A 55,882-nucleotide genomic window follows, 5' to 3' on the forward strand; every position below is an offset into this window, starting at 1 on the left:
GATCCGTCGGCATCGAAGGTTAAATGGGAAGGGTATCACCGAAGTGAATATATAGCTTTGGTGAAGCGAACCCGGGGAACTGAAACATCTCAGTACCCGGAGGAAAGGACATCAACAGAGACTCCCGTAGTAGTGGCGAGCGAACCGGGACCAGGCCAATGCCTTCAATTCAAGTAGCAGAACACTCTGGAAAGTGTGACCATAGCGGGTGACAGTCCCGTATGCGAAACTGATGTTGAAGGATTTGAGTAGGGCGGGGCACGTGAAACCCTGTCTGAAAATAGGGGGACCACCCTCTAAGCCTAAGTACTCCTGTATGACCGATAGTGAACTAGTACCGTGAGGGAAAGGTGAAAAGCACCCCGATGAGGGGAGTGAAACAGTACCTGAAACCGAACGCCTACAAGCAGTAGGAGGGCCCTTGAGGCCTGACTGCGTACCTCTTGCATAATGGGTCAGTGACTTAGTGTAACAAGCAAGCTTAAGCCGTTAGGTGTAGGCGCAGCGAAAGCGAGTCTGAATAGGGCGACTGAGTTTGTTGCATTAGACCCGAAACCCGGTGATCTAGGCATGACCAGGTTGAAGGTGCGGTAACACGCACTGGAGGACCGAACCGTTCAATGTTGAAAAATTGTCGGATGAGTTGTGTTTAGGGGTGAAAGGCCAATCAAACCGGGAAATAGCTGGTTCTCCGCGAAATCTATTGAGGTAGAGCGTCGGATGAATACCTTGGGGGGTAGAGCACTGGATGGATGCGGGGGTCGCGAGATCTACCAATTCTAACCAAACTCCGAATACCCAAGAGTAATATCCGGCAGACAGACGGCGGGTGCTAAGGTCCGTCGTCAAAAGGGAAACAGCCCTGACCTACAGCTAAGGTCCCCAAGTCATCACTAAGTGGGAAAGCATGTGGGAATCCCAAAACAACCAGGAGGTTGGCTTAGAAGCAGCCATCCTTTAAAGAAAGCGTAACAGCTCACTGGTCTAAACAAGGGTTCCTGCGGCGAAAATGTAACGGGGCTCAAGTGATGCACCGAAGCTTAGGGTGTGTAGCAATACACGCGGTAGCGGAGCGTTCCGTAGGCTGATGAAGCGATCTGGTAATGGGTCGTGGAGGTATCGGAAGTGCGAATGCTGACATGAGTAGCGATAAAGAGGGTGAGATGCCCTCTCGCCGAAATCCCAAGGGTTCCTGCTTAAAGCTAATCTGAGCAGGGTAAGCCGGCCCCTAAGACGAGCCCGAAGGGGGTAGTCGATGGGAACCACGTTAATATTCGTGGGCCTGGAGGTGTGTGACGGATCTCGTAAATTGTCTGGCCTTATTGGATTGGTCAGGCTTTGAAGAGGTTCCAGGAAATAGCCCCTCCATTATAGACCGTACCCTAAACCGACACAGGTGGGATGGTAGAGTATACCAAGGCGCTTGAGAGAAGTCTCCTGAAGGAACTCGGCAAATTGCCTCCGTACCTTCGGAAGAAGGAGGCCCCACATTTGGGCAACCATTTGTGGGGGGCACAGGCCAGGGGGTAGCGACTGTTTAGCAAAAACACAGGGCTCTGCTAAGTCGGCTTCAAGACGACGTATAGGGCCTGACGCCTGCCCGGTGCCTGAAGGTTAAGTGGAGGGGTGCAAGCTCCGAAATGAAGCCCAGGTAAACGGCGGCCGTAACTATAACGGTCCTAAGGTAGCGAAATTCCTTGTCGGGTAAGTTCCGACCTGCACGAATGGCGTAACGACTTCCCCACTGTCTCCAGGAGATGCTCAGCGAAATTGAATTCTCCGTGAAGATGCGGAGTACCCGCGGTTAGACGGAAAGACCCCGTGCACCTTTACTGCAGCTTCAGAGTGGCATTAGGAAAGAACTGTGTAGCATAGGTGGGAGGCTTTGAAGCACTGGCGCCAGCCGGTGTGGAGCCATAGGTGAAATACCACCCTGTTGTTTTCTGATGTCTAACCTCGGTCCATGAAACTGGATCAGGGACCCTCTGTGGCGGGTAGTTTGACTGGGGCGGTCGCCTCCTAAAGAGTAACGGAGGCGCGCGATGGTAGGCTCAGGACGGTTGGAAACCGTCTGTTAGAGTGCAATGGCATAAGCCTGCCTGACTGCGAGACTGACGAGTCGAGCAGAGACGAAAGTCGGTCATAGTGATCCGGTGGTCCCGAGTGGAAGGGCCATCGCTCAACGGATAAAAGGTACGCCGGGGATAACAGGCTGATGATTCCCAAGAGCTCATATCGACGGAATCGTTTGGCACCTCGATGTCGGCTCATCACATCCTGGGGCTGGAGCAGGTCCCAAGGGTTTGGCTGTTCGCCAATTAAAGTGGTACGTGAGCTGGGTTCAGAACGTCGTGAGACAGTTTGGTCCCTATCTGCCGTGGGCGTCGAAATTTGAGAGGAGTTGACCCTAGTACGAGAGGACCGGGTTGAACATACCTCTGGTGTACCTGTCGTGGCGCCAGCCGCGCAGCAGGGTAGCTATGTATGGACGGGATAACCGCTGAAAGCATCTAAGCGGGAAGCCTCCCTCAAGATAAGATTTCACAGGACCGTGGAAGACCACCACGTTGATAGATCGGATGTAGAAGCGCGGTAACGCGTGGAGCTAACCGATACTAATTGTCCTATTCGCACTTAAGAGTCCCGCCATCAACGACAGGCCTGACAGGTTTGTCCGGAAATGACGGATGATTGATCAGACAGTATTGCAAGCTTAATAGCACGGGCATCGATTGAACCCTTTTGACCTACGCCGGCTTCATTGCTTGGTGACCATGGCGTCAGTGACCCACCCGATCCCATCTCGAACTCGGCCGTGAAACCTGACAGCGCCGATGGTACTGTGGCTGAAGCCCCGGAAGAGTAGGACGTTGCCAGGCATTGTGGCCGGCGTAAGGTCGAAAGAAACCCATTCACAAAGTCAGGGCGGCGTTGGCCGCCCTTTGCCGTTTTGGCGATCCTGCCAGGGATCGCCGGACTGGTTGACGCGGGATGGAGCAGCCCGGTAGCTCGTCAGGCTCATAACCTGAAGGTCGCAGGTTCAAATCCTGCTCCCGCAACCAACAAAAAGCCCGCCAGGTCGATGATCCGGCGGGCTTTTTTGCGTCTCGGGACTGGCTTTGCCCGGATCAATGGTCCGGGCGCAAGCAATCACGTCTCCGCCAGCCAGGCACGGCAGAAGGTGTCGACCGCGGCATCGACGTCTTCCGCCAGGCGGCTGAGATCGCGGCTTTCGGGAAGGCTCAGCACCGCGAACTGATATAGTCCCGACTGGCAGAGGCCCGCGAACTGTTGCACCGCGCGCATCGGATCGCCTTTGCGAATCTCGCCGCGCGCCATCTTTTCCGCGACCCAAGCGGCGGCGCGCGCCTTGCCCCGACGCGGCCCGCGATCATAGAATGTTTCGGCCAGATGCGGGAAGCGTTCCGCCTCGCCGACGACCAGCCGGTAGAGCGACAGCAGCGGCGAGGCGGCCAGCTTGGTCATCAGAATCATTCCGAAATTGCGGAGCACGTCGGCGACCGGCGCGTCGACCGGCAGGTCGACGGTCAGCGCATGGCCATGCCGTTCGACAATATCGTCGACCACCGCGGCGAACAGATCCTCCTTGGAAGGGAAATAGGTCCAGAGCGTCGTTTTGGAGCCGCCGACTTTGCTGGCGATCGATGACATGGTCGTTCCCGCATAGCCGTTGGCGAAGAACAGATCGCGCGCCGCTTCGACGAACGCCTTGCGGCGCGCGGCGGCGGCGTCGTCGGCAGCAGCCGTACTATCTGGTATCATTTTCGTTGACAACGCATCCTCCAGAGTTCATTGGCGCATGATACCAGCTAGTATTGTTGGAAGCCATGCTTCGTTCGATTTTTATTGCAACCGTCGTTTTCAGCCTGTTGGCGGGCTGCGCAAGCGTTCCCGACCTCGGCCCGAAGCCGGTCGCGGCGGCGCCCGAATCGCTCGCGTCGAACGTCACGCTGGCCGGAACCGGGGCCGCATGGCCGGTCGAAGGCTGGTGGCACGGCTTTGGCGATGCGCAGCTCGACGCGCTGATGGCGGAGGGGCTCGCGGGGTCACCCGACGTCGCCATCGCCGCGGCGCGCGTGCGTGCGGCCGAGGCGCTGGCGCAGCAGGCGGGAGCCGCGCTGTTGCCGCGCGTCGGCGCGGAAGCAAGCGCTGGCGGGGTTCGGCAAAGCCGCAACATGGGCGTTCCGCCGCAGTTCGTTCCCGAGGGCGTGCAGGACACGGGACATATCGCCGCGACCTTTGCCTTCGATCTCGATCTGTGGGGCCGCAATCGCGCCGCGCTCGCCGCCGCGACCTCCGACGCCCAGGCAGCGCGCGTCGATGCGGCGCAGGCGCGGCTGATGCTGACGACCGCCATCGCGTCGGCCTATGCCGATCTGGCGGGCTATTATCGCGCGCACGACGTTGCCAGTGATGCGGTGCGCGTGCGCACCGCCAGCGCCGACCTGTCGGGCCAACGCGCGCGCGCGGGTCTTGAAAACCAGGCGAGTGAGCGGCAGGCCGAAAGCCGCGCGGCGTCGGCTCGCGCCGATGTCGCCGCGCTCGACGAAGCGATCGCGACGACGCGCAACCGGATTGCCGCGCTCGTCGGTGCCGGTCCCGACCGCGGACAAAGCATCACCCGGCCGCAGATGAAGCGACCGGCGCTGGACCTTCCCACCGGCGCGGGGATCGACCTGATCGGCCGCCGCCCCGACATCGTTGCCGCGCGGCTGCGCGCCGAGGCGGCGGCGAAGCGCATCGACGTCGCCCGCGCCGATTTTTATCCCAACATCAGCTTGTCGGCGCTTGTCGGGCTGCAATCGCTCGGACTTTCCAGGCTGTTCGACGCGGGGTCCGAATATGGCAGTGGCGGTGCGGCGATCAGCCTGCCGGTCTTCGATGGCGGGCGGCTGCGGGGTCGCTATCGCGGCTCCCGCGCCGATTATGACACTGCCGTCGCCACCTATGACCGCACGCTGACCGGCGCGCTGCGCGAAGTCGCCGACATCGTCGCGGGCCGCGCCGCAACGGCGCGCCAGCTCGCCGGGCGCCGCGAAGCGCTGGCGGCCGCCGCCGAAGCGTCGAAACTCGCCACGCTGCGCTATCGCGCGGGCCTTGCCAACCAGATTGAGCAACTGACCGCGGAGGACGCCATGGTCGCATCGAGCCGCGCGGTCGCCGAGCTGGAGGCGCGCGAACTGGCACTCGATATCGCCCTGATCCGGGCGCTTGGCGGCGGATACAGGACCGACACCCCGACAGGAGACGAATGATGGCCGACGAAACGGCTGCGACCGAAACCGGCGCTCCCGATACTGCGCTCCAGATCAATGGCGCGCGGCGCAAGACGCTGCTCCGCATTCTTGCGCTCGTCGTGCTGGCGGCCGCGACCCTGTGGGGCGCCTGGTATTATCTGACGCAGGCGGGGCGCGTTCATACCGACAATGCCTATGTCGGCGCCGATTCGGCACAGGTCACCGCACTCGTTTCCGGCCCGGTCAAAGAGGTGCGCGTCAGCGGCACGCAGGCGGTGAAGAAAGGCGACATCCTCGTCATCCTCGACGATGCCGACCAGCGCATCGCCGTTGCCGACGCCGAGGCGGCGCTGCGCCTTGCACGCCAGCGTTACGGGCAGGCCGATGCGAATGCCGACGCGGCGCGCGCGCGCGTCGCCGCCCGCGACGCCGATGTCGCGCAGGCGCGCGCACGGCTGCGTGATGCCGAGGCGAGCGTCGAACGCGCGCGCGCCGATCTGGCGCGGCGCGAGAGTATCGCAGGCACCGGCGCGGTGTCGGCCGAGGAGCTGACCGCGGCGCGCGCGGCGGTCAAGCAGGCACAGGCCGCGCGCGACCTTGCCGCCGCGGCGATCGCCGCGGCCGAGGCGACGCGCGGATCGGCAAGCGGCGATCTTGGCGCTGCCGAGGCGGTGGTGCGCGGGACGACGGTGGACACTGCCCCTGAAGTGGCGGCGGCCGAAGCGCGGCTGGAAAAGGCGCGGCTCGATCTTGCGCGCACGGTCATCCGCGCGCCGGTCGATGGCATCGTTACCAACCGGCAGGTGCAGGTCGGCCAACGGATCGCGGCAGGCGCGCCGATCATGGTGATCGTTCCGATCGCCACCGCCTATGTCGACGCCAATTTCAAGGAAAGCCAGTTCGGCGACATCCGCATCGGCCAACCGGTCGAACTGACGTCGGACTATTATGGCGGCGACGTCGTCTATCGCGGCAAGGTGGTGGGCATCGCCGGCGGCACGGGCGCGGCCTTTTCGCTGATCCCCGCGCAGAATGCGACGGGCAACTGGGTCAAGGTCGTTCAGCGTCTGCCGGTGCGCATCGCGCTCGATCCGAAGCAGTTGAAGGAGCATCCGCTGCGCGTCGGGCTGTCGATGGAAGCGACGATCGACACGCGCGGCAACTGACATGGCAACTGCCGCCGCCTCCACCGCGATCGCCGCCGAGGCGCAGCCGCTTTCGGGCGTGCGGCTGCTCGTCGCCGCCTTTGCGCTCGCGCTCGCCAATTTCGTCGTCGTGCTCGACACGACGATCGCCAATGTGTCGGTGCCGCATATCGCGGGCGGCCTCGCTGTGTCGCCGACGCAGGGGACGTGGGTGATTACCAGCTATGCGGTCGCCGACGCGATCAGCGTGCCGCTCACCGGCTGGCTCGCCTATCGTTTCGGCACGGTGCGCTGGTTCCTCTATTCGATTTTCGGTTTCGGGCTGTTTTCGCTGCTCTGCGGCGTCGCGCAGACGCTCGACGCGCTCGTCCTATTCCGCATCCTCCAGGGCCTGTCGGGCGGGCCGCTGATGCCGCTGTCGCAGATCCTGCTGCTGCGCGTCTTTCCCAGGGAAAAGGCGGGCATCGCGCTTGCCATCTGGGCGATGACCACGACCACCGCGCCGATCCTTGGCCCCATCCTTGGCGGGCTGATCAGCGACAATTGGAGCTGGCACTGGATTTTCTTTATCAACCTGCCGGTTGTCGCCATCTGCGCCTTTGGCGTCGCGATGCTGCTCATGCCGTTCGAGACGCAGCGCGCAAAAGCGCCGATCGACGTCGTCGGACTCGTCCTGCTTATCGTGTCGGTCGGCGCGTTCCAGATCATGCTGGACACGGGCCGCGAGCATGACTGGTTCGGGTCGGCGTGGATCGTCACGCTCGCGATCGTCGCCGCCATCGGTTTCGCCGCTTTCGTCATCTGGGAACTCACCGACGCCAATCCGATCGTCAACCTGCGCATCTTTCGCTTTCGCGGTTTCACCTTTGGCACCGTCGCGCTGTCGCTGGGTTTCGGCGCCTTTTTCGCGCAGGTCGTGCTGACCCCGCTGTGGCTGCAACAGGTCGCGGGCTATACCGCGACCGAGACGGGTTATGTCGTCGCCTGGCTTGGCTGTTTCGCGGTGCTGCTTTCGCCGATCGCGGCGGGAACGCTGGGCAAGCTTGACATCCGCCTGACGGTGAGCGCGGGCATATTGTGGATGGCGACGATGTCGGTGCTGCGCGCCGGCTGGAACGCCGATGTCGATTATTGGACGCTGGCGCTGCCGCATGTGTTGCAAGGCATGGGCATGCCCTTTTTCTTCGTCGGCCTCACCGCGCTGGTGCTGAGCTCGGTGCCGGTCCGGGATCAGACGTCGGCCGCGGGGTTGATGAGCTTTCTGCGCACGCTGAGCGGCGCGATCGGCACGGCGGTCGCGACGACCGCGTGGGACGAGGCGGGGCGAACGTCGCGGTCGGAGCTGGTCTCCTCGCTCAACGATTCGGGCGGCTTCATGGCCTCGCTCGAACGCGCGGGGCTGACGCTCGAACAGGCGCGCGCGCTGCTCGACCGGCTCGTCGAGGTGCAGGCGCTGACGCTTGGCGTGATCCACATCTTCCTCGCGGCAGCGGTGGTGTTCGTGATTGCGGCGGCGAGCGTCTGGATGGCGCCCAGACCCAAGCAAGTCTCGATGGGCGCGGCGCACTAGGATCCTGACGCTGCGCCTCGCGGCTTGGGCTTCGGCGGCGACCATGCTAGGCGCGGCGCCATGTTGACGATCAACGGCCTTACCGTGCGGCTTGGCGGGCGCACCATCCTCGACCGCGCGAGCGCAAGCCTGCCGGGGCGGAGCCGCACGGGCCTGATCGGCCGCAACGGTGCGGGCAAATCGACGCTGATGAAGGTGATGATCGGCCAGCTCGAAGCCGACGAGGGCGGCATCGAAATGCCGCGCAAGACGCGCGTCGGCTATATCGCGCAGGAGGCGCCGAGCGGCAGCGCGACGCCGTTCGAGACAGTCCTTGCCGCCGACACCGAACGCGCCGAGCTGCTTGCGGCGTCGGAGGTCGAGCGCGACCCGCACAAGCTGGGCGACATTCACGAAAGGCTGATCGCGATCGATGCCTATACGGCGCCCGCGCGCGCCGCGCGCATCCTGATCGGATTGGGTTTCGACGAGGCGATGCAGCGACAGCCGCTCGACAGCTTTTCGGGCGGGTGGAAGATGCGCGTTGCGCTTGCGGCGCTGCTCTTTTCGAACCCCGACCTGCTGCTGCTCGACGAACCATCGAACCACCTCGACCTCGAAGCGACGATGTGGCTCGAAAGCTTCCTCAAATCCTATCCGGGCCAGCTCGTCGTGATCAGCCACGAGCGCGACCTGCTCAACAATGTCGTCGACCATATCCTCCACCTGGAGGGCGGCAAGGTGACGCTTTACCCCGGCGGCTATGATGATTTCGAGCGGCAGCGCGCCGAGCGCATCGCGCAGCTTGCGGCGGCGAAAGCGGCGCAGGATGCGCAGCGCGCCAAGCTTCAGGATTATGTCGCGCGCAACAGCGCGCGCGCCTCGACCGCCAAACAGGCGCAGTCGCGCGCCAAGCAGCTCGCGCGGATGCAACCGATCGCCGCGGTCGCCGAAGACCCCGGCCTTGTCTTCGATTTCCCCAGCCCCGACGCGCTGAAGCCGCCGCTGATCACGCTCGACCTTGCGAGCGTCGGCTATGCGCCGGGCAAACCGATCCTGACACGGCTCAACCTGCGCATAGATCCCGACGATCGCATCGCGCTGCTCGGCCGCAACGGCAATGGCAAGACGACGCTCGCGCGGCTGCTCGCGGCGCAGCTGGCGCCGATGGACGGTGCCATGGCGGCGTCGGGCAAGATGCGCGTCGGCTATTTCACCCAATATCAGGTCGAGGAACTCGACGGCAGCGACACCCCGCTGGGCCATATGACGCGCGTGATGGCGGGCAAGACGCCGGGCGCGGTGCGCGCGCAACTGGGGCGTTTCGGCTTCACCGGCAACAAGGCGACGACCGAGGTCGGCAAGCTGTCGGGCGGCGAACGCGCGCGGCTCGCGCTCGCGCTGATCACGCGCGACGCGCCGCATCTGCTGATCCTTGACGAACCGACCAACCACCTCGACGTCGATGCGCGCGAGGCGCTGGTGCAGGCGCTCAATGGCTTCGACGGCGCGGTGCTGATCGTCAGCCATGACCGCCATATGCTCGAACTTACCGCCGACCGGCTGGTGCTTGTCGATGGCGGCACCGCGCGCGAGTTCGACGGCAGCCTGGACGATTATGTCGCCTTTATTCTGGGCAAATCGGCGGCGAACGACGATGCAAAGCCCGCCGCAAAGCCGAGGGATGCGAAAGCCGCGCGGCAGGAAGCGGCGAAGGCGCGCGAGGCGCAGGCGGAGCTGCGCAAGAGTGCGAAGGAACTGGAGGCCAGGGCCGGAAAGCTCGCGCAGCAGATCCGCGCGATCGACCGCGCGATGGTCGACCCTGCCAGCGCCGAACCCGCACTCGCGAAACTGACGATGGGCGAGCTTGCCCAGCGCCGCGGCAGGCTGGCGGCCGAGCTGGAGGCGGCCGAGGCGGCGTGGATGGACGCGCTGGAGGCCATCGAGACCGCGGCGGCCTGAGTGCTTCCCGTCGCCCCCGCTTTCGCGGCGGCGACGGCTTGCCTTGAATGCGGTCAGCATTGACTCGCCCCGCGCATTCCATCATAATAGTTTCAATTGAAACCATATGAGGGAATGACCATGGCCGACCTGTTCGAAAACCCGCTGGGCCTCGACGGCTTTGAGTTCGTCGAGTTTTCGGCGCCGGAAAAGGGCATTCTCGAACCCGTGTTCGAACGCATGGGCTTTACCCGCATCGCGCGGCACCGCTCGAAAGACGTGCAATTGTGGCGCCAGGGCGACATCAATCTGATCGCCAACTACGAACCCCGCTCGCCCGCCGCCTATTTCGCCGCCGAGCACGGCCCGTCGGCGTGCGGCATGGGATGGCGTTGCCGCGACGCGGCCAAGGCCTATGTCGAGGCCATCGAGCGCGGCGCCGAGCCGGTCGAAACCACGCCCGGCCCGATGGAACTTCGCCTGCCGGCGATCCGCGGCATCGGCGGTTCGATCATTTACCTCATCGACCGTTATGGCGACGACCTCAGCATCTATGATATCGACTTCGTTTACGAGGAGGGCGTCGATCGCCATCCGGTCGGCGCGGGGCTGAAGCTGATCGATCATCTGACGCACAATGTCTATGGCGGCCGCATGGCGCATTGGGCCGCTTTCTATGAGCGTATCGCCGGTTTCCGCGAGATCCGCTATTTCGACATCAAGGGTGAATATACCGGGCTGACGTCGAAGGCGATGACCGCCCCCGACGGCAAGATCCGCATTCCCCTGAACGAAGAAGGCGCAGGCGGCGGCGGCCAGATCGAGGAATATCTGCGCGCCTATAATGGCGAGGGCATCCAGCACATCGCCTTTGCCTGCGACGATCTCTATGCCGCGTGGGACAGACTGAAAGCGCTTGGCAACCCGTTCGCGCCGTCGCCGCCCGAAACCTATTATGAACTGCTCGCCGAACGCCTGCCTGGCCATGGCGAGCCGGTCGACGAACTGAAATCGCGCGGCATATTGCTCGACGGATCGACCGCCGAGGGCGACCCGCGCCTGCTGCTCCAGATTTTCGGCCAGACCGTCATCGGCCCGGTCTTTTTCGAGTTCATCCAGCGCAAGAAGGACGAGGGGTTCGGCGAGGGTAATTTCACCGCGCTGTTCAAGTCGATGGAACTCGACCAGATCCGCCGCGGCGCGCTCAACGTCGAAGCGGAGCCCGCCGAATGACGAGCCCGATCAAACTCGGCGGCGTCCACCACGCCGCCTATCGCTGCAAGGATGCGAAGGAAACGGTCGAATGGTATGAGTCCATGCTGGGCATGACCTACACCACCGCCTTTGCCGAGGATCATGTGCCGTCGACCGGCGAATATGACCCCTATATGCATGTGTTTCTCGATGCCGGGAACGGCAATATCCTCGCTTTCTTCGAACTGCCGAACCAGCCCGACATGGGCCGCGACGAAAATACGCCGAAGTGGGTGCAGCATCTGGCGTTCAAGGTCGGCAGCTATGACGAGCTCGTCGCGGCGAAGGCGCATCTGGAAGCGAACGGCGTCGACGTGCTCGGCCCGACGCACCATGGCATTTTCAAGTCGATCTATTTTTTCGACCCCAACGGCCACCGCGTCGAGCTGGCGTGCGACATCGGCACCGACGAACAATATGCCGAACTGAGACGGGTCGCGCCGCTGATGCTGGAGGAATGGAGCCGGACCAAAAAGGCCCCGCGTCACGCCGACTGGCTGCACCAGGCGGCGAACGAATAGCGCTGAAGGCAGCAAAGAATGCGCCGGGATCGCCGCATGGCGATCCCGGCACGGCTCCCGCCAGGGACGAGGGGAGCATGGGGCAGCGATAGCGTCCGTGCGAAGCGGCTGCCGGATCGTCAGCGCCTGACGATGGTGATGGTCGCCGCGGCGGCGACCTCGATCCCTGCCTGCCGCGCCGCAATCAACTCGCGTCCGGCTTCGCGCCCGTCGGTCAGGGCGGTGTCATAGCACCGCTCGACCGATATCTTGCGAGCCAGCGATTCGGGATCGGGTCGCACGTCGCACACCGACCGGGCGGCGGCGCGAGAATCGCTGGCCCGACTTCTGCCGCGAACCGGGCCTGCGCTACGATTGTCGGCGCGAGGCGGCCCGGCTGGTCGATGCCGCGCGGTCCATCAATGCCGGAAGTGCCGCATCCCGGTGAACAGCATCGCGAGTCCCGCATCATTCGCCGCCGCGATCACTTCGTCGTCGCGGATCGATCCGCCCGGCTGGATCACGCAGGTCGCGCCCGCCTCGACCGCGGCGAGCAGCCCGTCGGCAAAGGGGAAGAAGGCGTCGCTTGCCACCGCGCTGCCGACGGTGCGCGGGCTTGCCCAGCCGTGGCTCTCGGCCGCCTCGCGCGCCTTTGCCGCGGCGATCCGCGCGCTGTCGCGGCGGTTCATCTGTCCCGCGCCGATGCCCGCGGTCGCGCCGCCCCTGGCATAGACGATCGCGTTCGATTTTACATGCTTGGCGACGGTCCAGGCGAACAGCGCGTCGGCCAGTTCTTCCTCGGTCGGCGCGCGCGCGGTCACGACCTTGAGGTCGGCGCGCGAGATGCGGCCATTGTCGCGGCTCTGTGCCAGCCAGCCGCCCGCGATCGTCTTCATCATCAACCCGCCGCGCGCCGGGTCGGGCAATTCGCCCGTCAACAGCAGGCGGAGGTTCTTCTTTTTGGCGAAGATCGCGCGCGCGTCGGCGTCGGCGTCGGGGGCGCAGACGACTTCGGTGAAGATCGCGCTGATCGCTTCGGCGGTCGGTCCGTCGAGCGGCCGGTTGACGGCGATGATGCCGCCGAATGCCGATACATCATCGCATTTCAGCGCCGCGTCATAGGCTTCGGCCAGGCTGGCGGCGGTGGCGACACCGCACGGATTGGCATGTTTGACGATGACGCAGGTCGGATCGGCATCCCGAAACTCGGCGACGAGTTCAAGCGCGGCGTCGGCGTCATTGATATTGTTATAGCTCAGTTCCTTGCCCTGCACCTGTTCGGCTTGCGCGATGCCGCGCGCCGACGGGCCAGCGGGCAGATACAGCGCCGCTTTCTGATGCGGGTTTTCGCCGTAGCGCAGCTCGCAATCGAGCTTTGCGGTCAGCGGCAGCGTGTCCGGGAACAATTGGCCCTGGTCGGCGAAAGCGAACCAGCTCGCGATCATCCCATCATAGGTCGCGGTGTGCGCGAAAGCGGTCGCGGCGAGCCGCTTGCGCAGGTTCAGCGTCATGGCGCCGCCGTTGGCGTCCATCTCGGCGATCAGTGCGGCATAATCTTGCGGTTCGGTGACGATGCCGACGAATGCATGGTTCTTGGCCGCCGAGCGCACCATCGCGGGGCCGCCGATGTCGATATTTTCGATAATTTCGTCCCGCGCAGCACCCTTCGCCACCGTCGCGGCGAAGGGATAGAGGTTGACGACGACCAGGTCGATCGCGCCGATGCCGTGCGCGTCCATCGCGGCGACGTGTGCCGCATCACCGCGCACCGCGAGGATGCCGCCGTGGACGGCCGGGTGCAGCGTCTTGACGCGCCCGTCCATCATCTCGGGAAAGCCGGTGAGGTCGGCGACGTCGAGCACGCTATGACCCGCCTCGCGCAATGCTTTCGCCGTGCCGCCGGTCGATACCAGCTCCACCCCGTGGCGGACGAGCGCGGCGGCCAGCTCGGCCAGCCCTGCCTTGTCGCTGACGGACAAAAGCGCGCGGCGGACGGGAATCAGGTCGGTCATGGGAAGGCGGCCTTTGAAGACGGGAAAGACGCGGCTCCCCTAGGCGCGTGCGCGAGCTATCGCAAGCGTGGTCGGCCCATAAATGCGCCGTGCCCCCGCGAAGGCGGAAAGACCATCACCTGCCGGTTGAAAAAAATGGAACCAACCGGACACGGGTTGCGCCTTTGCGGGAGCGCGCCCGTTTCATGACGCGGCGCCCTACAGCCCCAGCGCCGCCGCGATCCGGTCCCAGCGCACCAGCTTGAAGTTCTGCGCCCTTGGCGTGTTGTCGCCGTCCTGCGCGATGAAGATGCCGTCGGGGAAGGCGGGGCCGAAATGGCCCGCGACCGCTTCGATCCCGTCGGTTTCGCTCGTCGCGCCGAACTGGCCCGCCGCAACGGCAAAGCGGCCGACATATTCGACCGACGGCAGGCGAAACACCGCATAGGCATTGTCGCCCTGGCTTGACGCGATCAGATAGCGCTGACCCTTGTGGTCGATCGTCGCCAGCCCTTCGAGGTCGGCGACGAGCCGCTGATTGTCGATTGGCGCGACCAGGCGCGCCGCTGCGCCCTGGCCCTGTTGCTTCAGTTCCCACAATCCGCCGATTTCTTCGCCGACATAGAGCGTGTCGCCGTCGAAGACGCAGCCTTCGGACTGGGTCGGGATCTTATACTGCCATTGCACGGCAAAGCTTGGCGTCCCGTCGATGGTCAGTGTGCCGACGCGCACCGTGCCGTCCTTGACGATCAGCGCCGCGGTGATCGGTTCGCCCGGCGCGCCCTTCTTGACGCACAGGCCATAGGCTTCGCCCGGTCCCGCCGCCGCGCGACCGAGCGCGGCGACCGCGGGCGTCGCGCCGTCGAGGCGAAAGGCCGCGAGATGCGCGTTGACGCCGTCGTTGCGGTCGCTCGCGACGATGATGTCGCCCGCCACGTCGACATTGTTGACCAGTCCGGCCCTGATGAAGGCGACATCCTTGCCGGCAAGGTCATAAACGTGCAGCCCCGCCTTCTTGTCGGTCGCGATAATCAGCGCGCGGCCGGGATCGGCGGGATCGATCCAGACCGCAGGATCGTCGGCGGCATCGGCGCGGCCTGTGCCGACGGGCTGCGTCTCGCCGCTCGCGGTGACCTGCACCGGCGGCAGGCCGGTGATGACCGGGCCGCTCGCGGCGCAAGCGGCGAGCAGCGTGGCAAAGACGAACGAAGTCAACAGCTTCGCCTGGCGGGTTGCGGTCATGGTGGTTCCCCTCGTCACATCGGCGTCAGATCGGCGCAGCCCCGCGCCCGGTCGGTCCCCTTTCAGCAAAGCGCGCCCGCGTCAATTGCACAATATTTCCGTCACTTAACTGTCTCTAAAGTGTCATTTGACTCGCCGCAAACTGTCACACGCCGCCCCTAGACGGCCGGCAACCACAAGGGGGGTCTCGTCAAAATGATTCGAACTTTCAGCCTGCGTTCCACCGCCGCTCTCGCCATCGTCGCCGCGCTTGCCGCCGCCCCCGCCGCGGCGCAGCAGACGCCCGCCGACACTGCGCCGATCCAGCGCGACGACGGCGAAATCACGACCTCGCAGGACATCGTCGTGCTTGGCAGCGTCGGCTATCGTAATCGCAGCGACGCGGCCGAGCCCATCCTTTCCTATGACAGCGAATTTTTCCAGCGCTTCGAGCCGTTGACGGCGGGCGACGCGCTGAAGCGCGTGCCGTCGGTGACCTTCCTGTCGGACGTTATCGAAAGCGATGGGGCGCGGCTGCGCGGCCTGCCGCCGGGCTATACGCAGATCCTGATCAACGGCGAGCGCGTGCCCGGCAATGCGTCGGACCGCAGCTTCTTTCTCGACCGTATCCCCGCCGAGCTGATCGACCGCGTCGAGATCGTCCGCTCTTCGTCGGCGCGCCGCACCGGCGACGCGGTGGCGGGCACGATCAATATCGAATTGCGCGACGGTTATGCGCTCGACGGCGGTTATGTCCGCGCGGGCGCGCTCTATTACGATGACGAGGAGCTCGAACCGAGCCTCGGCCTCGTCTATGGCGGCCAGGTCGGGCCGGGCCGCCTGCTGATCGGCCTCAATTTTCAGGGGCGCCACAATCCCAAGAAGAAATTCTCGCTCCGCTATGGCGATTCGCCTGAGAATGATCCCGATTTCGCGACCAACGAGTTCGACAATCGCGAGGATCAGACCGACACGCGCGACGGCAAGGATTATTCGGCCAACGCGAGCTATGAAATCGACGGCGAAACCACCGATTTTCGCCTGAGCGGCTTTTTCGTCCGCACCGACCGCTTCGAAAGCGAGCGCAGCTTTGAATATGACGATCCGGTTGCGGTGAACGGACCGTTGCCGACGGGCAATCTGCTCAGCGACAATGCCAACGACAATGACATCGACCAGCAGAATTACAGCATCGACGCCAAATTGTCGCACCAATGGTCGCTCGGCAAGACGACGTTGCGCGTCGGTTTCGCGCGCTTCGACGACGAACAGAGCGAAAGCGAATATCAGATCGAGTTCAACGACGAGGGTGACGATCCCGAGTTCGAGCAGGAGTTTTTCACCACCGACATCGCTGACAAGGAGTTTTCGGTGAAGCTCGACCATGCGTTCGAGCTGGGCGGCGATACGCAGCTGGTCGTCGGCGGCCTGTATCAGGACAAGGATCGCCGCACCGCGATTCTTGAAACCGACGATGATGCGGAGTTCCCCGGGCTGGAGGGCCGCTACGACCAGTTCCGCAATAATCCGGCCGAGCTTGTGGCTCCGTTCGGCGAGCTCGAACCCGCCGACGGCGGGGTGAACAGCATCGAGGAGCGCCGCCTCGACGCTTTCGCGCTGGTGCAGGGCAAGTCGGGCGGGCTGACGTGGGAGGCGGGCATCCGCTATGAAACGACGCGCTTCGACATCACCGACTTTACCGAAGCCGCCGCGGTGCCGACACAGCGCAACGAATATGAAAAATGGTTGCCGTCGGCGTCGATCAAGTTCGATCTGACCCCGCGCGACCGCATCACCGCGTCCGTCGCGCGCACCAATCGCCGCCCCGATTTCAACTTCATCTCGCCGGCGCTGCTCGAAGAGGAAGTGGGCGACAGCGACCTGCTCGGCAATCCGCAACTCGGCCCCGAAACGGCGTGGGGCTTCGACCTCGGCTATGAGCGGCGCATCGGCCGCACCGGGGTTGTCGGGATCAATGCCTTCTACCGCGACGTCACCGACCTTATCGAGCTCACCAACACCGGCGAAGAGGGATCGGAAGGCGCGGGCACCTTCGTCTACCAGCCGCAGAATGTCGGCGATGGCAAGGTGTGGGGTGTCGAGTTCGACCTGTCGACCGACCTTGCTTTCCTCGGCCTGCCCGACACCGGCATTTTCGGCAATATCTCGTGGCTGGACAGCGAGATCACCGATTTTGCGGGCACGCGCCGGTTCAATGGCCAGTCGGACTATGTCTACAACATCGGCTTTATCCAGGACATTCCGGCGTGGGGTGTGGCGTTCGGCGCGACGCACCGCAAACAGGGCGCGGCCTATGACCGCGTCATCAGCGAAGAAGTGCGCACCACCTATGGCGCCGACCTTGAAATCTTCGTCGAAAAGCGGATCGGCAGCAATTTCACCATCCGGGCGGTCGGTTCGAACCTTTTGAACGGCGCCAAGCGCGAGGTGTTCAACAAGTTCGACAATCTCGAAGACCAGCTCGACCGCGATTTCGATGAATATGAGCTCGAAAGCGAAAAGGCCGGGCCGGTGTTCCAGCTGATGGCGCGATACGCCTTTTAGAGCGGCGAGCGGTTAAGCAGCGCCACCGTCCCGTTCGACAAGAACGGAATCGAAGCGTTGCCCATCTGGCGCACGATGCCCAAAGGTTCGGCAGCCGACGCTCAGTCCCTGGGGCGTCGGCTGCTGTTTCGCTGATCGTCCTTGCCCCGCTTCGCTCGCACCGACGGGCAAAGCTATCCGATATGCTTGAAAATCCACCCCACGCTTGCCCCGCCCGCCGGTGCGGTGCCGGTGATGACGAGCTGTTCGGTCGGGTGCGGGCGACCGTCGCCGTCGACCCACAGGCTTTCCTCGATCGCCAGCGCGCCGTCGGACGTGCGGAACTGCCACAGCGGCCCGCCGCTGATGCGCAGCAGCGCGCCCAGTCCGTCGGCGGTCAGGCTCGCAGAAATGTTGCGGCCAAGGTGAAAGCGCATCGTGAAAAGCTTGTCGCCCTTGCGCCGCGTGCGGGGGGCGGGAAGCAGCATGTCCTCGCCGCGCAGCTCGCGCCCGTTGGGCGACAGGATCAGCAGGCGGCGGTGAATCAGGCCGTGGCGGCGCGCATAACCGTCGTGGCTCATTTCGAGCCGGCTGCCCTGCGGCGTCTCGCGCCGGTCGAGCTCGACCTCGGTGACGCCCTTGCCGAGCGCGCCGCCCGCCAGGATCGCGGTCGAATTGCTGTCGCCCAGCGTCAGCGTCGAATGCGCCGCGGTGGTGCGCAGCCCGCGCGCGAGTTCGGCGGGGATCGTCGCGCCGGACAGCGCCGCGCCGCCGCAATTGACGACGATACGCTCGTCGCCGTCGCTGAGTTCAAAGGCAAGGGTGGAGGCGCAGCCCGCCTCGGTCACGCGGGCGATCGGCGGCGGCGCGGCGTCGGCGAGCAGCACCACCTTGTTTGCGACGAGCCGCTGATAGCCCCAGTCGCGCGCCTGCTTGAGCGGCCGGGTGCGCACGCCGCTGGCGGCGACGATCGCCTGCACATGCGCCGCCGATGTCGCGCCGCTGCCCTGCCAGCTGCCCATGCCGCCATCGGCGTGGAGCAGCCCGAGCAGCGCGGGAACGGCGCGCGCGAGCACTTCCTGGACAAAGGACGGCACCTCCATCCGGCGCATCTCATAGGTGCGCGCGAGCATCGACAGCGCCATGATCGCATCGAGCTGCGCCTGCGGCGAGCGCGAGATATTGCCGCCGTCGGCGTAGAAGCTTGTCTCGAGCACCTTGCGCAGCCCCGCCTCGCCGAAGACCTGCCGCGGTTCGCCGCCGGGCATCAGCAGCGATGCGGCGACGATGCCGACCCACGCAACGATCTGCCCGGTGCCCGGCCGCGTCTTGTCGGCAACGCGGTCGAGGTGCCGCGCCGCGCGCGCGAGATGGTTGAGCACCGCCGAGCGATAGACAAGGTCGCTCGATGACAGGATCAGCGGCGCATGGGCGGACCAGAACAGGATGCGCCATCCCGTATTGTCGGCGCGCCACGCGGGTTCGCTCACCGTCTCGCCATTGGTGGCGAGCCAGTGGCGCACCACGGCTTCGGCGATCGGCGCGCCGTCGGCGCGGGTGCCCGTCGCGGCAAGGTCGCGCAGCCAGGCGAAGCTGTGCAGATAATCGGCAAAGGCGGGCGCGACGGCCAACGATGCGAAATCGAGTTCGCCGAGCGGCAGTTTCAGCCCGCGGTGCAGGAAATGACCGGCGCGGATCGCGGTGCCCGCGCGCGCATCGCCGGGCACGGGGTCGGCGGGCACGCCGAGCAGTTTCAGCGGAAAACGCCCTTTGAGGCGCAGCGCATGGAGCGGCGTGCGCCAGGTCAGGCGGGTGATCGCATTGGCGACGCGGTCGCCGAGCGACAACCCCTTGTCGGCGGGCAGGCGGATCAGCCGCTTGCCGGGTTCGATCGTATCGTCGATCGGCGCGCCGTCGTAACCGGGATCGGGCGGCGGGTCGGCGGGGGCGGTGCTGAGCGGTCTCCCCTCCATCGATCAGGCGCCGCCGCGCAGTGCCCGGATATTGGCGGCATAGGCTTGCACGCCGCCCTTGAAGGTGGCGGTCCCCGCAACGAGCACGTCGGCGCCCGCCGATATGGCGAGCGGCGCAGTCGCCGCGTCGATCCCGCCGTCGACTTCCAGCCTGATGTCGCGGCCCGATTTCTCGATCATCTTCCTCACCGCCTCGATCTTGCGAAGCTGGCTGGAAATGAAGCTCTGGCCGCCGAAACCCGGATTGACGCTCATGATCAGGACCAGGTCGATGTCGTCGATCAGATAATCGAGCATCTTGGCGGGAGTCGCGGGGTTGAGCGAGACGCCCGCCTGCTTGCCCAGCGACCTGATATGCTGGACGGTGCGGTGGATGTGCGGTCCGGCTTCGGGATGGACGGTGATGATGTCGGCGCCCGCCGCGGCAAAGGCGTCAAGGAAATGATCGACCGGCGAGATCATCAGATGGACGTCGAACGGCAGCGCCGAATGCGGCCGCAGCGCCTTTACCACCATCGGCCCGATCGTCAGATTGGGCACATAATGGCCGTCCATCACGTCGATATGCACCCAATCGGCGCCCGCCGCCTCGATCGCGCGCACTTCCTCGCCCAGCCGGGCGAAATCGGCGCTGAGGATCGACGGGGCAATGCGGACGGCGGGCGGCGTGACGGTCATGGACCGGCCTTAACCATCTAGGGAGTCGGGAGCAAGCGGGGGTAATGGACCGGCTGTGGAAAAGCGGGGCGCGTTGCGGGGAGGATGGATGTCCGGTGGCGACCGGACGTCGCCATTGGCATTTTGGGGCTGTCTCCCCTTCAGGGAAGGGACAGGCAGGCTCGGCAGCCTACCGCTTGGCCGCGGCGGAGAGGGCCTTATGGTCGCTCCCCACTCCGAAAACCGCCACCGAGGCCTATAGCAACCCCGCCGCCTCGATCGCCGCAACGGCGTTGTCGATCCGGGCATCGCCTTCGCCTTCGATCCACGCCCATTTGAGCTGCCGCCGTTCGAGTTCGCCGATCGCGACATCCATGAACTGTCGCCGCGCCAGTTCGCTGCCGAACAGGCGCGTGCCGTCCTCGCGCCAGGGCAGGTCCGTCGCGGGAACAAGGTAAAGGTCGGCCACGTCGGTCCAGGCGTCGATTTCGGGCAGGCGGCGGCCGAGCAGCATGATCGCCCACGCCTGCGTCATCAACGGGTCGGTGTCGGACACCAGCCAGTCGGGGCGCTCGGCAAGCGCCGCCAAGGTCGCGGCGCGGTGGCCGTCGAAAATGGCGAGCAGGTCGATCGCGTCGAACTCGGTTCCGTGCATCTCGGCATAGGTGCGCCCATATTCGGGGACGACCAGCCCGCCGAGCCGCAGCGCGAGCCGCGGCGCGAGCGTCGACTTGCCCGTGCTTTCGGCGCCGTGCAGGCAGATGTGCCGGGTCATAGCGCGATGCGCCCCGTCGCCGCGGCCCGGCGCCACTGGATCAGCCCGTCGATCGACAGGCCGAGCAGCACGACATAGACCGCGCTTGTCGCGTAAAGCCCGCGCGCGGCAAAGAGCGGGATCGCGATCAGATCGACCAGAATCCAGAGGAACCAGCTTTCGACGCGGCGCCGCGCGAGCAGCCATTGCGCGGTGACGCTCATCATCGCGATCGCGCCGTCGATCCACGGTGCCACCGCGTCGGTGTGGCGGTCCATCGCATAGCTCCACCCCGCCCAGGCGGCGAGCGTGCCCAGCCCCCAGCCCCAGCGCGCGCGGCGGCGCATCCAGCCGACGGGGACGCCGCTCGTCGTCCGCGCACGCGTCCACGCCGCCCAGCCATAAAGGTTGAGCGCGAAGAAAAAGCCCTGGAGCAGCATGTCGCTGTACAGCTTTGCTTCGAAGAAGACGAAGGCATAGAGCGTCACCGCGACGAGCGCGCAGGGATAGTTCCAGACGCTGCGCAGCGCGACCAGCGCGACATTGGCCAGCACGAAGGCGGCGGCGATCCATTCGACGGGATTCATGCGCCGTTGCAACCTGCGTCCGGCCGGGGCCGCGTCCACAGCCCGTCGCGGCTGATCCGCCGCTGCGGGGGGCGGCGGAGAACCGACCAGCCCGCGCGTGCGACCCAGCCCAATTTGGCGGCAAGCGAGCTGGCGGCGCGATGGTCCCACGCATGGTCGCCGCGCCGCCGCACCTCGCGCGCGATGTCGCCATAAATGCCCGCGGCGGCCAGCACCGCCCAGCGGCTGCGCGGGGGCAGTTTGCGGGCGCCCCAGCGCGCCGATGCTTCATATTCCCCGGCCATTTCGGCGAGCCATTTCGCCATCACCGCCAGCCGCGGGCGAAAGGCGGGGTGCATATGCTGCCCCGGCGGAATGTCGAGCTCGACCAGCCATTCGACGGGCAGGTAGCAGCGGTCGGCCGCGGCATCCTCGGCCACATCGCGCGCGATATTGGCGAGCTGGAACGCAATGCCGAGGTCCGATGCCCGGTCCAGCGTGCGTTCGTCGTCGGGGTCGATTCCCATCATCAGCGCCATCGCGACGCCGACCGCGCCCGCGACATGATAGCAATAGCGGAGCAGATCGCCTTCGCTGCGCGGTCGCCAGTCCTTCGCATCCAGCTCGAAGCCCGCAATGATGTCGTCGATCACCGCGCGCGGAATCGCCACCTTTGTGAGCAGCAAAGCCAGCGCGTCAAAGGCGGGTTCGCCGGTTGGCTCGCCCGCAAAGGCCCGGTCGGTCAGCGCCCGGATGCGCCCGACGGCGGCCGCGGGATCGTGCCCTGGCCGCATCGTGCCGCCATGGTCCTGTCCGTCGGTCAGGTCGTCGGCGGCGCGGCACCACGCATAGAGCAGCCAGACGCGCTCGCGGGTTTCGCGGTCGAACAACCGGCTGGCGAGGGCGAAACTTTTCGATCCGCGCGCGATGCTGTCGTGCGCGAAACCGTGGAGGGCGTGCGCGTCATAGGCCCCCGCCGCCTCCATTACAGATTTTCGGCCTTCATCGCGAAAATCGTCTGGTGCGGCTCGTAATTCGCCATCTTGTCCAGCAGCTCGTCGAGCCCGGCATCGACGATCATGATTCCCGCGTGCGCGGGGCGGATGAAGCCGACGTCGATCATCCGGCGGTTGAAGGCGATGAGGTCGTTATAGAAACCCGCGGCGTTGAGCAGCCCGACGGGCTTGTTGTGATAGCCAAGCTGTGCCCAGCTGATCGCTTCCCACAGCTCGTCCATCGTCCCGACGCCGCCGGGGATGGTCAGGAATCCGTCCGACAGGTCGGTGAACATCTTCTTGCGTTCGTGCATGCCCGATACGACGTGCAGCTGGGTGCAGCCGCGGTGCGCGACCTCGGCGCCGACGAGCGCCTCGGGGATGATGCCGATCACTTCGCCGCCCGCCTCCAGCGCGCTGTCGGCGACCGCGCCCATCAGCCCCAGCCGCCCGCCGCCATAGACGACGCCGATACCGCGTTTGGCCAATGTGCGCCCGACGTGGCGCGCGGTTTCGATATAGACGGGATCGTGGGGGGTCGCGGACCCGCAATAGACGGCGAGGCGTTTCATCGCTTGATGGCTTTCACAATTTTCCGTTCGGGCTGCGCTTGTCGAAACCCTGTCCTTCTCTTGCCGCCTTTGAAGGAAGAACGGCCCTTCGACAAGCGCAGGGCGAATGGAGTTTTGTCATTCAAGCATGAGCGCAGCCGTCGCCTTCGCGCTGCCGACGACGCCGGGGATGCCGGCGCCCGGATGTGTCCCCGCGCCGACGAAGTAAAGATTGGCAATCCTGTCGTCGCGGTTGTGCGCGCGAAACCAGGCGCTTTGCCACAGCAGGGGTTCGAGGCTGAAGGCGCTGCCGAGATGCGCCGACAGGTCGCGGCCGAAATCGGCGGGGGTATAGTGAAAGCGCGTGACGATATTGGCGCTAAGGTCGGGGGCGACGCGCCGCTCGACCTCTTTCACGATCGCGTCGGCAAAGCGCGCCCCGAAATCGCCGTCCCAGTCGGCTTTTGCCTTGCCCAGATGCGCAACGGGGGCGAGCGCATAGAAGGTCGAATGCCCCGGCGGCGCCATGCCCGGATCGGTGATGCTGGGATGATGGAGATAGAGCGAGAAATCGCCTGGCACGACGCCGTTCCTGTAGATGTCGGCAAGCAACCCCTGATAGCGCGGGCCGAACAAGATGCTGTGGTGCGCGACGCCGGGATAGTCGCCCTTCGCGCCGAAATGGACGACGAACAGCGACGGCGACCAGCGTTTGCGCGCCAGGCGGCGCGCCGTTTTCGGCCCGCGCGGATGATCGGCGAGCAGGTCGCGATAGCTGTGCATCAGGTCGCCGTTGCACGCGATCATCTCGGCCTCGCCGCGCCAGCCGCTCGCAGTGGTCACCCCCGTCGCGCGGTTGCCCGCGGTGTGGATCGCCGTGACCGCATCGCCGAGGCGCAGCGTTCCGCCCAGCCGTTCGAACAGGCGGACCATCGCGGCGACCAGCCGGTTGGTCCCGCCGCGTGCGAACCAGACACCGCCGTCCTTCTCGATCGTGTGAATGAGCGCATAGATGGCGCTCGTCGTCATCGGATTGCCGCCGACCAGCAGCGTATGGAATGACAGCGCCTGCCGCAGCCGTTCATCCTGCACATAAGAGGAGACGATCGAATAGACGCTGCGCCACGCCTGATATTTCATCAGCGCGGGGGCGGCCTTGATCATCGCCCGAAAGTCGAGGAAGGCGGTCGCGCCAAGCTTGACATAACCCTGTTCGTAAACGCCCTTTGAATAATCGAGGAAGCGGTCGTAACCCGCGACATCGGCGGGGTTCAGCCGCGCGATTTCGGCGCGGAGCGCGGCCTCGTCGTTCGAATAGTCGAAATTGGTCCCATCCGGCCAGTTCAGCCGGTAAAAGGGGCTGACGGGCATCAGGTCGACGTCGGCTGTCATGTCCTGCCCGCTCAACTCCCACAGCTCGCTGAGGCACGGCGGGTCGGTGATGACGGTCGGCCCGGCATCGAAGGTGAAGCCGTCCTTTTGCCAATGGTAGGCGCGCCCGCCGGGCTTGTCGCGCGCCTCGACGATCGTCGTCGCGACGCCCGCCGACTGGAGCCGGATCGCGAGCGCAAGGCCGCCGAAGCCGGCGCCGATGACAATGGCTGTGCGGGTCATTTCCAGTCCAGTTTCGCAAGCGCCGCAAGCGCGCGGCCGATGGGCACCGGCGGCCTGCCCGCAAGCAGGCGCAGCCGGTCGGTCGCGGTCGAGCGCCCGGCATAGAAGCGCGCGATCAGTCGCGGCGAGAGGCGATAGAAGCGCTCGAAGATGCGATGGCGCGTATCGGGTTCGGCGGCGCGGAACAGCATGGCATCCAGCATCCGGTAAAAGCGCTGGCGGCGCCACGATGCCGCGGCGCGCGCGCGGAGCCGGTCGGGCAGGTCGGCGCGCCCGACCAGCGCGGGCAGCGCCGCGGCGGTGCGCACCGCGTGCGGCAGCGAATAGCCGGTCGTCGCGTGAAACATCCCCGCACGCGCGCCGATCCGCGCGGTGCGATCGGACGGCGGCCACAGCCGGTCGAAATCGCCGGCGATCACCACGGGCAACACGCCGCTCTCCTCGCGCGTCATCGCGGTCACCTGCCAGCCCTGCGCCGCGGCATAGGCGGCGATCCTCTCGCGCACCAGTGCTTCGTCGAGCTGGGCCTCGTCGCTGTAACAGGTATCCTCGACGAACAGCGTCTCCGCGTCGAAGGGGAGGAGGTAGATAAAGCGATAGCCATCCAGCTGCTCGACATTCGCATCCATGACGACGGGATGTTCGATCCCATGCCCGCCTGCGATCGTCAGCGCCTGTCCGACGAATTTCTGCCAGCCGCTTGTCAGCGTCGGAAACTTGGCCGCGCCGCGCGCGTCGATGACATGCTTCGCCGAAAGGCGTCCGCCGCGCGCCAGCAGCAGATGGTCGGGCGCGACATGCTTTGCGCGATCGGCGATGATGTGCCCGTCGGGCAGCGCCGCCGCGACCGCTTCCGCCAGTGCTTCGCCGGTGATGCTTTTATATCCCATGCCAAGCGTCCGGTCGTGCGCGGGAAAGCGCACGTCGTAGCGCGGCCAGTGGTGGCGGACGAGCGGCGCGACGAGCCAGCGGTCCTTCTTTGCGATGTCGCTGTCGAAAAAGGACCAGATGTGATTGCCGCCGACCGGCCCCGGTTCGACCAGCCGAATGTCGAGATCGGGCCGCTTGGCCGCCAGCGCGAGCGCCGCCAGCCCGCCCGCCAGCCCGCCGCCGACGATTGCGATGTCGCATTTATCGATGTTCGGCCCCACCATGTCTTTGCCCTAGCCGCGCAGCGCGCCCGTGCAAAGCCATTGCAACGCGCCGCCGAACGGCTAGCCTTCCGCCATGACCGGCTGGGCGATCCTTGTTTCGGCGCTGGCGATGACCGCGATCGTCGGCGTGCGCTATCTTGTCACCAGCGGCGCCTTTGCCCTCGCCACGCGGATCAGGCGCCCCGGCCTTTATCGCGGGCTCGAAGGACAGATGCGCCGCGAGATCGGCTGGAGCCTCGCGAGCGCCGCCATTTACGGCATTCCCGCCGGGGTGGTCGCATGGGGATGGCAGGCGCATGGCTGGACGCGCATCTATACCGACGTCGATGCCTTCCCGCTGTGGTATCTGCCCGTCAGCCTGCTCCTGTATCTGCTGCTCCACGACGCATGGTTTTACTGGACGCACCGCTGGATGCACCGCCCGCGCCTTTTTCGCCTCGCGCACGCCGTCCATCATGCCAGCCGACCGCCGACCGCATGGGCGGCGATGAGCTTTCACCCCGTCGAGGCCGTCACCGGCGCGGTCGTCATTCCCGCGCTCGTCTTTATCGTCCCCATCCATGTTGCGGTGCTGGGGCTGGTGCTCGCGATCATGACGATCATGGGGGTCGGCAATCATATGGGGTGGGAAATGTTCCCGCGCGCGCTTGTTCATGGACCAGCAGGGCGCTGGCTGATAACCGCGACGCATCATCAGGCGCATCATGCCGCTTACCGGGGGAATTATGGACTTTATTTCCGTTTCTGGGATCGCGCGTGCGGCACCGACATCGGGCTTGGCCGCTTTGATGCTGGCCGTCCTGACCGCGAACGCCCCGCCGCAGCCGACGGTTGAGGTCAGCGTCACGGGACTGCGCAGCGCCAAGGGACAGTTGCTCGTCTGCCTGACCGCAAAAGCCAGCGCCTTTCCCGATTGCAGCAAGGACAAGGGGTCGGTGCGCATGGCCGTGCGGGCCGCCGAGGCCGCGCGCTTCGACGTCCACGCGCCCGCCGCGGGCACCTATGCGATTGCCCTCGTCCATGACGAGAATGGCAACGACAAGATGGACAAGGCGGTCTTCCTGCCCAGGGAAGGATTCGGTTTTTCGCGCAACCCCACGATCACCGTCGGCCCCCCAAGCTTCCAATCGGCAAGCTTTGCGGTCGCGGGCGACGTCCGCCAGTCGATCAGGATGAAATATATGCTGTAGGCGAGCGGATCATTGCCGGAGTCCGCCCTGGGGTGGACCCGCCATTGGTTTGATCGTCATCCCGGCCTTCGCGGGGATCACGATCGGATAGCGGGCAGCTTTGGACCGGCGGCAGCCGCGCATATTGCTTCGCCCGATGCGTGCAAGCCGCATTGTCGGGGCATCGCCACGCCGTTAAGAGAGCGCGTGTGACCGCGACCCGTTCCCGCATCGCCGCTTTCGCCGACCGCTGGCCAAAGTCGCTCGCCCTGTTGCTCGGTGCCGTTTCGGCGACGGGCTTTGCGCCGCTGAACCTGTGGCCGCTCACCCTGCTCGCGCTCGGCGGCTGGATGGCGCTGGTCGCGCGCAGCCCGCGCGGTTGGCGGGCGCTGGGCATCGGCTGGGCGTTCGGCGTCGGCCATTTCGCCGTCGGCCTCAACTGGATCGCGACCGCCTTCACCTATCAGGCGGCGATGCCCGCGTGGCTGGGGTGGATCGCGGTTCTGCTGCTGGCGCTTTATCTGGCGGTCTATCCCGCGCTGGCGGCGTGGGGCGCGTGGCAATTCACCCCTTCCCGGAACGGGGAGGTCGCGGCGCGCAGCGCGGACGCAGGGGGGGCGCGCTCGCCCGCCGACGTCGCGGAAGGCCCCCAGCCCTCTCCAGCGGCTTTGCCGGTCGCCCTCTGCGTTGCGGGGAGGATTTCACCGTCCTTCATTCTCGGCTTTGCGGCGCTATGGACGCTCACCGAATGGCTGCGGAGCTGGCTTTTCACCGGCTTCGCGTGGAATCCGCTCGTCGCAATCCAGATGGATGCCAGCGCCCCCGCTATCTGGATCGGCACCTACGGGGCTTCGGCGCTGGTCGTTATGGGCGCTTCCGCCTTGCTTCTCGCGGCCAGCCGCCACATCCGCAGCGCCGCGGTCGTTGCCGTGGCGGTCGCGCTGCCCATCGTCGCGGCGACCCTGCTGATCGACCATAACGGTTTTCGGGCGGCCGGCGCACGCGACAGCGAAGGACAGGGTGTCGCCACGCCCATCACCGTCGTCCAGCCCAACGTCGGCCAGCAGGACAAATGGGAAGGCAGCAAGGCCGACGCCAATTTCGCGAGGCTCGCGCGGCTGACGACGCCGAAGGACGCCGCGCCGCGGCTGATCCTGTGGCCCGAGGCGGCGGTGCCCGATTATCTCGAATGGGGCTATCCCGCCATCTATTACGATCGTTCGCCCGCCGAAGCGCGGCGGCGGATCACCGCGCTGATGAATGCGGGCGACGTGATGCTGCTCGGCGCGCTCAAGCTCGAAATGGACAGGGGCGGCGAGGTCGTCGGCGCGCGCAACGCGGTGATGACGCTCCATGCCGACGGCACGCTCGGGCCGCGCTATGACAAGGCGCATCTGGTTCCCTATGGCGAATATCTGCCGATGCGGCCGGTTCTGTCGGCGATCGGCCTGTCGCGCCTTGCACCCGGCGACATCGATTTCTGGCCCGGACCGGGACCGCGCACCATCGACCTCGGCGCCTTTGGCCGCATCGGCCTGCAAATCTGTTACGAGATCATCTTTTCAGGCCAGGTCGTCGACCGCGACCACCGCCCCGCCTTCGTCTTCAACCCGTCGAACGACGCCTGGTTCGGATCGTGGGGCCCGCCGCAGCATCTGGTCCAGGCCCGCCTACGCGCGATCGAGGAAGGGCTGCCCGTCGTGCGCGCGACGCCGACGGGGATCAGCGCGGTGATCGACGCCGACGGGCGCATCACCCAATCGCTGCCGATGCACGCCGCGGGGCGCATCGACACGATCGTGCCGCCCGCGCATGCGCCGACGCTCTTTGCGCGCTTCGGCAATGCGCTGCCGGTCGGATTCGCGTTCGCGCTGCTTGCGCTGGCCATTGCCTTTCGGCGGCGCGGACGCTAACAGCTGCCCAACATAAAGTTTTCTTTATATCCGTCTGGAAAAAGGCTCCCCATGCGCAACAGCTTCCTCTTCACCTCTGAAAGCGTGTCCGAAGGGCATCCTGACAAGGTGGCCGACCAGATCAGCGATTCGATCGTCGATCTGTTCCTGGCGAAAGATCCCGAAGCGCGCGTGGCGTGCGAGACGCTGACGACGACGCAGCTGGTCGTGCTTGCGGGCGAAATCCGCTGCAAGGGTGTGTTCGAGGACGGCGAATGGGCGCCCGGCGCGCTCGACGAGATCGAGGCGACGGTGCGCCGGACGGTGCGCGAGATCGGCTATGAACAGGCGGGCTTCCACTGGAACGAGTTTCGTTTCGAGAACAATCTGCACGGCCAGTCGGCGCATATCGCGCAGGGCGTCGACGAGGCGGCGAACAAGGATGAGGGCGCGGGCGACCAGGGGATCATGTTCGGCTATGCATCCGACGAAACCCCCGACCTGATGCCCGCGACGCTCGATTACAGCCACAAGATCCTCGAACGCATGGCCGCCGACCGCAAGGCCGGAACCGCGCCCTTCCTCGAACCCGATGCCAAGAGCCAGGTGACGCTTCGTTACGCCAACGAACGCCCGGTCGAGGCGACCGCCATCGTCGTATCGACGCAGCACGCGCCGGGCTATTATTTTCACAATGGCGAAGGCGACGAGGCGAAATATACCGAGCTTCGCAAATATGTGCTTGGCGTCATCGCGGATGTCCTGCCCGCCGAACTGCTTACCGCAAACACCGTCTATCACATCAACCCGACGGGCCGGTTTGAAATCGGGGGGCCCGACGGCGACGCGGGGCTTACGGGCCGCAAGGTTATCGTCGATACCTATGGCGGCGCATCCCCGCATGGCGGCGGCGCGTTCAGCGGCAAGGATCCGACCAAGGTCGACCGTTCGGCGGCCTATATCACCCGCTATCTGGCCAAGAATATCGTCGCCGCGGGCCTCGCGCGCCGCTGCACGATCCAGCTCTCCTACGCGATTGGCGTCGCCGATCCGTTGTCGATCTATGTCGACCTCCACGGCACCGGCACGGTCGAGGAAAGCCGGATCGAGGCGCTGTTGCCGCAGCTCGTCCGCCTGACGCCCAAGGGCATCCGCACCCACCTTGGTCTTAACAAGCCGATCTACAAGCAGACCGCGGCCTATGGCCATTTCGGCCGCAAGGCCGATGGCGACGCCTTTCCGTGGGAGCGCACCGACCTTGTCGACAAGCTGAAGGCGGCGCTCGCGGTCTGATCCGGGCCGGGGCGCTTGCCGCTCCCGCCTGCCCGCGCTAACGCGCGCGCCATGACTGCGCACAAACCCGGCGACCCGACGACCCTCAACCGCCTCTACGGCCGATCGAAGGGCAAGCCGCTGCGCGCGGGGCAGCAGGATCTGGTCGATACGCTGTTGCCACAGATTGCGGTTCCCGCCGAGGGCGATGTAACCGCCGCGCGGCTGTTCGACTTCGACTGCCCGCTGCATTTCGAGATCGGCTTCGGCGGCGGCGAGCATATGGCGGCGCGCGCCGACATGCTGCCCGACCATGGCTTCATCGGCGCCGAACCCTTTATCAACGGCGTGGCGCAGGCGCTGGTCCATGTTGCGGGCGATCATGGCGCGCACCCTCCGCTTGGCAACGTCCGCATCCATCACGGCGACGCGCTCCAGGTGCTGCGGCGCATCCCCGATGGCGCCTTAAGCTTCGTCTATCTGCTCCACCCCGATCCCTGGCCCAAGGCGCGCCATGCCAAGCGGCGGATGATGAACGACGGGCCGCTCGACCTGATCGCGGCAAAGCTGAAAATCGGCGGCGAGTTCCGTTTCGGCACCGACCATCCGGTCTATCTCGCCCATGCGCTGATGGTGATGCGCCGTCACCGCCACCAGTTCGAATGGCTGGCAAGGGATGCGCGCGATTTTCAGCTGCGCCCCGGCGGCTGGCCCGAAACGCGCTACGAGGCAAAGGCGCGCGCGCAGGGGCACGAGGTCTGGTATTTCCGCTATCGGCGGATTTAGCGTGCAAACAGATGGGGCGGCCTCTTGTCGAGTGCCGCCCCAGTTAGTGGATCCGTCGGGGGAGAGGGAGAGGACGGTCCGGAGATTGGTCTCGGCCAGGCTTAGCGCGCGGCCAGCTGGCTGTCGGTTTCGACTTCGGCGACGCCGGCTATTTTCAGCGCGGCGCGGAACTGCTTGGCGGCGGCGCGTTCGTTGCCCGCTTCGCACAGCTTCTTGCCGGTCGAAACAAAGCGCTTTGCGCTCGATTGCTTGGCGCCTTCGAGGCCGTTTGCCGCGACATGCGCCTGTTCGGCGAGGCCCGCGCAGCGATAATCGCCGCCCGACTGGGCATAGGCGGGGGTGGCCGACGCCATCAGGCCGGTAAAGGCGAGCGCCGACGCGGCGACGATGGCAAAGGCAGAGGGGAAATGACGGAAAGAGGAGAGCTGGTAAGACATGGGAGAGGTTCCTTTCGTTTCGTTGTGCAACCTTTATAGGCGCGCTTGCGCACTTAGATAATCCTCTATAATCTGCAAGTGCCTTGAAGCAGGATTTAACAATTCCCCATGGGGCGCTCGACGGGATCGAAGCGTTCCTGCGCGTCGCGGAAAGGCGCAGCTTTTCCGCCGCGGCCGCCGACCTTGGCGTTTCACCCTCGGCGATCAGCCAGACGATCAAGGCGCTCGAGGCGCGCGTCGGCGCGCCATTGTTCATGCGCACGACGCGCAGCGTGGGGTTAACCCAGGCGGGCGAAATGTTCTTTGAGCGCGCGGCGCCCGCCTATTCGGGGCTTGCCGATGCCTATGAGGCGGCGCGCAACCTTGGCAACCGGCCCGCGGGGCGATTGCGCATCAACCTGATGCGCGGCGCGGTGCAGCCCCTGTTCGAACCGATCATCGCGGGCTTTTGCGAAACCTATCCCGAAATCGAGCTGGAAATCTATGCCGACGATGCGCTGTCAGACCTGAGTGCGGGCGGGTTCGACGCCGGGGTGCGGATGGGTGAATCGCTCGACGCCGATGTTGTCGCAGTGCGGCTGACCGGTCCCTTTCGCTTCGTCGTCGCAGGCGCGCCATCCTATTTTGCGCGCCATGGCCGCCCCGCAACGCCGGAGGCGCTGCGCGAGCATCGCTGCGTCCGTTTCCGTCTCGCGACCGGCGCGCTGCTGCCATGGACCTTTGAAAAGGGGAATCGCGAGTTCGACATCCCGGTCACCGGCCCGGTGATCGTGAACGACTGGAGCGCGGCGCTCGTCGCGCTGCGCACCGGCGTCGCGCTCAGCATGATGGCCGAGCCGATGGCGACCGCGATGGTCGACGCGGGCGAGATCGAACTGGTGCTCACCGACCATGCCGCCTCGACATCGGGCCTCTTCCTTTATTATCCCGGCCGCAAGCAGGTGATGCCCAAGCTGCGCGCCTTCATCGACTATGTGCGCGACAACCTTCCCGACGACATAAGCCGCTGAGCTGTGGTGGACGGCGGCTTTCGGCACAAATAAATCCCTTCACCGTCAGCAGAAAAATTGGGCTGGCGCTGTGCACTGAATCGCGGCAGCATCTTGTCAACCGAATGAGTTGGGAAGCCCTATGATCGATCTTTCTGCAATCGACCTCGCCGCGCTGCTTCCCTTCATCCTGATCGGCTTTGCCGCGCAACTTGTCGATGGCGCGCTTGGCATGGCGTTCGGCGTCATCTGCAACACCTTGCTGGTCGCGGTGCTCGGCGTCCCGCCCGCGACCGCCTCGGCACGCATCCATGTCGTCGAGATTTTCACCACCGGCGCGTCGGGCCTCAGCCATTTGGTTCACCGCAACATCGACTGGCCGCTCTTTCTGCGCCTGCTGATTCCCGGCGTGATCGGTGGAGTCTTGGGCGCCTATCTGCTCACATCGCTCGACGCCGAGGTCGTAAAGCCATTCGTGCTTGGCTATCTCGTGCTCATCGGCCTCTGGCTGCTGATCCGCGGCCTCCTTTATCCGCCGAAGATTGCCAAGCCGAAAGTCGTCGCGCCGCTCGCAATGGTCGGCGGCTTCCTCGACGCCGCGGGAGGCGGGGGCTGGGGACCGGTCGTGACCTCGAACCTGCTCGTTCAGGGCGGCGAGCCGCGCAAGATCGTCGGCACGGTGAACAGCGTCGAGTTTTTCCTGGCGGTCGCGGTGTCGGCGGCCTTCGTCTGGCATATCGGACCCGAAGATATTCTGGGTCCGACGCTGGGCCTTATCGTCGGCGGCGTCGCCGCGGCGCCGGTGGGAGCGATGATGGCCAAGCGTTTTTCGCCCAAAGTCATGCTGGTGCTGGTCGGCATCGTGCTGACCGCGACGAGCGCGTTCGGGCTGTACCGGGCGCTGGTCTGATTGAACGGCTGGTTGCGACCGAAACCCGCCGTCGCCACCACGCAGGCGGGGGCGACGGTTCAGCGCGTCGTGCGCCAAATCGGCAGCGCCCTAAATCCGTTCGCGTCGGGCGAAGTCGAGACAGGAATGGCAAATGGCGCCGATCAAACGCTCGCCGCGCCAGTGGAACGTCCGCCCTCTATCCCGACACCAACGCCGCCGTCAGTTGGCCGGCCGCGTTTCGTCGATCTTGTCGACCCATTCGGGATAGAAGCTCGGCTCGCGCGCCGACCAGCCCGGGGCCGTCGCAGCGGCTTCGCTGATCGACTGGAGCAGCGCCTTGCGCTTGTCGGGGTGCAGGTGCGGCAGCGATGCCGCCGCGCAAAAGGCGCCGGGCAGCCACGGCCGCGCGTGCGCGCCAAGCAGGCGTTCATAGAGAAAACGATAGGCGGAAAAGCCCGGCAGCCGGTCCTGGCCAAGATCGAACGCCGACACCGCCACGAGCGGCGCCATAAAACCTTCGAGGGCGTCGAGCCCGCTGTCATCGGGAATATGCGCGCGAATCTCGTCGAGCCGCCGATATACTTTGGCCTGAACGCGGATCGCGGTTTCCTCGACCATGTCGCGCGACCAGCGGGCGATCGCGTCCTCGCGGTCGAGCCCGATGTCGAGCGACCGGCGGATATAGCGCTGGGTTCCCGCGGGAAAGCCCGCGAACTCCTTGATTTCCGAAAGGGACAGGTCGCCTGCGGCCGGTCCGGATCGCGTCGCCATGGTCATGCTCCCGCACGGCGTCCGGGGAGCCATCCCCCCGGAGGCCTGCATCCGACACCATGCCACCAAAATCGTTAGCGGCAGGTTAACCATCGTGTCGGCGCGCGTTCAGCGCGTGCTGGGGCGTTGCGCGGCGGCGCAACCGGGCCTAATCCTCGTGCCCGAAACCATAAGACACGAGAGCCGCCATGTCGCACGCACCGCAGCCGGTCCTTTCCGCCACCGGCCTTTTCACCCCCGCTGAACGCATCTCCAACGAAGACCTTGTCGCCAGTTTTAACGATTATGTTGCACTGCACAACAGGGAAAATGCGGCGGCGATTGCGGCGGGCGAAATGGCCGCGCTGACCGAATCAAGCGTCGAGTTCATCGAAAAGGCGAGCGGTATCGGGTCGCGCTACGTCGTTGACAAGGCGGGCATCCTTGACCCTGAACATATGGCACCGCGCCTGCCCCAACGCAGCAATGACGAGCTGTCGATCATGGCCGAAATCGGCGTCGCGGCGGCAAAGGACGCGCTCGCACGCGCGCGCCGCGATGCAGGCGAGGTCGATGCCGTGCTCTGCGCGGCGTCGAACATGCAACGCGCCTATCCCGCGATGGCGATCGAGATCCAGGACGCGCTTGGCATCGACGGTTTCGGATTCGACATGAATGTCGCCTGTTCGTCGGCGACCTTTGGCATCCAGACCGCCGCCGACTATATCCGCGCGGGTCACGCCAGAAGCGTGCTCGTCGTGAACCCCGAAATCTGTTCGGGGCATCTGAACTGGCGCGACCGCGACAGCCATTTCATCTTCGGCGATGTTGCGACCGCGATTCTCGTCGAGGACAAGGCCATTGCGCCCGCGGGGCATTGGGACATTTTGGGCACGAAGCTGAAAACGGTCTTTTCCAACAATATCCGCAACAATTTCGGCTTTCTGAACCGCGCGCACGGCGGCATCGACCAGTCGGGCCCCAAAACCGACAAGCTTTTCGTCCAGGAAGGGCGCAAGGTGTTCAAGGAGGTCGTGCCGATGGTCGCCAGCATGATCGTCGCGGAGATGGCGAAACTGGGGCTGGAGAGCGCCGACATGCGCCGCCTCTGGCTGCATCAGGCGAACACCAACATGAACCGGCTGATCGCGCAGCGCGTGCTGGGGCATGAGGCGAGCGACGACGAGAGCCCGACGGTGCTCGACACCTATGGCAATACGTCGAGCGCGGGGTCGATCATCGCCTTCCACCTTCACCATGACGACATGGTCGCGGGCGACACCGGGCTGATCTGTTCGTTCGGGGCGGGTTACTCGGCGGGGACGGTTTTCGTGCGGAAGACATGATTCCCCGGTATTTCGCGCCGTCACCCTGAACCTGTTTCAGACGCGATCGCCCGACGTCGCCCCAGACGCGGCGCTGCATCAGAGCGCCCGCCGAGGACACTGGAACAGGTTCAGCATGACGAAAATAAAATGCGGCTTTTATGGCACAAAGGTCGTGAACAGATAGATGGCGAACAGCATCAGGTGGATCACCCCCTGCAACACCGTGGTGCGTCCGTTCGCCAATGTCTGTGACGCGACGATCAGCGAGAGGAACAACAGCACCGTCGACTTCGCGTCGAGGCCGAGGCCGATCGGCAGGTCGATCGCGATCGACAGGATCGCGACCGCAGGGATGGTAAGCCCGATCGTCGCGAGCGCCGAACCGAGTGCGAGGTTGAGGCTGGTCTGGAGCCGGTCGGCCTTCGCCGCGCGCACCGCTGCAAGCCCTTCGGGCGCCAGGATCAGCGCCGCGATCAGCACACCGAGCACCGCCGGCGGCGCGCCCCAGTCGGCGAGCAGCGCGCCGATGACCGGGGACACCGCCTTCGCGAGCAGCACGACCGCGAACAGGCTGGCGAGCAGCAGGACGCCCGATGCGGCGGCGCGCCGCGCGCCCGGCGGCGCGGCGTGCGCGTCGGCCTCGTCCTGCGCCTCGCCGTCGGGCAGGAAATAGTCGCGGTGGCGCACCGTCTGGATAAGCGCGAAGGTGCCGTAAAGCACCAGCGACACCGCCGCGACGAAACCGAGCTGCGTCGCCGAATAAAAGGGTCCGGGCACGCTCGACGTGAAATTGGGCAGCACCAGCGTGACGATGGTGAGCACCGTCAGCGTGGCGAGCGCGGCGCCGATGCCGGTGCGCTGGAACCGCTGTTCATGGTGGCGGATCGCGCCGCTCAAAAGGCACAGCCCCATCAGCAGGTTCAATATCACCATCACGGCCGCGAACACCGTGTCGCGCGCAAGCGTCTGCGCCTTGTCGGGTTCGGCCTGCATCAGCGTCAGGATCAGCCCGACCTCGATCACCGTCACCGCGAGCGCCAGGATCAGCGTGCCGAACGGCTCGCCGACGCGGTGCGCGATCACCTCGGCGTGATGCACTGCGGCGACGACCGCGCCGGCAAGGATGACCGCGACGAACCAGGGGCTGAGCGGCATCGCCAGGCTGGCCAGCGCCGCGACGAAGCCGATGATCGGCATCAGATCGTTGGTGCGGTCGGCGAGGCGGAGCTTGGCGATCATCGGGCTGTTATATTGCAGCGGCCTGCGCGCAAGGCCAGCCTTCAATCGCGCAAGGCGAGCATTCCTTCCCCCCCCGATGCGGGACAGGCGAAAGGTGCGGCGCTGATCGCCCGTTGCCGCGGTAAAGGTGCGGTCTCGGCCATCGGCAACCGCGCAAGGACACGCCGTCACCCCCATCCAACGCCGCTCGGCGCCTGCGGCGCAAGGCTGGCTATCCTTCCCCCAATCAGGGGACGGGATGTCAGCGACGGGGCGAATGCGAGCGCACCGGCAATCCGGCCGCCGCCAGCCGCGCGTGCGCCTCGGCCACCGTCGCTTCGCCGAAGTGAAAGATGCTCGCCGCGAGCACCGCGCTCGCCCCCCCTTCGACGACCCCGGCGACAAGATGGTCGAGCTTGCCGACGCCGCCACTGGCGATCACCGGCACGCTCACGGCATCGGCGATCGCACGGGTGAGTGCGAGGTCGTAGCCGTCCTTCGTTCCGTCGCGGTCCATGCTGGTCACGAGCAGCTCGCCCGCGCCGAGGTTGGCAAGGCGAACCGCATGGCCTAGCGCGTCGATCCCGGTGGGCCTGCGCCCGCCGTGGGTAAAGATTTCCCAGCGACCATCCGCAATCCGCCGCGCATCGATGCTGCCGACCGCGCACTGGCTGCCGAAGCGGTCCGCGATGTCGGCGACCAGTTCGGGTCGCGCGACGGCGGCGCTGTTCACCGCCACCTTGTCGGCGCCCGCGAGCAGCAGCGCGCGCGCATCCTCGGCGCTGCGCACCCCGCCGCCGACGGTGAGCGGCATGAAGCAAACCTCGGCGGTGCGCGCGACCATGTCGAGCAGGGTGCCGCGCCCCTGATGGCTGGCGCTGATGTCAAGGAAGCACAGCTCGTCGGCGCCTGCGGCGTCATAGGCGCGCGCGGCCTCGACCGGATCGCCCGCGTCGCGCAGATCGACGAAATTGACGCCCTTCACCACGCGCCCATCGGCGACGTCGAGGCAGGGGATGACGCGGACGCGGACGGTCATGGCCTGCCCGCCGCAATCGCCTCGGCCAGATCGAGCCGCCCGTCATAGAGCGCGCGCCCCGTAATCACGCCTTCGATGCCATCGGCGACGTGGCCGCGCAGCGCGCGGATGTCCTCGATTCCCGCAACCCCGCCGCTCGCAATCACGGGAATATCGACCGCCTGCGCAAGCGCGACCGTCGCCTCGACATTGCAGCCTTTCAGCAGCCCGTCGCGCCCGACGTCGGTGAAGAGCAGCGCCGAGACCCCCGCATCCTCGAAGCGGCGCGCGAGATCCTCGACCCGCACGTCGGAGACATCGGCCCAGCCCTCGGTCGCGACCATGCCCTCGCGGGCGTCGACGCCGACGACGATCCGGCCGGGCAGGTCGCGCGCCGCCGATCTGACGAAATCGGGGTCCTTGAGCGCCGCCGTGCCGATGATGACGCGGCTGACCCCCCGCGCCAGCCAGCGATCGACGCTCGCTCGGTCGCGGATGCCCCCGCCGACCTGCACCTTGCCCGCAAAGGCCGCGATGATGCTTTCGACCGCCGCGCCGTTGACGCTCGCGCCCGCAAAGGCGCCGTCGAGGTCGACGACATGCAGGTGCGTTGCGCCCGCATCGGCAAAGGCGCGCGCCTGCGCCGCCGGATCGTCGCCATAGACGGTCGCGCGGTCCATATCGCCCTCGGCCAGCCGGACCACCTGACCGCCCTTCAGGTCGATTGCGGGGAAGATGGTCAGGGTCATGGCTGCTTCCTGAAGCCCCTTTCCTTCAGGGGATGGGTTGGGGTGATCGCTCGCGGCGTGGCGCAAGGCTTCTGGCGCCCGCTCGCGGCGCCCCGGACCAGGCCCGCCGCTCGCTGTCCGCCGCTGAAGGCGAGGGGCTGCACTATGGACGCCATGCGAGAAATCGCTCCAGTGTCGCGAGGCCATAGGCCTGGCTTTTTTCCGGGTGGAACTGGACGCCGACGATATTGTCCTTCGCCACGGCCGCGGTGAAGGTGCCGCCATGGCTGCTCGTCGCCGCGACATGGGCCGCATCGGCGAAATGATAGCTATGCAGAAAATAGGCCTCGCCCGCCGCGATCACCGGATGCGCCGCCACTGGCACGACATCGTTCCAGCCCATGTGCGGGATGCGCAGGCCCGGCGCGGGCGCGAAGGCGCGCACCGTGCCGCCGATCCAGCCGAGGCCGGGATGGCGGCCATGTTCCTCGCCCGCGTCGGCGAGCAATTGCATCCCGACGCAGATGCCGAGGAAAGGCGCGCCTTTACCCCGCACGCGCTGCTCCATCGCGGCGATGAGGCCGGGAATCGCCGACAAACCGTTCATGCAGGCGGCGAACGCCCCGACACCCGGCAGCACGATGCGGTCGGCCGAGGCCACGACATCGGGATCGGCGGTGACGGCGACATTGTCCGCGCCCGCCGCGGCGAGCGCATTTTGCACCGAGCGAAGATTGCCCGCGCCATAGTCGATCAGGGCAATGACGCTCATGCGAAAGTCCTAGAGGACCCCCTTGGTGCTGGGGATCGCATCGCCCTTGCGCGGGTCGATCTCGACCGCCTGGCGCAGCGCGCGTGCGAGCGCCTTGTACATGCTTTCGGCGATATGATGATTATTCTCGCCATAGAGCGTTTCGATGTGCAGCGTGATGCCGGCGGTCTGCGCAAAGCTGTGAAACCAGTGCGGAAACATCTCGGTGTCCATCTCGCCCAGGCGCGGCTGCGAGAAGCCCGATTTGTAAACGCAGTGCGGGCGCCCCGAAATGTCGAGCACGCAGCGCGTCAGCGTTTCGTCCATCGGCGCGTGCGCCTCGCCGTAGCGCGCGATGCCGCGCTTGTCGCCGAGCGCCTTGGCGACCGCTTCGCCGAGCGCGAGCGCCGAATCCTCGACCGTGTGATGCTGGTCGACATGAAGGTCGCCCTTCACCGCCATGGAAATGTCGATCAGCGAATGGCGCGACAATTGTTCGACCATATGATCGAGGAAACCGATGCCGGTGGACACCGAATAATCGCCCGTCCCGTCAAGATTGACGGTGATCGCGATATCCGTTTCCTTGGTCGTGCGCTGGACGGTGGCGGTTCGCATGACATGCCCCTTAGACGCTATTTTTCGCGTTGCAAGGCGACTCTCCCCCCTTGACCCGCGAACGCCGCCCGTCCATCCCCCTCGGCCATGAGTGACGACGTCCGCGACAGCCTGATTCCCTATGACGAAATCGTGCAGGATGCGCTGCGCGCGGTGGTCGGCCGCGTGTTGTCGCAGGTCGAGGGCACCGACAGCCTGCCTGGTGAGCATCATTTCTATATCACCTTCAAGACACAGGCGCCCGGTGTCGACATTCCCGCGCATCTGGTCGCCAAATTCCCCGACGAAATGACGATCGTGCTTCAGAACCGCTTCTGGGATCTGACCGTTGCCGAGGATCATTTCAGCGTCGGCCTGTCGTTCAACCAGACGCCGTCGACCCTGATCGTCCCCTATGCCGCGATCACCGCCTTCGTCGATCCGTCGGTCGATTTCGGCCTGCAGTTCCAGGTCAGCGACGATGGCGCCGCCGAGCCGGAACCGCATGACGAAGCCGACAATGATCGCCCCGAAGTATCGACCGAAGACGGGTCGAACGTCGTGACGGTGGACTTCGGCAAGAAAAGATAGCGACGTGGCCAAGCTGTGGCCGCCGACGCGCTTCTGGCAAATTTGGGCCCTTGCGGGCATGGTCGTGCTGACCGCTGCCTTCTGGTGGGGGGTCAAAGGTTATGCATTGTTCGAAAGCGGCGGGCCGCGCGGAGCGATTGCCGACGGGTTGCTGCGCTTCAGCCTGCTCGTCCTGACGCCGGCGCTGCTGCTCGTCTGGCTCGCCGCGGCGTGGCTGCGCCGCCGCGTCGGTGATTCGGGATATTGGCAGATGCTCGGCCTCGTCGCGATGATCTGGGCAGGGGCGGTGTTGGTGACAAGGATGCTCGCCGCATGACGAGAGCGCGAACCGAAAGCGACAGTATCGGTGCGATCGAGGTGCCCGCCGATGCCTATTGGGGGGCGCAGACCGAGCGCAGCCGCCATAATTTCGCCTTTCCCGCGCACGAGCGCATGCCGATGCCCGTCGTCCACGCGCTCGCGCGGATCAAGGCCGCGGCGGCGCGCGTCAATCGCGCGCACGGGCTGGACCGAAGGCTCGCCGACGCCATAGCGGTCGCCGCCGATGCGGTGGCGGCCGGCGAGTATGACGACCAGTTCCCCCTCGCGATCTGGCAGACGGGCAGCGGCACCCAGTCGAACATGAATGCGAACGAGGTGATCGCGGGGATCGCCAACGAGGCGCTCGCGGGCACGCGCGGCGGCAAGGCGCCCGTCCATCCCAACGACCATGTCAACATGGGGCAATCGTCGAACGACAGTTTTCCGACCGCACTCCATGTCGCGGTCGCGGTCGAAACCATCGCGCGGCTGCTGCCGTCGCTGATCGCGCTTACCGACGCGCTGGAGGCAAAAGCGGCGGCGTGGGGCGACATCGTCAAGATCGGTCGCACCCATTTGCAGGACGCGACCCCGCTGACCCTGGGACAGGAGTTTTCGGGCTATGTGGCGCAGCTGATCGCCTGTCGCGCGCGGATCGAGGGCGCCTTGACGCACAATATCTGCAAGCTCGCGCAGGGGGGCACCGCGGTCGGCACCGGATTGAACGCGCCCGCGGGCTTCGACGCCGCAATGGCCGAAGAGCTGTCCAAAGCCACCGGCATCGCCTTCGCGCCCGCACGCAACAAGTTCGAGGCGCTGGCGTCGAACGACGGCCTCGTCTTTTTCTCCGGCGCGTTGAACACGCTGGCGGTAGCGCTCACCAAGATCGCGAACGATATCCGCCTTTTGGGATCGGGCCCGCGCGCGGGGCTGGGCGAACTCGACCTGCCCGCGAACGAGCCCGGCAGCTCGATCATGCCGGGCAAGGTCAACCCGACGCAGTGCGAGATGCTGACCATGGTGGCCGCACAGGTGATCGGTAACCATCAGGCGGTCACCGTGGGCGGGATGCAGGGGCATCTCGAACTCAATGTCTTCAAACCATTGATCGGCGCCAATGTGCTGCGATCGATCGAACTGCTCAGCATCGGCATGGCAGGCTTTACCGAGCATTGCGTTGTCGGGATCGAGCCGAATCGGACGCGCATCGACGAACTGATGAACCGCTCGCTGATGCTCGTCACGGCGCTGGCGCCCGAAATCGGATATGACAATGCCGCCAAGATCGCGAAGCACGCCCATGAAAGCGGCAGCACGCTAAAGGAGGCCGCACTGGACCTTGGTTATGTCGATGCTGCGACGTTCGACCGGCTGGTCGATCCGCGAACGATGCTGGGGCCGGAACCCAGCCCCCCGTCCGCGGATTGAGAAGGGGGAAGGAGATATGGGCATGATCGGCAGAATCGTGGGCGGCGTATTGGGCAGCGCCATCGGCAGGCACAAGGGCAATCATCCGGTCGCGGGCGCCGTGATCGGCGCGGGCGCGCTGTTTGCGGCGCGGCGATTGTTCCCGCAGCGCTACGCCGCGCTGGCGGCGACAGTTGCCGCGGGATACCTCACCAAGAAATGGGCCGAACGCGCCGAAGCGCGCCGCGCGGCCGAGGCGGCGCATGCCGCCGATCCTGAACTCGCGAAAGCGGGCGTGGTCGATAGCTATGCCGGGACCGCGACCGTGCCGACCGCCGGGCAGGCGAAGGGCGATGCGCGGCTGCCCGCGATCCCGACGGATCCCGACAGGAAACGTCCGGCGATTCCCTGAAAGTCGTCAAAAGCCGCCGATTGGCTTTTCGTCCTTCATTCAGGCCTTTGCCGGAATGCCGTTTCAAGCGATGGTGCGTTCACCCCGCCGCCTGCCATTGCTTCACTGCCTCGACCGGCGAGATGAGCATGAGGACGTTGAGGGTCAGATTGTCGCGGATCGCCCACAGCGCGAACAGCTCGAACACCAGCGCCAGCGCTACCGTCGCCCACCAGCGCATCCGGCTCGCGGCAAGGAAGCCGGCAACCATGAACAGCGCGTCGCTGACCGAATTGAGGATCGAATCGCCGCTGTAGCCGAACGCCATTGTCACCTCGCGGTAGCGGTCGATGATGACTGGCGAGTTTTCGAGGATTTCCCACGCCGCCTCGACCCCGATTGCCAGTGCAAGCAGCACCCAGAGCGGCTGGCGCGGCAACAGCCAGCGGCCGAGGCCGTAGAAGATGAAGCCGTGGATGATGTGGCTGAAGCTGTACCAGTCCGAAATCTGCTGGCTGTTCTGGTTCGACTGGACGGTGCCGTGCCACAGGCTGATCGTGCCGCACGGGCAGATCGGCGGGCGGCCCATCGCGAACAGGATGGCGGCAAAAACCGCGAGCAGCGCCACAGCGACCAGCCAGCCCGTTCGTGAAATCCCCTCGACCATCACGCCCCCATGTCCGCCGCTTGCCGCTTGACCGGCGTGCCCTCTCGCGCAATTAGCGCGCATGGCAGATAGCGTCCACCTCAACCGCCGCGGCGTGTTGTTCGTCCTTTCCTCGCCGTCGGGCGCGGGCAAGACCACCATTTCGCGCATGATGCTGGAGGCGGACGGGGACATCGCCCTCTCGATCTCCGCGACGACGCGCCCGCCGCGGCCGGGCGAGGTCGACGGGGTGCATTATCATTTCGTCGACACCGAAACCTTCAAGAAAATGGCCGCCGATGGCGCGTTTCTCGAATGGGCGCATGTGTTCGGCCACCGTTACGGCACGCCGCGCGCGCCGGTCGAAGCGATGCTCGCCGCGGGCAAGGATGTGCTCTTCGACATCGACTGGCAGGGCGCGCAGCAGCTGTATCAGGAAGCCGGCCCCGACGTCGTGCGCGTCTTCGTGCTGCCGCCGACGATGGAGGAACTCGAACGGCGCCTGCGCGCGCGCAAGACCGACAGCGACGAGGTGATCGCCGCGCGCATGGCGCGCGCCGCGAACGAGATCAGCCACTGGGACGGCTATGACTATGTGCTCATCAACGACCATGTCGATGACTGCTATGGCGAAGTCATGGCAATCCTTCGCGCCGAACGGCTGAAGCGCCGCCGCCAGATCGGGCTGATCGGCTTTGCGCGCGACCTGATCCGGTCGGTGCCGGATGCGGACAGGAAGCTGTAAGCGCCGCTTTATATCCGCAGCGCGTCCCCGCGAAGGCGGGGAACCATGGTCCGGTCGGATCGAATGCGCACCGGCAGGCGATGGGCACCCGCCTTCGCAGCTGCGCATGGCTTATCTAGGCCGCCCTCGCCATCGTCGCTTGCAGCTCTGCCACCATCGCCGCGCGCAGCGGCTTCGCTTGCCCGTCGGTGCGACACACGACCACCGTGTCGCAGGTGGCGATGCAGCGGCCGTTCTGGAACATCGCCTGCACGATCGTCCAGCTCGACGTGCCGATCCGCCCGATGCCGGTCGCGATCTCGACCGGATCGGGGAAATGGCCCTCGGCCAGATAGTTGATCTCGACCGCCGCCACCATCGTCCGCTCGTTCGCGGGGCGCTCGCCCAGCGGGCGCACCTGCCGGTTGAGCAGCACCCGGCCGCTTTCGAACAGCGCGGCAAAGGCCACATTGTTGAGGTGGCCGTTGATGTCCATGTCCTGAAAGCGCGTCTGCAACTCGATGCAAACGGGATAGCTGGCGGCACGCAGCCGCCAGCCTTCCGGTTTGGGCATCAGCGCGGCCCCATGCGGATGCCGCCGTCGAGGCGCACGTCCTCGCCGTTAAAATAGCCGTTCTCGATCATGCAGAGCGCCAGATGGGCATATTCGTCCGGCACGCCAAGGCGCTTCGGATTGAGCACCGAGGCGCCAAGGGCGTCGCGGACATTCTGCGGCGCGCCCGCGAGCAGCGGGGTATCGAATATGCCGGGCAGGATCGTGTTGACGCGGATGCTCTCGCTCGCAAGATCGCGCGCGATCGGGAGCGTCATGCCGACGACGCCGCCCTTCGACGCCGAATAAGCGGCCTGGCCGATCTGGCCGTCCTCGGCCGCGACGCTCGCGGTGTTGACGATCGCGCCGCGCTCGCCGTCGGCCATCGGATCGAGCGTCAGCATGCCCGCCGCCGACTTGGCGATGCAGCGGAAGGTGCCGACAAGGTTGATCTGGATGATCCAGTTAAAGGCATCGAGCGGGAAATGCTTGATGCTGCCGTCTTCCTTGCTGCGGCTCGCGGTCTTGATCGCATTGCCGGTGCCGGCGCAATTGACGAGGATGCGCTCCTGCCCGATCGCCGCGCGCGCCTTTTCAAAGGCGGCGTCGACGCTGGCGTCGTCGGTGACGTTGCATTCGCAGAACACGCCGCCCAGCTCCTCGGCGATCGCTTTGCCCTTTTCCTCCTGCAAATCGAAGATCGCGACTTTCACGCCCTTGGCAGCGAGCGCGCGCGCGGTCGCGGCGCCAAGGCCCGACGCACCGCCGGTGACGACGGCGGAAACGGTGGAATCGAGTTTCATATGGTTCTCCTAGCTAAAGCCCCTCCTCGTCCGGGGAGGGGTCGGGGTTGGGCTGTCGATGTTGCGCAAGGCCGATGGCCTTCGCCCCGCTCGACCAGGGGCCCGGCCGACACCGGACCAGGTCTTGATGCCCCTCCCCCGAAGGGAAGGGGGGTTGAAGGGCGTTACAGCCGTTCGACGATCGTCACGTTGGCCTGGCCGCCGCCTTCGCACATCGTTTGCAGGCCATATTTGCCCCCCGTCGCGTCGAGCACGCCGAGCAATGTCGCCATCAGCTTGGTGCCGCTGGCGCCGAGCGGGTGGCCGAGCGCAATCGCGCCGCCATGCTGGTTCAAACGCGCGTGATCGGCGCCGAGATATTTGAGCCACGCGAGCGGCACCGGCGCGAACGCTTCGTTGACTTCATAGGCGTCGATGTCGCCGATGGTCATGCCGGCGCGCTTCAGGGCCTTTTCGGTCGCGAACAGGGGTTCCTCGAGCATGATGACGGGATCGCCCGCGGTCACCGAGACGTGGTGGATGCGCGCGCGCGGGGTCAAGCCGTGGTCTTTGAGCGCCCGTTCGGAAACGATCAGCACCGCCGATGCGCCGTCGCAAATCTGGCTCGACGTCGCGGCGGTGATCGCGCCGCCTTCCTGGAGCAGCTTGACCCCGGCGATCCCCTCCAGCGTCGCGTCGAAACGGATGCCTTCGTCGACCTTGTGCAACTCACGGCCTTCGGGGGTATCGATCTCGACCGGCACGATTTCGCGCTCGAAGCGGCCTGCTTCGGTCGCCGCCTTGGCACGGCGGTGGCTTTCGAGCGCATAGGCGTCGAGGTCGTCCTTGGTGAAGCCATGCTTCTTGACGATCATTTCGGCGCCCATGAACTGGCTGAACATGATGCCGGGATATTTCTCCTCAAGCCGGGGCGATTTATAATTGCCCATGCCTTCCTTCATATAGAGCATCGCGGTCGAGCCCATCGGCACGCGCGTCATGCTTTCGATGCCGCTGGCGAGAACGATGTCCTGCGTGCCCGACATCACCGCCTGCGCCGCGAACATCATCGCCTGCTGCGACGATCCGCACTGACGGTCGATCGTCACCGCGGGGATGCTGTCGGGAAGTTTCGAGGCGAGCACCGCGTTCCGCCCGACGTCCATCGTCTGCTCGCCGCCCTGCATCACGCAGCCGGTGATGACGTCGTCGATCGCGCGCGGGTCGAAATCATTGCGGTCGGCGATCGCGTCGAACACGGCGGCGCCAAGGTCGACGGGGTGCACGCCTGCGAGCTTGCCGCCGCGCTTGCCGCCGGCGGTGCGGACGGCGTCAACAATATAGGCTGTGGCCATGGGAGAGTTCCTTTCTTCCTGAAGCCCATCCCCTTCGGGGGAAGGGGTTGGTCATTAAAGTTTGCGCCCGATCAGTTCCTTCATGATCTCGTTCGTGCCGCCAAAGATGCGGGTCACGCGCGCCGCGCGCCACGCGCGGGCGATCGGATATTCGTTCATATAGCCCGCGCCGCCAAACAGCTGGAGGCATTTGTCCATCACTTCCCATTGCAGTTCGGTGTGCCACAGCTTCGCTGCGGCGCCTTCCTCCGGCGTCAGTTCCTTTTTCAGATGCCGCGCGAGCGCCCAGTCGAGATGCGCCCAGCCGACCTGCAGTTTCGCCTTCAAATCGGCGAGCACGAAGCGGCTGTTCTGGAAATCGAGGATCGGCTTGCCGAACGCCTTGCGCTCGCGCGTATATTCGACCGTGTCGTCGAACGCACGCTGCGCCGATGCCTGCGCGCTGACCGCAATCGAGAGCCTCTCCTGCGGCAGCTCGCTCATCAGATAGATGAATCCCTGTCCCTCTTCGCCCAGGCAATTGGTGATCGGCACGCGAACGTCGTTGAAGAACAGCTCCGACGTGTCGGCCTCGTCCTGCCCGATCTTGTCGAGATTGCGCCCGCGCTGGAACCCTTCGCGGTCGGCCTCGACCAGCACGATCGACACGCCCTTCCACGCGGGCTGGGCGTCGGGATCGGTCTTGACGCACACCAGGATCAGGTCGGCGTTCTGGCCGTTGGTGATATAGGTTTTGGAGCCATTGATGACATAATGATTGCCATCCTTTTTCGCGGTCGTCCGCATCCCCTGAAGGTCGCTGCCGGTGCCCGGTTCGGTCATCGCGATCGCGGTGATGACCTCGCCCGACACCATCCTGGGCAGCCAGTGCTTCTTCTGCTCCTCGCTGCCGTAACGGACGATATAGTTGGTGACGATGTCCGACTGGAGCGAAAAGCCCGTGGTGACGCGGCCATAATAGGCGCTTTCTTCGTCGACGATCGCATTATAGCCGAAGTCGAGGCCGAGCCCGCCATATTCCTCGGGCACCGTCGGGCAGAGGAGGCCAAGCGCGCCCGCCTTGGGCCACAGGCTCCTGGGCACGATGCCGTCCTCGGCCCATTGCGCCTGGTTGGGCGCGACTTCGTTTTCGAGGAACTGGCGCACCGTCGCGCGGAACGCTTCATGGTCTTCGGTATAGGCGGTGCGCGAGAGGCTATCGAGCGACATCTGGTTCCTTTCCCTTGGGCGCGGCCGAACGAAGCCGGGGAGTCGGCCGCATCGTTGACCGTCAAGAGACCTTACGTTTACGTCCACGTCAAGCAGAAATGCCGCTACGGCATGAAAGTTCGTCCGTCGCCGTTCCCATTATCGAGTGCCGCGGCGCGCGGCGCTGGTCGCACAGCGGTGTAACGCCAGGGGGCCAGGTGGCACTCTCCATATTTTGTCATTCCGGTCTTCGCCGGGATGACGCCGCCATAAGCGATGTTGCGCGCGCCGCCGCAGGCCGCTGGTCGCATGGCGCTGAATAGCTTTGCAATCGCTGGGCACCCTCGCCCTCCCGCGCTATGAACTCGCCATGGTCCAACTGCTTCTCGACGCCCGCGCGCTGCTGGGCGAATCGCCCGTCTGGCACGCGCACGAAGCGCGCCTTTATTGGGTCGATATCGAGGGCCGCAAAATCCATCGGACCGATCCCGCGACGGCGACCGACGCCGTGATGGAACTCGCCGAACAGGTCGGCTGCATCGCGCCGCGCGCGCAGGGCGGCCTTATCGCCGCGCTCGAAAACGGCTGCGCGATCATCGACGATTGGGGCACGGCGCCAAAGCCCTTCGGACCGGCGGTGCTGGCCGACAAGCCGCACCAGCGCTTCAACGACGGCCGCGTCGATGCGGCCGGGCGGCTGTGGGTCGGCAGCCTGACGAGCGACAAGCCGAAACGCGATGCAGCGCTCTACCGGCTCGATCCCGACGGATCGCTGACCATGCTGTTTGACGGATTGATGACCAGCAACGGCGCGGCGTTCAGCCCCGACGGGCGCATCTTTTATCACGCCGATACGCCCACGCACTGCATCCATGCCTATGACGTCGACCCGGCGACCGGCGCGCTGGGCGGCAAGCGGCTGTTCCACCGCTTTGCCGAAGGCCAGGGCCGCCCTGACGGCGCCGCGGTCGACGCCGAGGGTTGTTATTGGTCGGCGCTGTGGGACGGCTGGCGCGTCGTGCGCCTGTCGCCCGCGGGCGAACTGCTGCACTCGGTCGACCTGCCGGTCCAGCGCCCGACGATGATCGCTTTTGGCGGAGCCGACCTCAAAACCGCCTTCGTTACCAGCGCGGGCAAGAATCTGACCGATGCGGAGCGCGAGGCCCAGCCGCACGCGGGGGGCGTCTTTACGTTCGACGTAGAGGTGCCGGGGCTTGCGCAGGAAATGTTTGCCGGGTGAAGCCAGGGCTGACCCGAAACTTGCGCATCGCTGTCATATCTGGTTAATCCACCCGCCGACATGGTTTCGTCCGAAACCTTTTCCACCGGGAGAGTCCGAATATGCCGCACAGCGTGCCCCGCCTTGCCCGCAAGCTGTCGATCATGCTTGCATCCACCGCGACGATCATGGGTTATAGCCCGATGAGCACCGCCATCGCCGCCGAACCCGTTGCCGCCAAAACCATCCCCGCCGGGCAGAACCCGCTGCTGCAACCCTGGACCGGTCCCTATCAGGGGGTGCCGCCTTGGGACAAGCTCGACCCCGAACTCTTCCCCGATGCCTTTCAAAAGGCGATGGCCGAGGTGAAGGCCGAAGTGCAGGCGGTGATCGACAATCCCGCCGAACCGACGTTCGAAAACACCCACGTTCCGATGATGCTCGCGGGCGAGACGATGGAGCGCGTCTTTGCGATGTGGGGCGTGCAGACGTCGAACAAATCGAACGACCGTGTCGAGGAAATCGACGCCGAATGGAGCCCCAAGCTCACCACTTTCTACACCGAGCTGTTCTTGGAGCCGAAGCTCTTCGCGCGTTACAAGGCGGTGTATGACAAGCGTCACACGAGCGGGCTTGACGCGCAGCAGATCCGCATCGTCGAGCGCAGCTATGACGAAATGGTCCGCGACGGCGCCAACCTGTCGCCCGCCGACAAGGAAAAGCTGGTCGCGATGAACGCGAAGCTCGAAGGGTTATTTTCGGCTTTCTCCTCGAAACTCCTCGGCGATGAGAAGCTTTACACCTTTGTCACCGACAAGGCTGAGCTTGACGGGCTCGATCCGGCTTTCGTCGCGTCGCTCGCCGCCGCCGCAGAGGCCAATGGCCACGCCGGTCACTGGGCGATCAAGAACACGCGCTCGTCGGCGCAGCCGGTGCTGCAGAATGCGACCAACCGCAAATTGCGCGAAAAGGTCTGGCGCGCCTTTGTCGGCCGCGGCGACAATGGGGACGCCAACGACACCAATGCGACGATCGCCGAAATACTGAAGCTGCGCCAGGAGCGCGCCGAGCTGCTCGGTTTCCCGACCCACGCGCATTACCGCATGGCCGACACGATGGCGAAGACGCCCGAAAATGCGATGGGCCTGATGATGAAGGTGTGGCCCGCCGCCGTCGCGCGCGTGAAGGAAGAGGTCGCCGACATGCAGGCAATCGCCGACGCCGAAGCCAAGGCGGGCAAGGGGCCGAAGATCACCATCGAGCCATGGGATTATCGCTATTATGCGGAAAAAGTCCGCAAGGCGAAATATGACCTCGATGAAAGCGAGGTGAAACCCTATCTTCAGCTCGACAAGCTCGTCGACGGCATGTTCTGGGCCGCGGGGCAGCTTTACGACCTCGGCTTCCGCGAGAATACGGGGCAAATCCCCGTTTTCGATTCCAAGGTCCGCACCTTCGAGGTTTATAATCTCAAGACGGGAAAAAATGTCGGCGTCTTCTATCTCGACAATTTCGCGCGCGACGGCAAGCGGTCGGGCGCGTGGATGACGACCTATCGCAGCCAGCAGTCGCTGGGCGGCGAACGCAATGTGCTGGCGTCGAACAACAATAATTTCACCGAAGGCGCACAGGGCGAACCGACGCTCATCAGCATCGACGACGCGTCGACGCTGTTCCACGAATTCGGCCACGGCATCCATTATCTGCTCCAGCAGGTCAAATATCCGGCGCTTGCCGGGGTGCCGCGCGACTTCGTCGAATATCCGAGCCAGGTGAACGAGAATTGGCTGATGACCCCCGAAGTGCTGTCGAAATATGCGACGCACTACCAGACGGGCGAACCGATGCCGCAGGCGCTGGTCGACAAGATTCTGGCGAGCCAGAAGTTCAACCAGGGGTTCGAGACGGTCGAATATCTGGCGAGCGCCATCGTCGACATGAAGCTGCACAACCGCACGACGCCGCCGAACGATGTCGACAGGTTCGAACGCGAAACGCTGGCCGAAATCGGGATGCCGAAGGAAATCGTCATGCGGCACCGCCTGCCGCAGTTCGGCCATCTGTTCAGCTCGGACGCCTATTCGGCGGGCTATTACTCCTACCTCTGGTCCGAAACGATGGACGCCGACACCTGGGCGGCCTTCACCGAAGCCGGGGGGCCGTGGGATCGGACGGTGGCTGACAGGTTCCGCACCATCCTGCTGATGACCGGCAACGAAACCGACCGCGCCGACGCCTATCGCGCCTTCCGCGGTCGCGACCCCGACGTCAAGGCGCTGCTCGAAAAGCGCGGTTTCCCGACCGAATGACAGGCAAGGCAAGGGGGGTTGTCAGTATCCCCCTTGTTTGGGCTGCCGCCGCCCAGGGGGCGGCGGCAGCAGCGCCGTCAGGGCGCTCTCGATCATCCCGGCGGCCGCGTCAGCGCCGAAACTTGTCGCGTCGAGCGACAGTTCAAGCCACAGTCCGTCGACCATCGCGGTGAGCAGGATCGCCAGCCGCCCGGCATCGTCCGCGCCGCACGCGGTGAGCAGCTCGGCCAGTCGCGCGCGATAGCCCGCATAGCTGCCTGCATGGATCGCGGCCATGCGCGCGTCGCTGCGTGCCAGCGCCCAGAAGGCGGTCCAGGCGCCGAGCAGATCGGGGTCGGTCACCGGCGCGCGGAAGCTGGCGGTGAGATAGGCCGACAGCCGCGCGCGCGGATCGGTGCCCGCACGCTCGACGGCGGCGGCGAAAATCGCGTCCATCCGGTCGCTCGTCGCCTGATAGGTCGCGGCGACCAGATCGTCGATGCCAGCGAAATAATGGCGCAGCAGCCCCGGCGAAACCCCCGCGCGCGCGCAGATCGCGCGCACATTCGTCCCCGCCAGACCCTGTTCGGCCAGGCATGTCGCGGTCGCCTCGATCAGGTCGGCGCGGCGGGCGTCGGCGCTTTCGCGCCTAAAGGCTTGGCGAGCGGGCGGCATGTTGTTATACGCTTGTATAACAAGGAACGGACCATGGCAACTGCACCGCTTCACGATTCGCGCACCGACCCGCTCGACGGATGGTCGCTCCCGGCGTGGACCTACAGCGACCCCGATTTCTACGCCGCCGAAATGGCGCGCATCTTTCGCCCCAGCTGGCAAATCGTCTGTCATGACAGCGACATTCCGAATGTCGGCGACTGGCACAGTATCGACTATTGCGGCGAAAGCGTGATCGTCGTGCGCGGCAGCGACCGCGTCGTGCGCGCCTTCACCAACGTCTGCCGCCACCGCGGATCGCGCCTTGTCGATGGCGCCGCGGGCTGCGCGAAGAAACTCGTCTGCCCCTATCATGCCTGGACCTATGAACTCGACGGGCGGCTGACCGGCGTTCCGGACAGCGCAAGCTATCCCACGCTCGACAAGGACCGGGCGGGGCTGGTGGCGGTCGAGGCCGAACAATGGCGCGGCTTCTGGTTCGTGCGGCTTGCCGATGACGGCGGCCCGTCGGTCGCGTCGATGATGGCGCCCTATGAAGCGATGATCGAACCCTATCGCTTTGCGGAACTCGGCGCGCTCGGCCGCGTCACGCTGCGCCCGCGCGAGGTCAACTGGAAGAATGTCGGCGACAATTATTCGGACGGCCTTCACATTCCCGTCGCGCATCCGGGGCTGACCCGGCTTTTCGGCAAAAGCTATGGCGTTGAGGCCAAGGACAATGTCGATCGCATGTGGGGCGACCTGATCGAGCGGCCGTCGGCCGGCTGGTCCGAACGCCTGTATCAGCGGCTGCTGCCGCCAGTGCCGCACCTGCCCGCCGACCGCCAGCGCCACTGGCTCTATTTCAAGCTGTGGCCCAATGTCGCCTTCGACATCTATCCCGACCAGGTCGATTTCATGCAATGGTTGCCGACCGGCCCGACGAGCTGTCTGATCCGCGAAATCAGCTATGCCCTGCCCGACGATCGGCGGGAGATGAGGGCGGCGCGCTATCTCAACTGGCGTATCAACCGCCAGGTCAATGCCGAGGACACCGCGCTCATCACCCGCGTTCAGCAGGGGATGCAGTCGAAAAGCTTCACCATGGGCCCGCTCAGCGACAAGGAAGTCTGCCTCAGGCATTTCTGTTCTCGGATGCGCGACCTCATTCCCGAGGCACGCCTTGAACACCCCCCGCGTGCGGGATGGAGCAAAGCATGACCAAAGCCTATGACGCGCTGATTATCGGCGCCGGCCACAACGGCCTTGTCTGTGCCTTCTATCTCGCCAGGGCCGGACTGAAGGTGCGGATCGTCGAGGCGCGCGACGTCGTCGGCGGCGCCGCGGTGACCGAGGAGTTCGCGCCGGGGTTCCGCAACTCGGTGGCAAGCTACACGGTCAGCCTGCTCCAGCCCAAGGTCATCGCCGACATGCGCCTTGCCGATCATGGCTATCGCGTGATCGAGCGGCCGATCAGCAATTTCCTGCCGCAGGAGGATGGCGGATACCTCAAGCTCGGCGGCGGGCTCGAACGCACGCAGGCCGAGTTCCGCAAGTTCAGCGCGCGCGATGCCGAAATGCTGCCCGCTTATTATGACGCGCTCGAAAATGTCGCCGAACTGCTCCGCGACCTTGCGCTCCGCGTCCCGCCCAACGTCGGCGAAGGGCTGCGCACCCTGTTCGACGGGGCGCGGCAGGGGCGGCGCTTCGCCACCCTCAGCCTCGAACAGCAGCGCGACGTGCTCGACCTGTTCACCAAGTCGGCAAGCGCGATGCTGGGCAGCTGGTTCGAGAGCGAGGCGGTGAAGGCGGCTTTCGGTTTCGACGCGGTCGTCGGCAACTACGCCAGCCCCGACACACCGGGCAGCGCCTATGTCCTCCTCCACCATGTTTTCGGCGAAGTGAACGGCAAGAAGGGCGCCTGGGGCCACAGCGTCGGCGGCATGGGCAAGATCACCGAAATCATGGCGAAAGTCTGCCGCGACCATGGCGTCGAAATCAGCCTCGAAAGCCCCGTCGCCAGGGTGCTCGTCGACGGGGGCAGGGCGGTCGGCGTCAAGCTTGTCGGCGGCGAGGAAATCGCCGCCGCGCGCGTGATCGCCAATGTCGGGCCGAAGCTGCTTTACGAACGGATGATGGACGCCGCCGACCTGCCGCAAGACTTTCAGCGCCGGATCAAGGGCTTCAAGGCAGGCAGCGGGACGTTCCGTATGAATGTCGCGCTGTCGCAACTGCCGAAGTTCACCTGCCTCCCCGAACCGGGCGAACATCACCAGTCGGGGATCATCCTCGCCCCGACGCTCGACTATATGGACCGCGCCTTCCTCGACGCGAAGCAATATGGCTGGTCGAAGGCACCGATCGTCGAAATGCTGATCCCGTCGACCGTCGACGACAGCCTCGCGCCCGCAGGCTGTCATGTCGCGAGCCTTTTCTGCCAGCAATTCGCACCCGAATTGCCCGACGGCAGGGACTGGGACGATGAAGAGGACGCCGCGGCCGAGTGCATCATCGACACCGTCGAAAAACACGCACCGGGCTTTCGCGCCAGCATTGTCGGCAGCACCCGGCTCAGCCCCAAGGGGCTTGAACGCAAGTTCGGCCTTGTCGGCGGCGACATCATGCATGGCCATATGAGCCTCGATCAGCTTTGGGCCGCGCGCCCGGTGCTCGGCAATGGCGGCTATCGCGGCCCGGTGAAGGGGCTGTACATGTGCGGCGCGGGAACGCACCCCGGCGGCGGCGTCACCGGCGCGCCGGGGCATAACGCCGCCGCGGTCATCCTACGCGACCGGGGGCTCTTCGCGCCCCGGTGGCGTTAGGCTTCGCGCCGACGCCATGGTCCATGCATAAAGCGGCAGCCCCGCCGCCATCAGGATCAGGCTCATCGCGCTGACGCCGATGCCCGCGCCCCACAGCGTCCAGACGGCATAGGCAAGGCCGATCAGCGCGACCGGGATCGCGACGCGCAGCCGCAGCGCAGCGGCGGCACAGGCGAGGTAAAGCCACAAGGTCACCGAGGTGGAGAGCACCGCCATGAAGGTGAACATCTCGCTCGTCGACTTGCTGCTGTTGAGGATGACGCAGGCGGTGGCGATCGCGCTCGACAGCAGCAGCGCGGCGGCCGGGGTGCCGTGGCGGTTCTCGCGGCCGCACCAGGCGGGAAGCAACCCCTGCCGAGCGAGCGTCGCGGGCAGTTCCGCCTGGATCAGCGTCCAGCCGTTCAAGGTGCCGAGCGCGCTGACCGCGGCGAAGGCGGCGATAAGCGCTGCGGGTCCGGCACCCCACCAGGTTTCGACGAACAGCGAGAAAGGCGCCGCCGAGCGTGCAACCTCGTCTGCGGGCAGCATCAGCGCGATCGCCGAACAGACGATCAGATAGAGGATGCCCGTCGCGAGCGTGCCGATGATCGTCGCGCGCGGGATGGTGACGGCGGGATCATCCACCTTGTCGGCGGCGACGCTCGCCGATTCAAAGCCGAGCAGCGCCCACAAGGTCAGGATTGCCGATCCGCTCACCGCGGCGAATGACAGCCCGTCGGCGGGGAAGGGGGCGAGCGCGACGGGCTGGCTACGCCCGAAGGCGATGGGGATCAGGACGATGACGGTGACCAGCGGGATCAGCTTGATGAGCAGGGTTACGAGCTGAAACTGTCCCGCCGCACGCGCGCCGCGCCAGTTGATCGCAGTGACGATCCAGATCAGCGCGATCGTCGACAGCGCCATATGCCGCCCCAGCGCAGGCACGAACAGGCTGAGAAAGCTTACCGCCGCGACTGCCAGCGTCACATTCGCGGTCCACACCGACACCCAATAGGCCCAGCCGATCATGAAACTGGGGATGCGGCCAAAGGCGCGCTCAACGAAGCCGGTCGGTCCCCCCGCGTCGGGGTGGGCGATCGTCAGCCGCGCGATCACAAAAGCCAGCGCAAGCGCCCCGCCGATGGTGATCGCCCAGCCCGCGACGCCGTTCCAGCCAAAGGGGGCGAGGCTGGCGGGGAGCAGAAAGACCCCCGATCCGATCATATTGCCCATGACGAGCGCGATCGCCATCGAAAGGCCGAGCTTGCGGCGCGGCCTTTCGGGGCGATTCGCGGGTGCGGTCACCCGGTCAGAAGTCCTTGCTCACCTTGATCCCGATCAGCCGCGGCCGGACGACATTGTCGTAAAAGACGCCGCCCGTGTTGCTGATCCCGTCGGGATCGCCGCAGATCGATTCGCCGCACTGAACCGCGCTGTTGATGACGCCGTTGCTGTTGAACAAATTGGTCGCAAAGGCCTCGGCGCTCCA

The 55,882-nt window shown here is 65.6% G+C and carries 51 protein-coding genes, 1 tRNA gene and 2 rRNA genes (2 of these 54 running past the window's edge); 27 read left to right on the top strand and 27 right to left on the bottom strand.

Annotation, left to right across the window (positions count from 1 at the left end; all coding sequences use genetic code 11):
* The 3 genes from HUW43_RS00270 to HUW43_RS00280 form a co-directional block, all read left to right on the top strand.
* Nucleotides 1-2,638, top strand: a 23S ribosomal RNA gene (locus HUW43_RS00270) (it extends 153 nt beyond the left edge of the window).
* A gap of 126 nt (nt 2,639-2,764) precedes the next feature.
* Nucleotides 2,765-2,879 (top strand): 5S ribosomal RNA (rrf, locus tag HUW43_RS00275).
* Nucleotides 2,880-2,985: 106 nt separating this feature from the next.
* A tRNA-Met gene (locus HUW43_RS00280) sits at nt 2,986-3,062 on the top strand.
* 88 nt (nt 3,063-3,150) lie between these two features.
* Here HUW43_RS00280 and HUW43_RS00285 read toward each other — a convergent pair.
* Complete coding sequence (locus tag HUW43_RS00285) at nt 3,151-3,783, bottom strand: TetR/AcrR family transcriptional regulator (RefSeq protein ID WP_223181147.1); 633 nt, start codon at nt 3,781-3,783, stop codon at nt 3,151-3,153.
* Between the two features lie 65 nt (nt 3,784-3,848).
* Here HUW43_RS00285 and HUW43_RS00290 point away from each other — a divergent pair, with 65 nt between their 5' ends.
* From HUW43_RS00290 to HUW43_RS00315, 6 genes are all read left to right on the top strand, one after another.
* Nucleotides 3,849-5,276, top strand: coding sequence for an efflux transporter outer membrane subunit (locus HUW43_RS00290; RefSeq protein ID WP_188235597.1), 1,428 nt, complete (start codon nt 3,849-3,851; stop codon nt 5,274-5,276).
* The gene (locus HUW43_RS00295) at nt 5,273-6,424 is read left to right on the top strand and encodes an HlyD family efflux transporter periplasmic adaptor subunit (RefSeq protein ID WP_188235598.1); all 1,152 of its coding nucleotides are present in this window, start codon (nt 5,273-5,275) and stop codon (nt 6,422-6,424) included. The genes HUW43_RS00290 and HUW43_RS00295 overlap by 4 nt, the downstream gene beginning before the upstream one ends.
* A 1-nt stretch (nt 6,425) precedes the next feature.
* The gene (locus HUW43_RS00300; RefSeq protein WP_188235599.1) at nt 6,426-7,973 is read left to right on the top strand and encodes a DHA2 family efflux MFS transporter permease subunit; all 1,548 of its coding nucleotides are present in this window, start codon (nt 6,426-6,428) and stop codon (nt 7,971-7,973) included.
* A gap of 60 nt (nt 7,974-8,033) precedes the next feature.
* The gene (locus HUW43_RS00305; protein WP_188235600.1) at nt 8,034-9,914 is read left to right on the top strand and encodes an ATP-binding cassette domain-containing protein; all 1,881 of its coding nucleotides are present in this window, start codon (nt 8,034-8,036) and stop codon (nt 9,912-9,914) included.
* Nucleotides 9,915-10,034: 120 nt separating this feature from the next.
* On the top strand, nt 10,035-11,126 hold the full coding sequence (hppD, locus tag HUW43_RS00310; RefSeq protein WP_188235601.1) for a 4-hydroxyphenylpyruvate dioxygenase: 1,092 nt from the start codon (nt 10,035-10,037) through the stop codon (nt 11,124-11,126).
* Nucleotides 11,123-11,668 (top strand): VOC family protein, encoded by a 546-nt coding sequence (locus tag HUW43_RS00315; RefSeq protein WP_188235602.1) that lies wholly within the window; start codon nt 11,123-11,125, stop codon nt 11,666-11,668. The genes hppD and HUW43_RS00315 overlap by 4 nt, the downstream gene beginning before the upstream one ends.
* Before the next feature lie 119 nt (nt 11,669-11,787).
* Here HUW43_RS00315 and HUW43_RS00320 read toward each other — a convergent pair whose 3' ends face one another.
* The 3 genes from HUW43_RS00320 to HUW43_RS00330 all read right to left on the bottom strand — a co-directional run bounded on the left by HUW43_RS00320 (nt 11,788) and on the right by HUW43_RS00330 (nt 14,880).
* Nucleotides 11,788-11,949: a hypothetical protein gene (locus HUW43_RS00320; protein ID WP_188235603.1), complete on the bottom strand. Its 162-nt coding sequence runs from the start codon at nt 11,947-11,949 to the stop codon at nt 11,788-11,790.
* Between the two features lie 117 nt (nt 11,950-12,066).
* The gene (purH, locus tag HUW43_RS00325; protein WP_188235604.1) at nt 12,067-13,659 is read right to left on the bottom strand and encodes a bifunctional phosphoribosylaminoimidazolecarboxamide formyltransferase/IMP cyclohydrolase; all 1,593 of its coding nucleotides are present in this window, start codon (nt 13,657-13,659) and stop codon (nt 12,067-12,069) included.
* Nucleotides 13,660-13,857: 198 nt separating this feature from the next.
* Nucleotides 13,858-14,880 (bottom strand): phytase, encoded by a 1,023-nt coding sequence (locus HUW43_RS00330; protein ID WP_188235605.1) that lies wholly within the window; start codon nt 14,878-14,880, stop codon nt 13,858-13,860.
* A 195-nt stretch (nt 14,881-15,075) separates the two neighbouring features.
* Here HUW43_RS00330 and HUW43_RS00335 point away from each other — a divergent pair, with 195 nt between their 5' ends.
* The gene (locus tag HUW43_RS00335; protein WP_188235606.1) at nt 15,076-17,424 is read left to right on the top strand and encodes a TonB-dependent receptor plug domain-containing protein; all 2,349 of its coding nucleotides are present in this window, start codon (nt 15,076-15,078) and stop codon (nt 17,422-17,424) included.
* A 173-nt stretch (nt 17,425-17,597) separates the two neighbouring features.
* Here HUW43_RS00335 and HUW43_RS00340 read toward each other — a convergent pair whose 3' ends face one another.
* From HUW43_RS00340 to crtY, 8 genes are all read right to left on the bottom strand, one after another.
* A complete protein-coding gene (locus HUW43_RS00340) occupies nt 17,598-19,376 on the bottom strand; it encodes a heparinase II/III family protein (protein ID WP_188235607.1) in 1,779 nt (592 codons plus the stop codon).
* A 3-nt stretch (nt 19,377-19,379) separates the two neighbouring features.
* Nucleotides 19,380-20,054 (bottom strand): ribulose-phosphate 3-epimerase, encoded by a 675-nt coding sequence (rpe, locus tag HUW43_RS00345; protein ID WP_188235608.1) that lies wholly within the window; start codon nt 20,052-20,054, stop codon nt 19,380-19,382.
* A gap of 235 nt (nt 20,055-20,289) precedes the next feature.
* Nucleotides 20,290-20,808, bottom strand: coding sequence for an AAA family ATPase (locus HUW43_RS00350; RefSeq protein ID WP_188235609.1), 519 nt, complete (start codon nt 20,806-20,808; stop codon nt 20,290-20,292).
* Entirely contained in the window at nt 20,805-21,374 is a 570-nt protein-coding gene (gene pnuC, locus HUW43_RS00355) for a nicotinamide riboside transporter PnuC (RefSeq protein WP_188235610.1), read from the bottom strand. The genes HUW43_RS00350 and pnuC overlap by 4 nt, the downstream gene beginning before the upstream one ends.
* Complete coding sequence (locus tag HUW43_RS00360) at nt 21,371-22,339, bottom strand: phytoene/squalene synthase family protein (RefSeq protein WP_188235611.1); 969 nt, start codon at nt 22,337-22,339, stop codon at nt 21,371-21,373. Before HUW43_RS00360 ends, pnuC begins: the two co-directional genes overlap by 4 nt.
* A complete protein-coding gene (locus HUW43_RS00365) occupies nt 22,339-22,920 on the bottom strand; it encodes a TIGR00730 family Rossman fold protein (protein WP_188235612.1) in 582 nt (193 codons plus the stop codon). The genes HUW43_RS00360 and HUW43_RS00365 overlap by 1 nt, the downstream gene beginning before the upstream one ends.
* Before the next feature lie 117 nt (nt 22,921-23,037).
* On the bottom strand, nt 23,038-24,513 hold the full coding sequence (locus HUW43_RS00370) for a phytoene desaturase (protein ID WP_188235613.1): 1,476 nt from the start codon (nt 24,511-24,513) through the stop codon (nt 23,038-23,040).
* The gene (gene crtY / locus HUW43_RS00375; RefSeq protein ID WP_188235614.1) at nt 24,510-25,667 is read right to left on the bottom strand and encodes a lycopene beta-cyclase CrtY; all 1,158 of its coding nucleotides are present in this window, start codon (nt 25,665-25,667) and stop codon (nt 24,510-24,512) included. Before crtY ends, HUW43_RS00370 begins: the two co-directional genes overlap by 4 nt.
* A gap of 73 nt (nt 25,668-25,740) precedes the next feature.
* Here crtY and HUW43_RS00380 point away from each other — a divergent pair, with 73 nt between their 5' ends.
* The 5 genes from HUW43_RS00380 (at nt 25,741) to trmB (ending at nt 30,786) form a co-directional block, all read left to right on the top strand.
* A complete protein-coding gene (locus HUW43_RS00380) occupies nt 25,741-26,502 on the top strand; it encodes a sterol desaturase family protein (RefSeq protein ID WP_188235615.1) in 762 nt (253 codons plus the stop codon).
* On the top strand, nt 26,456-26,857 hold the full coding sequence (locus HUW43_RS00385; protein WP_188235616.1) for a DUF2141 domain-containing protein: 402 nt from the start codon (nt 26,456-26,458) through the stop codon (nt 26,855-26,857). The genes HUW43_RS00380 and HUW43_RS00385 overlap by 47 nt, the downstream gene beginning before the upstream one ends.
* 188 nt (nt 26,858-27,045) lie before the next feature.
* Nucleotides 27,046-28,749: an apolipoprotein N-acyltransferase gene (gene lnt / locus HUW43_RS00390; RefSeq protein ID WP_188235617.1), complete on the top strand. Its 1,704-nt coding sequence runs from the start codon at nt 27,046-27,048 to the stop codon at nt 28,747-28,749.
* A gap of 51 nt (nt 28,750-28,800) precedes the next feature.
* The gene (metK, locus tag HUW43_RS00395; protein WP_188235618.1) at nt 28,801-30,021 is read left to right on the top strand and encodes a methionine adenosyltransferase; all 1,221 of its coding nucleotides are present in this window, start codon (nt 28,801-28,803) and stop codon (nt 30,019-30,021) included.
* A gap of 51 nt (nt 30,022-30,072) precedes the next feature.
* Nucleotides 30,073-30,786, top strand: coding sequence for a tRNA (guanine(46)-N(7))-methyltransferase TrmB (trmB, locus tag HUW43_RS00400; protein WP_188235619.1), 714 nt, complete (start codon nt 30,073-30,075; stop codon nt 30,784-30,786).
* Between the two features lie 101 nt (nt 30,787-30,887).
* Here trmB and HUW43_RS00405 read toward each other — a convergent pair whose 3' ends face one another.
* Complete coding sequence (locus tag HUW43_RS00405; RefSeq protein WP_120222010.1) at nt 30,888-31,223, bottom strand: hypothetical protein; 336 nt, start codon at nt 31,221-31,223, stop codon at nt 30,888-30,890.
* Between the two features lie 83 nt (nt 31,224-31,306).
* Between HUW43_RS00405 and HUW43_RS00410 the strand changes: the two genes are divergently transcribed.
* Complete coding sequence (locus HUW43_RS00410) at nt 31,307-32,233, top strand: LysR family transcriptional regulator (RefSeq protein ID WP_188235620.1); 927 nt, start codon at nt 31,307-31,309, stop codon at nt 32,231-32,233.
* Between the two features lie 121 nt (nt 32,234-32,354).
* Nucleotides 32,355-33,122, top strand: a complete 768-nt coding sequence (locus HUW43_RS00415; RefSeq protein WP_188235621.1) for a sulfite exporter TauE/SafE family protein — start codon at nt 32,355-32,357, stop codon at nt 33,120-33,122.
* Between the two features lie 201 nt (nt 33,123-33,323).
* Here HUW43_RS00415 and HUW43_RS00420 read toward each other — a convergent pair whose 3' ends face one another.
* Nucleotides 33,324-33,875, bottom strand: coding sequence for a hypothetical protein (locus tag HUW43_RS00420; RefSeq protein WP_188235622.1), 552 nt, complete (start codon nt 33,873-33,875; stop codon nt 33,324-33,326).
* 188 nt (nt 33,876-34,063) lie between these two features.
* Here HUW43_RS00420 and HUW43_RS00425 point away from each other — a divergent pair, with 188 nt between their 5' ends.
* Nucleotides 34,064-35,200: a beta-ketoacyl-ACP synthase III gene (locus HUW43_RS00425; RefSeq protein ID WP_188235623.1), complete on the top strand. Its 1,137-nt coding sequence runs from the start codon at nt 34,064-34,066 to the stop codon at nt 35,198-35,200.
* Nucleotides 35,201-35,338: 138 nt separating this feature from the next.
* Here the strand turns inward: HUW43_RS00425 and HUW43_RS00430 are convergent, their stop codons facing one another.
* From HUW43_RS00430 to hisB, 5 genes are all read right to left on the bottom strand, one after another.
* A complete protein-coding gene (locus tag HUW43_RS00430; RefSeq protein ID WP_188235624.1) occupies nt 35,339-36,421 on the bottom strand; it encodes a calcium:proton antiporter in 1,083 nt (360 codons plus the stop codon).
* 241 nt (nt 36,422-36,662) lie between these two features.
* On the bottom strand, nt 36,663-37,439 hold the full coding sequence (hisF, locus tag HUW43_RS00435; protein ID WP_188235625.1) for an imidazole glycerol phosphate synthase subunit HisF: 777 nt from the start codon (nt 37,437-37,439) through the stop codon (nt 36,663-36,665).
* Nucleotides 37,436-38,167: a 1-(5-phosphoribosyl)-5-[(5-phosphoribosylamino)methylideneamino]imidazole-4-carboxamide isomerase gene (gene hisA, locus HUW43_RS00440; protein WP_188235626.1), complete on the bottom strand. Its 732-nt coding sequence runs from the start codon at nt 38,165-38,167 to the stop codon at nt 37,436-37,438. Before hisA ends, hisF begins: the two co-directional genes overlap by 4 nt.
* Before the next feature lie 142 nt (nt 38,168-38,309).
* Entirely contained in the window at nt 38,310-38,918 is a 609-nt protein-coding gene (gene hisH / locus HUW43_RS00445; protein WP_188235627.1) for an imidazole glycerol phosphate synthase subunit HisH, read from the bottom strand.
* Between the two features lie 9 nt (nt 38,919-38,927).
* Nucleotides 38,928-39,515: an imidazoleglycerol-phosphate dehydratase HisB gene (hisB, locus tag HUW43_RS00450; RefSeq protein WP_188235628.1), complete on the bottom strand. Its 588-nt coding sequence runs from the start codon at nt 39,513-39,515 to the stop codon at nt 38,928-38,930.
* Nucleotides 39,516-39,602: 87 nt separating this feature from the next.
* Here hisB and HUW43_RS00455 point away from each other — a divergent pair, with 87 nt between their 5' ends.
* Genes HUW43_RS00455 through HUW43_RS00470 form a run of 4 tightly spaced genes read left to right on the top strand, consistent with a single transcriptional unit; the run spans nt 39,603 to nt 42,204 of the window.
* Entirely contained in the window at nt 39,603-40,085 is a 483-nt protein-coding gene (locus HUW43_RS00455) for an SspB family protein (RefSeq protein ID WP_120222020.1), read from the top strand.
* Nucleotides 40,086-40,089: 4 nt separating this feature from the next.
* Nucleotides 40,090-40,401, top strand: a complete 312-nt coding sequence (locus tag HUW43_RS00460) for a hypothetical protein (protein ID WP_188235629.1) — start codon at nt 40,090-40,092, stop codon at nt 40,399-40,401.
* Nucleotides 40,398-41,813 (top strand): class II fumarate hydratase, encoded by a 1,416-nt coding sequence (fumC, locus tag HUW43_RS00465; RefSeq protein ID WP_188235630.1) that lies wholly within the window; start codon nt 40,398-40,400, stop codon nt 41,811-41,813. Before HUW43_RS00460 ends, fumC begins: the two co-directional genes overlap by 4 nt.
* A gap of 22 nt (nt 41,814-41,835) precedes the next feature.
* Nucleotides 41,836-42,204 carry a hypothetical protein gene (locus tag HUW43_RS00470; protein WP_188235631.1) on the top strand — a complete coding sequence of 123 codons (369 nt, stop codon included), beginning with the start codon at nt 41,836-41,838 and terminating at the stop codon, nt 42,202-42,204.
* 79 nt (nt 42,205-42,283) lie between these two features.
* Here HUW43_RS00470 and HUW43_RS00475 read toward each other — a convergent pair whose 3' ends face one another.
* The gene (locus HUW43_RS00475) at nt 42,284-42,850 is read right to left on the bottom strand and encodes a DUF2585 domain-containing protein (protein WP_188235632.1); all 567 of its coding nucleotides are present in this window, start codon (nt 42,848-42,850) and stop codon (nt 42,284-42,286) included.
* A gap of 61 nt (nt 42,851-42,911) precedes the next feature.
* On the opposite strand from HUW43_RS00475, the gene gmk reads away from it, so the two are divergent.
* A complete protein-coding gene (gene gmk, locus HUW43_RS00480; RefSeq protein ID WP_188235633.1) occupies nt 42,912-43,574 on the top strand; it encodes a guanylate kinase in 663 nt (220 codons plus the stop codon).
* 115 nt (nt 43,575-43,689) lie between these two features.
* On the opposite strand, the gene HUW43_RS00485 is transcribed toward gmk, so the two are convergent.
* The 4 genes from HUW43_RS00485 to HUW43_RS00500 all read right to left on the bottom strand — a co-directional run bounded on the left by HUW43_RS00485 (nt 43,690) and on the right by HUW43_RS00500 (nt 47,452).
* On the bottom strand, nt 43,690-44,127 hold the full coding sequence (locus tag HUW43_RS00485; protein ID WP_188235634.1) for an acyl-CoA thioesterase: 438 nt from the start codon (nt 44,125-44,127) through the stop codon (nt 43,690-43,692).
* Nucleotides 44,127-44,909 carry an SDR family NAD(P)-dependent oxidoreductase gene (locus HUW43_RS00490; protein ID WP_188235635.1) on the bottom strand — a complete coding sequence of 261 codons (783 nt, stop codon included), beginning with the start codon at nt 44,907-44,909 and terminating at the stop codon, nt 44,127-44,129. Before HUW43_RS00490 ends, HUW43_RS00485 begins: the two co-directional genes overlap by 1 nt.
* Nucleotides 44,910-45,073: 164 nt before the next feature.
* Nucleotides 45,074-46,243, bottom strand: a complete 1,170-nt coding sequence (locus HUW43_RS00495) for an acetyl-CoA C-acetyltransferase (RefSeq protein WP_188235636.1) — start codon at nt 46,241-46,243, stop codon at nt 45,074-45,076.
* A gap of 54 nt (nt 46,244-46,297) precedes the next feature.
* Nucleotides 46,298-47,452 (bottom strand): acyl-CoA dehydrogenase family protein, encoded by a 1,155-nt coding sequence (locus HUW43_RS00500; RefSeq protein ID WP_188235637.1) that lies wholly within the window; start codon nt 47,450-47,452, stop codon nt 46,298-46,300.
* Between the two features lie 349 nt (nt 47,453-47,801).
* On the opposite strand from HUW43_RS00500, the gene HUW43_RS00505 reads away from it, so the two are divergent.
* Nucleotides 47,802-48,671, top strand: a complete 870-nt coding sequence (locus HUW43_RS00505; protein ID WP_188235638.1) for an SMP-30/gluconolactonase/LRE family protein — start codon at nt 47,802-47,804, stop codon at nt 48,669-48,671.
* A 113-nt stretch (nt 48,672-48,784) separates the two neighbouring features.
* Nucleotides 48,785-50,959 (top strand): M3 family metallopeptidase, encoded by a 2,175-nt coding sequence (locus HUW43_RS00510; protein ID WP_317450794.1) that lies wholly within the window; start codon nt 48,785-48,787, stop codon nt 50,957-50,959.
* A 21-nt stretch (nt 50,960-50,980) separates the two neighbouring features.
* Here the strand turns inward: HUW43_RS00510 and HUW43_RS00515 are convergent, their stop codons facing one another.
* Nucleotides 50,981-51,613 (bottom strand): TetR/AcrR family transcriptional regulator, encoded by a 633-nt coding sequence (locus HUW43_RS00515; protein WP_188235640.1) that lies wholly within the window; start codon nt 51,611-51,613, stop codon nt 50,981-50,983.
* Between the two features lie 33 nt (nt 51,614-51,646).
* Here HUW43_RS00515 and HUW43_RS00520 point away from each other — a divergent pair, with 33 nt between their 5' ends.
* Both HUW43_RS00520 and HUW43_RS00525 read left to right on the top strand, forming a co-directional pair.
* Nucleotides 51,647-52,813, top strand: a complete 1,167-nt coding sequence (locus tag HUW43_RS00520; protein ID WP_188235641.1) for an aromatic ring-hydroxylating oxygenase subunit alpha — start codon at nt 51,647-51,649, stop codon at nt 52,811-52,813.
* A complete protein-coding gene (locus HUW43_RS00525) occupies nt 52,810-54,414 on the top strand; it encodes a phytoene desaturase family protein (RefSeq protein WP_188235642.1) in 1,605 nt (534 codons plus the stop codon). Before HUW43_RS00520 ends, HUW43_RS00525 begins: the two co-directional genes overlap by 4 nt.
* Here the strand turns inward: HUW43_RS00525 and HUW43_RS00530 are convergent.
* On the bottom strand, nt 54,376-55,698 hold the full coding sequence (locus tag HUW43_RS00530) for an amino acid permease (RefSeq protein ID WP_188235643.1): 1,323 nt from the start codon (nt 55,696-55,698) through the stop codon (nt 54,376-54,378). The two genes, HUW43_RS00525 and HUW43_RS00530, sit on opposite strands and share 39 nt — an antisense overlap.
* A 4-nt stretch (nt 55,699-55,702) precedes the next feature.
* On the bottom strand, nt 55,703-55,882 hold the 3' end of the coding sequence (locus tag HUW43_RS00535) for a TonB-dependent receptor (protein ID WP_188235644.1). The gene runs 2,208 nt beyond the window's last position; 180 of the gene's 2,388 nt are visible here — the last part of the coding sequence; its start codon lies off the right edge, out of view; the stop codon is at nt 55,703-55,705.

The organism is Sphingopyxis sp. LK2115 (genome assembly GCF_014595975.1).
GTDB lineage: Bacteria > Pseudomonadota > Alphaproteobacteria > Sphingomonadales > Sphingomonadaceae > Sphingopyxis.

What these genes read in the sequence shown, in the direction of transcription:
- HUW43_RS00475 (WP_188235632.1), bottom strand. Translation starts at nt 42,850, where the DNA reads ATGGTCGAGGGGATTTCACGAACGGGCTGGCTGGTCGCTGTGGCGCTG.
- gmk (WP_188235633.1), top strand. Translation starts at nt 42,912, where the DNA reads ATGGCAGATAGCGTCCACCTCAACCGCCGCGGCGTGTTGTTCGTCCTT.
- purH (WP_188235604.1), bottom strand. Translation starts at nt 13,659, where the DNA reads ATGACCGACCTGATTCCCGTCCGCCGCGCGCTTTTGTCCGTCAGCGAC.
- HUW43_RS00500 (WP_188235637.1), bottom strand. Translation starts at nt 47,452, where the DNA reads ATGTCGCTCGATAGCCTCTCGCGCACCGCCTATACCGAAGACCATGAA.
- HUW43_RS00335 (WP_188235606.1), top strand. Translation starts at nt 15,076, where the DNA reads ATGATTCGAACTTTCAGCCTGCGTTCCACCGCCGCTCTCGCCATCGTC.
- HUW43_RS00525 (WP_188235642.1), top strand. Translation starts at nt 52,810, where the DNA reads ATGACCAAAGCCTATGACGCGCTGATTATCGGCGCCGGCCACAACGGC.
- HUW43_RS00360 (WP_188235611.1), bottom strand. Translation starts at nt 22,339, where the DNA reads ATGGAGGCGGCGGGGGCCTATGACGCGCACGCCCTCCACGGTTTCGCG.
- HUW43_RS00490 (WP_188235635.1), bottom strand. Translation starts at nt 44,909, where the DNA reads ATGAAACTCGATTCCACCGTTTCCGCCGTCGTCACCGGCGGTGCGTCG.
- hisA (WP_188235626.1), bottom strand. Translation starts at nt 38,167, where the DNA reads ATGACCCTGACCATCTTCCCCGCAATCGACCTGAAGGGCGGTCAGGTG.
- HUW43_RS00515 (WP_188235640.1), bottom strand. Translation starts at nt 51,613, where the DNA reads ATGCCGCCCGCTCGCCAAGCCTTTAGGCGCGAAAGCGCCGACGCCCGC.
- HUW43_RS00330 (WP_188235605.1), bottom strand. Translation starts at nt 14,880, where the DNA reads ATGACCGCAACCCGCCAGGCGAAGCTGTTGACTTCGTTCGTCTTTGCC.
- HUW43_RS00305 (WP_188235600.1), top strand. Translation starts at nt 8,034, where the DNA reads ATGTTGACGATCAACGGCCTTACCGTGCGGCTTGGCGGGCGCACCATC.
- HUW43_RS00385 (WP_188235616.1), top strand. Translation starts at nt 26,456, where the DNA reads ATGCTGGCCGTCCTGACCGCGAACGCCCCGCCGCAGCCGACGGTTGAG.
- hisH (WP_188235627.1), bottom strand. Translation starts at nt 38,918, where the DNA reads ATGAGCGTCATTGCCCTGATCGACTATGGCGCGGGCAATCTTCGCTCG.
- HUW43_RS00520 (WP_188235641.1), top strand. Translation starts at nt 51,647, where the DNA reads ATGGCAACTGCACCGCTTCACGATTCGCGCACCGACCCGCTCGACGGA.
- HUW43_RS00285 (WP_223181147.1), bottom strand. Translation starts at nt 3,783, where the DNA reads ATGATACCAGATAGTACGGCTGCTGCCGACGACGCCGCCGCCGCGCGC.
- HUW43_RS00420 (WP_188235622.1), bottom strand. Translation starts at nt 33,875, where the DNA reads ATGGCGACGCGATCCGGACCGGCCGCAGGCGACCTGTCCCTTTCGGAA.
- HUW43_RS00405 (WP_120222010.1), bottom strand. Translation starts at nt 31,223, where the DNA reads ATGTCTTACCAGCTCTCCTCTTTCCGTCATTTCCCCTCTGCCTTTGCC.
- HUW43_RS00415 (WP_188235621.1), top strand. Translation starts at nt 32,355, where the DNA reads ATGATCGATCTTTCTGCAATCGACCTCGCCGCGCTGCTTCCCTTCATC.
- fumC (WP_188235630.1), top strand. Translation starts at nt 40,398, where the DNA reads ATGACGAGAGCGCGAACCGAAAGCGACAGTATCGGTGCGATCGAGGTG.
- hisF (WP_188235625.1), bottom strand. Translation starts at nt 37,439, where the DNA reads ATGACCGTCCGCGTCCGCGTCATCCCCTGCCTCGACGTCGCCGATGGG.
- trmB (WP_188235619.1), top strand. Translation starts at nt 30,073, where the DNA reads ATGACTGCGCACAAACCCGGCGACCCGACGACCCTCAACCGCCTCTAC.
- HUW43_RS00430 (WP_188235624.1), bottom strand. Translation starts at nt 36,421, where the DNA reads ATGATCGCCAAGCTCCGCCTCGCCGACCGCACCAACGATCTGATGCCG.
- HUW43_RS00290 (WP_188235597.1), top strand. Translation starts at nt 3,849, where the DNA reads ATGCTTCGTTCGATTTTTATTGCAACCGTCGTTTTCAGCCTGTTGGCG.
- HUW43_RS00315 (WP_188235602.1), top strand. Translation starts at nt 11,123, where the DNA reads ATGACGAGCCCGATCAAACTCGGCGGCGTCCACCACGCCGCCTATCGC.
- HUW43_RS00295 (WP_188235598.1), top strand. Translation starts at nt 5,273, where the DNA reads ATGATGGCCGACGAAACGGCTGCGACCGAAACCGGCGCTCCCGATACT.
- HUW43_RS00485 (WP_188235634.1), bottom strand. Translation starts at nt 44,127, where the DNA reads ATGCCCAAACCGGAAGGCTGGCGGCTGCGTGCCGCCAGCTATCCCGTT.
- crtY (WP_188235614.1), bottom strand. Translation starts at nt 25,667, where the DNA reads ATGGTGGGGCCGAACATCGATAAATGCGACATCGCAATCGTCGGCGGC.
- HUW43_RS00455 (WP_120222020.1), top strand. Translation starts at nt 39,603, where the DNA reads ATGAGTGACGACGTCCGCGACAGCCTGATTCCCTATGACGAAATCGTG.
- HUW43_RS00495 (WP_188235636.1), bottom strand. Translation starts at nt 46,243, where the DNA reads ATGGCCACAGCCTATATTGTTGACGCCGTCCGCACCGCCGGCGGCAAG.
- HUW43_RS00300 (WP_188235599.1), top strand. Translation starts at nt 6,426, where the DNA reads ATGGCAACTGCCGCCGCCTCCACCGCGATCGCCGCCGAGGCGCAGCCG.
- metK (WP_188235618.1), top strand. Translation starts at nt 28,801, where the DNA reads ATGCGCAACAGCTTCCTCTTCACCTCTGAAAGCGTGTCCGAAGGGCAT.
- HUW43_RS00340 (WP_188235607.1), bottom strand. Translation starts at nt 19,376, where the DNA reads ATGGAGGGGAGACCGCTCAGCACCGCCCCCGCCGACCCGCCGCCCGAT.
- HUW43_RS00470 (WP_188235631.1), top strand. Translation starts at nt 41,836, where the DNA reads ATGATCGGCAGAATCGTGGGCGGCGTATTGGGCAGCGCCATCGGCAGG.
- hisB (WP_188235628.1), bottom strand. Translation starts at nt 39,515, where the DNA reads ATGCGAACCGCCACCGTCCAGCGCACGACCAAGGAAACGGATATCGCG.
- HUW43_RS00365 (WP_188235612.1), bottom strand. Translation starts at nt 22,920, where the DNA reads ATGAAACGCCTCGCCGTCTATTGCGGGTCCGCGACCCCCCACGATCCC.
- pnuC (WP_188235610.1), bottom strand. Translation starts at nt 21,374, where the DNA reads ATGAATCCCGTCGAATGGATCGCCGCCGCCTTCGTGCTGGCCAATGTC.
- HUW43_RS00380 (WP_188235615.1), top strand. Translation starts at nt 25,741, where the DNA reads ATGACCGGCTGGGCGATCCTTGTTTCGGCGCTGGCGATGACCGCGATC.
- HUW43_RS00505 (WP_188235638.1), top strand. Translation starts at nt 47,802, where the DNA reads ATGGTCCAACTGCTTCTCGACGCCCGCGCGCTGCTGGGCGAATCGCCC.
- HUW43_RS00425 (WP_188235623.1), top strand. Translation starts at nt 34,064, where the DNA reads ATGTCGCACGCACCGCAGCCGGTCCTTTCCGCCACCGGCCTTTTCACC.
- HUW43_RS00350 (WP_188235609.1), bottom strand. Translation starts at nt 20,808, where the DNA reads ATGACCCGGCACATCTGCCTGCACGGCGCCGAAAGCACGGGCAAGTCG.
- HUW43_RS00370 (WP_188235613.1), bottom strand. Translation starts at nt 24,513, where the DNA reads ATGACCCGCACAGCCATTGTCATCGGCGCCGGCTTCGGCGGCCTTGCG.
- hppD (WP_188235601.1), top strand. Translation starts at nt 10,035, where the DNA reads ATGGCCGACCTGTTCGAAAACCCGCTGGGCCTCGACGGCTTTGAGTTC.
- rpe (WP_188235608.1), bottom strand. Translation starts at nt 20,054, where the DNA reads ATGACCGTCACGCCGCCCGCCGTCCGCATTGCCCCGTCGATCCTCAGC.